The sequence below is a fragment of the Stutzerimonas frequens genome, from assembly GCF_024448335.1.
GTDB classification, from domain to species: Bacteria; Pseudomonadota; Gammaproteobacteria; order Pseudomonadales; family Pseudomonadaceae; genus Stutzerimonas; species Stutzerimonas frequens.
In genome coordinates, this window is the sequence record NZ_JAMOHM010000006.1 from 111,210 (window position 1) to 167,220 (window position 56,011).

The 56,011-nt window shown below is 62.0% G+C and carries 55 protein-coding genes (2 of these 55 only partly in view); 44 read left to right on the forward strand and 11 right to left on the reverse strand.

Annotated features, from left to right (window positions below; translation table 11 throughout):
- Positions 1-557, forward strand: partial view of a ferredoxin-NADP reductase gene (gene fpr / locus NAO55_RS10600; RefSeq protein WP_019407133.1) — the 3' portion only. It extends 220 nt beyond the left edge of the window; only the last 557 of its 777 coding nucleotides appear in the window; its start codon lies off the left edge, out of view; it ends in the stop codon at positions 555-557.
- Positions 558-616: 59 nt separating this feature from the next.
- Here fpr and NAO55_RS10605 read toward each other — a convergent pair whose 3' ends face one another.
- A complete protein-coding gene (locus NAO55_RS10605) occupies positions 617-1,102 on the reverse strand; it encodes a YchJ family protein (protein ID WP_102840833.1) in 486 nt (161 codons plus the stop codon).
- A 1-nt stretch (position 1,103) separates the two neighbouring features.
- On the reverse strand, positions 1,104-1,604 hold the full coding sequence (locus NAO55_RS10610; RefSeq protein ID WP_081253791.1) for a DUF6231 family protein: 501 nt from the start codon (positions 1,602-1,604) through the stop codon (positions 1,104-1,106).
- 131 nt (positions 1,605-1,735) lie between these two features.
- Here NAO55_RS10610 and NAO55_RS20910 point away from each other — a divergent pair, with 131 nt between their 5' ends.
- Positions 1,736-2,374 (forward strand): OmpA family protein, encoded by a 639-nt coding sequence (locus NAO55_RS20910; protein WP_500862664.1) that lies wholly within the window; start codon positions 1,736-1,738, stop codon positions 2,372-2,374.
- 57 nt (positions 2,375-2,431) lie between these two features.
- Here the strand turns inward: NAO55_RS20910 and NAO55_RS10620 are convergent, their stop codons facing one another.
- Positions 2,432-2,896 carry a CopD family protein gene (locus NAO55_RS10620; protein ID WP_102840835.1) on the reverse strand — a complete coding sequence of 155 codons (465 nt, stop codon included), beginning with the start codon at positions 2,894-2,896 and terminating at the stop codon, positions 2,432-2,434.
- A gap of 86 nt (positions 2,897-2,982) precedes the next feature.
- Here NAO55_RS10620 and dinG point away from each other — a divergent pair, with 86 nt between their 5' ends.
- The 4 genes from dinG (at position 2,983) to pdxH (ending at position 7,993) form a co-directional block, all read left to right on the forward strand.
- Positions 2,983-5,127: an ATP-dependent DNA helicase DinG gene (gene dinG, locus NAO55_RS10625; protein WP_102840836.1), complete on the forward strand. Its 2,145-nt coding sequence runs from the start codon at positions 2,983-2,985 to the stop codon at positions 5,125-5,127.
- A 115-nt stretch (positions 5,128-5,242) separates the two neighbouring features.
- A complete protein-coding gene (locus tag NAO55_RS10630; RefSeq protein WP_102840837.1) occupies positions 5,243-6,391 on the forward strand; it encodes a serine hydrolase domain-containing protein in 1,149 nt (382 codons plus the stop codon).
- 135 nt (positions 6,392-6,526) lie between these two features.
- Entirely contained in the window at positions 6,527-7,156 is a 630-nt protein-coding gene (locus NAO55_RS10635; protein ID WP_102840838.1) for an OmpA family protein, read from the forward strand.
- 189 nt (positions 7,157-7,345) lie between these two features.
- A complete protein-coding gene (pdxH, locus tag NAO55_RS10640; protein WP_063543753.1) occupies positions 7,346-7,993 on the forward strand; it encodes a pyridoxamine 5'-phosphate oxidase in 648 nt (215 codons plus the stop codon).
- Between the two features lie 71 nt (positions 7,994-8,064).
- Here pdxH and NAO55_RS10645 read toward each other — a convergent pair whose 3' ends face one another.
- Positions 8,065-8,301 (reverse strand): hypothetical protein, encoded by a 237-nt coding sequence (locus NAO55_RS10645; protein WP_063543755.1) that lies wholly within the window; start codon positions 8,299-8,301, stop codon positions 8,065-8,067.
- 163 nt (positions 8,302-8,464) lie between these two features.
- On the opposite strand from NAO55_RS10645, the gene NAO55_RS10650 reads away from it, so the two are divergent.
- The 7 genes from NAO55_RS10650 (at position 8,465) to NAO55_RS10680 (ending at position 14,851) form a co-directional block, all read left to right on the forward strand.
- The gene (locus tag NAO55_RS10650; protein WP_102840957.1) at positions 8,465-8,926 is read left to right on the forward strand and encodes an outer membrane lipoprotein; all 462 of its coding nucleotides are present in this window, start codon (positions 8,465-8,467) and stop codon (positions 8,924-8,926) included.
- A 217-nt stretch (positions 8,927-9,143) separates the two neighbouring features.
- Complete coding sequence (locus NAO55_RS10655) at positions 9,144-11,936, forward strand: monovalent cation/H+ antiporter subunit A (protein ID WP_102840839.1); 2,793 nt, start codon at positions 9,144-9,146, stop codon at positions 11,934-11,936.
- On the forward strand, positions 11,936-12,265 hold the full coding sequence (locus NAO55_RS10660; RefSeq protein ID WP_102840840.1) for a Na+/H+ antiporter subunit C: 330 nt from the start codon (positions 11,936-11,938) through the stop codon (positions 12,263-12,265). The genes NAO55_RS10655 and NAO55_RS10660 overlap by 1 nt, the downstream gene beginning before the upstream one ends.
- Positions 12,262-13,761 carry a monovalent cation/H+ antiporter subunit D gene (locus NAO55_RS10665; RefSeq protein ID WP_102840841.1) on the forward strand — a complete coding sequence of 500 codons (1,500 nt, stop codon included), beginning with the start codon at positions 12,262-12,264 and terminating at the stop codon, positions 13,759-13,761. The genes NAO55_RS10660 and NAO55_RS10665 overlap by 4 nt, the downstream gene beginning before the upstream one ends.
- Complete coding sequence (locus NAO55_RS10670; RefSeq protein ID WP_102840842.1) at positions 13,758-14,258, forward strand: Na+/H+ antiporter subunit E; 501 nt, start codon at positions 13,758-13,760, stop codon at positions 14,256-14,258. Before NAO55_RS10665 ends, NAO55_RS10670 begins: the two co-directional genes overlap by 4 nt.
- Positions 14,243-14,512 carry a K+/H+ antiporter subunit F gene (locus tag NAO55_RS10675; protein ID WP_063543767.1) on the forward strand — a complete coding sequence of 90 codons (270 nt, stop codon included), beginning with the start codon at positions 14,243-14,245 and terminating at the stop codon, positions 14,510-14,512. Before NAO55_RS10670 ends, NAO55_RS10675 begins: the two co-directional genes overlap by 16 nt.
- A gap of 9 nt (positions 14,513-14,521) precedes the next feature.
- On the forward strand, positions 14,522-14,851 hold the full coding sequence (locus NAO55_RS10680; protein ID WP_102840843.1) for a Na+/H+ antiporter subunit G: 330 nt from the start codon (positions 14,522-14,524) through the stop codon (positions 14,849-14,851).
- A gap of 45 nt (positions 14,852-14,896) precedes the next feature.
- Here NAO55_RS10680 and NAO55_RS10685 read toward each other — a convergent pair whose 3' ends face one another.
- The gene (locus tag NAO55_RS10685; RefSeq protein WP_102840844.1) at positions 14,897-17,599 is read right to left on the reverse strand and encodes a [protein-PII] uridylyltransferase; all 2,703 of its coding nucleotides are present in this window, start codon (positions 17,597-17,599) and stop codon (positions 14,897-14,899) included.
- A 35-nt stretch (positions 17,600-17,634) separates the two neighbouring features.
- Entirely contained in the window at positions 17,635-18,417 is a 783-nt protein-coding gene (gene map, locus NAO55_RS10690; protein WP_102840845.1) for a type I methionyl aminopeptidase, read from the reverse strand.
- A 286-nt stretch (positions 18,418-18,703) separates the two neighbouring features.
- On the opposite strand from map, the gene rpsB reads away from it, so the two are divergent.
- The 23 genes from rpsB to ispD all read left to right on the forward strand — a co-directional run bounded on the left by rpsB (position 18,704) and on the right by ispD (position 44,699).
- Entirely contained in the window at positions 18,704-19,444 is a 741-nt protein-coding gene (rpsB, locus tag NAO55_RS10695; protein ID WP_063543775.1) for a 30S ribosomal protein S2, read from the forward strand.
- 127 nt (positions 19,445-19,571) lie between these two features.
- A complete protein-coding gene (tsf, locus tag NAO55_RS10700) occupies positions 19,572-20,435 on the forward strand; it encodes a translation elongation factor Ts (RefSeq protein ID WP_102840846.1) in 864 nt (287 codons plus the stop codon).
- Between the two features lie 196 nt (positions 20,436-20,631).
- Positions 20,632-21,375 (forward strand): UMP kinase, encoded by a 744-nt coding sequence (gene pyrH / locus NAO55_RS10705; protein ID WP_102840847.1) that lies wholly within the window; start codon positions 20,632-20,634, stop codon positions 21,373-21,375.
- On the forward strand, positions 21,372-21,929 hold the full coding sequence (frr, locus tag NAO55_RS10710) for a ribosome recycling factor (protein ID WP_063543781.1): 558 nt from the start codon (positions 21,372-21,374) through the stop codon (positions 21,927-21,929). Before pyrH ends, frr begins: the two co-directional genes overlap by 4 nt.
- A gap of 133 nt (positions 21,930-22,062) precedes the next feature.
- Positions 22,063-22,824: a polyprenyl diphosphate synthase gene (uppS, locus tag NAO55_RS10715; RefSeq protein ID WP_102840848.1), complete on the forward strand. Its 762-nt coding sequence runs from the start codon at positions 22,063-22,065 to the stop codon at positions 22,822-22,824.
- A complete protein-coding gene (locus NAO55_RS10720) occupies positions 22,818-23,633 on the forward strand; it encodes a phosphatidate cytidylyltransferase (protein ID WP_102840849.1) in 816 nt (271 codons plus the stop codon). The genes uppS and NAO55_RS10720 overlap by 7 nt, the downstream gene beginning before the upstream one ends.
- Positions 23,630-24,820 carry a 1-deoxy-D-xylulose-5-phosphate reductoisomerase gene (ispC, locus tag NAO55_RS10725; RefSeq protein ID WP_102840850.1) on the forward strand — a complete coding sequence of 397 codons (1,191 nt, stop codon included), beginning with the start codon at positions 23,630-23,632 and terminating at the stop codon, positions 24,818-24,820. Before NAO55_RS10720 ends, ispC begins: the two co-directional genes overlap by 4 nt.
- Before the next feature lie 61 nt (positions 24,821-24,881).
- On the forward strand, positions 24,882-26,234 hold the full coding sequence (gene rseP, locus NAO55_RS10730) for an RIP metalloprotease RseP (protein WP_102840851.1): 1,353 nt from the start codon (positions 24,882-24,884) through the stop codon (positions 26,232-26,234).
- Between the two features lie 69 nt (positions 26,235-26,303).
- The gene (bamA, locus tag NAO55_RS10735) at positions 26,304-28,667 is read left to right on the forward strand and encodes an outer membrane protein assembly factor BamA (protein ID WP_102840852.1); all 2,364 of its coding nucleotides are present in this window, start codon (positions 26,304-26,306) and stop codon (positions 28,665-28,667) included.
- 48 nt (positions 28,668-28,715) lie between these two features.
- Positions 28,716-29,219 carry an OmpH/Skp family outer membrane protein gene (locus NAO55_RS10740; RefSeq protein ID WP_063544005.1) on the forward strand — a complete coding sequence of 168 codons (504 nt, stop codon included), beginning with the start codon at positions 28,716-28,718 and terminating at the stop codon, positions 29,217-29,219.
- Between the two features lies 1 nt (position 29,220).
- A complete protein-coding gene (lpxD, locus tag NAO55_RS10745; protein ID WP_102840853.1) occupies positions 29,221-30,279 on the forward strand; it encodes a UDP-3-O-(3-hydroxymyristoyl)glucosamine N-acyltransferase in 1,059 nt (352 codons plus the stop codon).
- Between the two features lie 102 nt (positions 30,280-30,381).
- Positions 30,382-30,822, forward strand: coding sequence for a 3-hydroxyacyl-ACP dehydratase FabZ (fabZ, locus tag NAO55_RS10750; RefSeq protein WP_063543795.1), 441 nt, complete (start codon positions 30,382-30,384; stop codon positions 30,820-30,822).
- On the forward strand, positions 30,819-31,595 hold the full coding sequence (gene lpxA, locus NAO55_RS10755) for an acyl-ACP--UDP-N-acetylglucosamine O-acyltransferase (RefSeq protein WP_063543797.1): 777 nt from the start codon (positions 30,819-30,821) through the stop codon (positions 31,593-31,595). Before fabZ ends, lpxA begins: the two co-directional genes overlap by 4 nt.
- A 1-nt stretch (position 31,596) precedes the next feature.
- Entirely contained in the window at positions 31,597-32,730 is a 1,134-nt protein-coding gene (lpxB, locus tag NAO55_RS10760) for a lipid-A-disaccharide synthase (protein ID WP_102840854.1), read from the forward strand.
- Positions 32,730-33,368: a ribonuclease HII gene (gene rnhB, locus NAO55_RS10765; RefSeq protein WP_102840855.1), complete on the forward strand. Its 639-nt coding sequence runs from the start codon at positions 32,730-32,732 to the stop codon at positions 33,366-33,368. The genes lpxB and rnhB overlap by 1 nt, the downstream gene beginning before the upstream one ends.
- 155 nt (positions 33,369-33,523) lie before the next feature.
- On the forward strand, positions 33,524-37,045 hold the full coding sequence (dnaE, locus tag NAO55_RS10770) for a DNA polymerase III subunit alpha (protein WP_102840856.1): 3,522 nt from the start codon (positions 33,524-33,526) through the stop codon (positions 37,043-37,045).
- Positions 37,046-37,229: 184 nt separating this feature from the next.
- Positions 37,230-38,180 (forward strand): acetyl-CoA carboxylase carboxyltransferase subunit alpha, encoded by a 951-nt coding sequence (locus tag NAO55_RS10775; RefSeq protein WP_014819915.1) that lies wholly within the window; start codon positions 37,230-37,232, stop codon positions 38,178-38,180.
- Positions 38,181-38,313: 133 nt separating this feature from the next.
- A complete protein-coding gene (gene tilS / locus NAO55_RS10780; RefSeq protein WP_305123880.1) occupies positions 38,314-39,603 on the forward strand; it encodes a tRNA lysidine(34) synthetase TilS in 1,290 nt (429 codons plus the stop codon).
- A 167-nt stretch (positions 39,604-39,770) separates the two neighbouring features.
- Positions 39,771-41,402, forward strand: a complete 1,632-nt coding sequence (pyrG, locus tag NAO55_RS10785) for a CTP synthase (RefSeq protein WP_063543807.1) — start codon at positions 39,771-39,773, stop codon at positions 41,400-41,402.
- The gene (gene kdsA / locus NAO55_RS10790; RefSeq protein ID WP_102840858.1) at positions 41,399-42,244 is read left to right on the forward strand and encodes a 3-deoxy-8-phosphooctulonate synthase; all 846 of its coding nucleotides are present in this window, start codon (positions 41,399-41,401) and stop codon (positions 42,242-42,244) included. The genes pyrG and kdsA overlap by 4 nt, the downstream gene beginning before the upstream one ends.
- A gap of 34 nt (positions 42,245-42,278) precedes the next feature.
- Entirely contained in the window at positions 42,279-43,568 is a 1,290-nt protein-coding gene (gene eno, locus NAO55_RS10795; protein ID WP_102840859.1) for a phosphopyruvate hydratase, read from the forward strand.
- Positions 43,569-43,707: 139 nt separating this feature from the next.
- Positions 43,708-43,986, forward strand: coding sequence for a cell division protein FtsB (ftsB, locus tag NAO55_RS10800; protein ID WP_063543813.1), 279 nt, complete (start codon positions 43,708-43,710; stop codon positions 43,984-43,986).
- Positions 43,983-44,699, forward strand: coding sequence for a 2-C-methyl-D-erythritol 4-phosphate cytidylyltransferase (gene ispD, locus NAO55_RS10805; protein ID WP_102840860.1), 717 nt, complete (start codon positions 43,983-43,985; stop codon positions 44,697-44,699). Before ftsB ends, ispD begins: the two co-directional genes overlap by 4 nt.
- Before the next feature lie 36 nt (positions 44,700-44,735).
- Here ispD and NAO55_RS10810 read toward each other — a convergent pair whose 3' ends face one another.
- From NAO55_RS10810 to NAO55_RS10820, 3 genes are all read right to left on the reverse strand, one after another.
- Positions 44,736-45,902 carry a baeRF3 domain-containing protein gene (locus tag NAO55_RS10810; RefSeq protein ID WP_102840861.1) on the reverse strand — a complete coding sequence of 389 codons (1,167 nt, stop codon included), beginning with the start codon at positions 45,900-45,902 and terminating at the stop codon, positions 44,736-44,738.
- Positions 45,903-45,977: 75 nt separating this feature from the next.
- Positions 45,978-46,292 (reverse strand): HPF/RaiA family ribosome-associated protein, encoded by a 315-nt coding sequence (locus NAO55_RS10815; RefSeq protein WP_102840862.1) that lies wholly within the window; start codon positions 46,290-46,292, stop codon positions 45,978-45,980.
- Positions 46,293-46,427: 135 nt separating this feature from the next.
- On the reverse strand, positions 46,428-47,327 hold the full coding sequence (locus NAO55_RS10820; protein ID WP_102840863.1) for a LysR substrate-binding domain-containing protein: 900 nt from the start codon (positions 47,325-47,327) through the stop codon (positions 46,428-46,430).
- A gap of 164 nt (positions 47,328-47,491) precedes the next feature.
- Between NAO55_RS10820 and NAO55_RS10825 the strand changes: the two genes are divergently transcribed.
- Positions 47,492-48,607, forward strand: coding sequence for an S-(hydroxymethyl)glutathione dehydrogenase/class III alcohol dehydrogenase (locus tag NAO55_RS10825; protein ID WP_041771927.1), 1,116 nt, complete (start codon positions 47,492-47,494; stop codon positions 48,605-48,607).
- A gap of 88 nt (positions 48,608-48,695) precedes the next feature.
- Positions 48,696-49,541 (forward strand): S-formylglutathione hydrolase, encoded by an 846-nt coding sequence (fghA, locus tag NAO55_RS10830; RefSeq protein WP_102840864.1) that lies wholly within the window; start codon positions 48,696-48,698, stop codon positions 49,539-49,541.
- Positions 49,542-49,780: 239 nt separating this feature from the next.
- Here fghA and NAO55_RS10835 read toward each other — a convergent pair whose 3' ends face one another.
- Positions 49,781-50,830: an alkene reductase gene (locus NAO55_RS10835; protein ID WP_102840865.1), complete on the reverse strand. Its 1,050-nt coding sequence runs from the start codon at positions 50,828-50,830 to the stop codon at positions 49,781-49,783.
- A gap of 37 nt (positions 50,831-50,867) precedes the next feature.
- Positions 50,868-51,170, reverse strand: a complete 303-nt coding sequence (locus NAO55_RS10840) for an ArsR/SmtB family transcription factor (RefSeq protein ID WP_063543830.1) — start codon at positions 51,168-51,170, stop codon at positions 50,868-50,870.
- A gap of 181 nt (positions 51,171-51,351) precedes the next feature.
- On the opposite strand from NAO55_RS10840, the gene ispF reads away from it, so the two are divergent.
- From ispF to NAO55_RS10870, 6 genes are all read left to right on the forward strand, one after another.
- Positions 51,352-51,825 carry a 2-C-methyl-D-erythritol 2,4-cyclodiphosphate synthase gene (ispF, locus tag NAO55_RS10845; RefSeq protein ID WP_102840866.1) on the forward strand — a complete coding sequence of 158 codons (474 nt, stop codon included), beginning with the start codon at positions 51,352-51,354 and terminating at the stop codon, positions 51,823-51,825.
- Complete coding sequence (truD, locus tag NAO55_RS10850) at positions 51,822-52,862, forward strand: tRNA pseudouridine(13) synthase TruD (protein WP_102840867.1); 1,041 nt, start codon at positions 51,822-51,824, stop codon at positions 52,860-52,862. Before ispF ends, truD begins: the two co-directional genes overlap by 4 nt.
- Complete coding sequence (gene surE, locus NAO55_RS10855; RefSeq protein ID WP_063543836.1) at positions 52,862-53,611, forward strand: 5'/3'-nucleotidase SurE; 750 nt, start codon at positions 52,862-52,864, stop codon at positions 53,609-53,611. The genes truD and surE overlap by 1 nt, the downstream gene beginning before the upstream one ends.
- Positions 53,612-53,649: 38 nt before the next feature.
- Complete coding sequence (locus NAO55_RS10860) at positions 53,650-54,285, forward strand: protein-L-isoaspartate(D-aspartate) O-methyltransferase (protein WP_063544007.1); 636 nt, start codon at positions 53,650-53,652, stop codon at positions 54,283-54,285.
- A gap of 19 nt (positions 54,286-54,304) precedes the next feature.
- Positions 54,305-55,240, forward strand: coding sequence for a polyprenyl-phosphate transporter (locus NAO55_RS10865; protein ID WP_063543838.1), 936 nt, complete (start codon positions 54,305-54,307; stop codon positions 55,238-55,240).
- A 67-nt stretch (positions 55,241-55,307) separates the two neighbouring features.
- Positions 55,308-56,011, forward strand: the 5' portion of a protein-coding gene (locus NAO55_RS10870; protein WP_102840958.1) for a peptidoglycan DD-metalloendopeptidase family protein. It continues 103 nt past the right edge of the window; only the first 704 of its 807 coding nucleotides appear in the window; it begins with the start codon at positions 55,308-55,310; its stop codon lies off the right edge, out of view.

The window sequence follows — 56,011 nt, forward strand, 5'->3', positions numbered from 1 at the left end:
GCCCGTTGACCTCCCGGCTGCAGCATCTGCAGGAAGGCGATTCGATCATGATCAGCCGCAAGCCGACCGGCACGCTGGTCCTGGACGACCTGTTGCCCGGCAAGCACCTCTATCTGCTCAGCACGGGCACCGGCCTGGCGCCGTTCATGAGCGTGATCCAGGATCCGGAGACCTACGAGCGGTTCGAGAAGGTCGTATTGGTGCACGGCGTTCGCTACGTCAATGAAGTCGCCTACCGCGAGTTCATCACCGAACACCTGCCGCAAAACGAGTTCTTCGGCGAAGCGGTGAAGGACAAGCTGATCTACTACCCGACCGTGACCCGTGAGCCGTTCGAGAACCAGGGCCGCCTGACTGATCTGATGCGCAGCGGCAAGCTGTTCAGCGACATCGGCCTGCCGCCAATCAATCCCGAGGACGATCGCGCCATGATCTGCGGCAGTCCGAGTATGTTGGACGAAACCAGCCAGGTGCTGGACAGCTTCGGCCTGAAGGTCTCGCCGCGCATGGGCGATCCGGGGCACTACCTGATCGAGCGAGCCTTCGTCGAGAAATAACCATCGAAACCGGTGCCGCTGCAATTGCTCAGCGGCGCCAGGGAAGGGTTAGACGCGGTCTAGAGATAAGCCGCACAACATTTCTTGAATTTCAGACCGCTGCCGCAGGGGCAGGGATCGTTGCGACCTTCCTTGAGCGGTACCGTCGGGTCGATGAAGTACCAGCGCCCGTCGCGCTGGACGAAAGCCGAGCGCTCCTGGTGGGCATGTTCGCCGCTCTGGTCGTGCCAGCGCGCGGTGAAGGTCACCAGGGCGTGCTCGGGCTTGCCGCCCAGCACGCTGCTCTCGTTCACCTCCAGCCCCAGCCAAGTGCTCTCCAGGCTCCAGCGACGCATCCCTTCCACATCCAGCGCAGCCTGCTGTGCAGGTAGCGTAGTGGCCTGTAGATGGTCCACCAGCCCCAATACATAAGCACTGTAGCGCGAGCGCATCAGTAGCTCGGCGCTCGGCGCAGCCACGCCGGCGTGATAGCGCCCGCAGCATTCGGCGAGGGCATCACCGCTGCCGCAAGGGCAGTTAAGGTCGGTTGGACGCGGTTCGCTCATGTCACCACCAGTACTTGCCGAACATTTCAGGATTGGCCCAGAACCTGGCATTGAGCCAGTCCGGAACCTGCTTGTATTGCAGTAGGTCGTATGTGAATAGCGTCAAGGTCTGTTCGTCGCGCCGGAAGCGTTCACTGACCTGCAGTGCCAGTGCATAGAAGTCCGTAGTCAGCCATTCGCATGCGTCGAGATCGACGAGTACCGCCATCCGGCTGGTATTCAGATTGCGGATGCTGCCGAGCAGCTCCAGGCCGTTACGCTTGGAGAGGTGTTCGAGGCAGTCGACGAATATAGCCAGGTCGTAGCGCTGGCTGGCCAGATCTTCAGGCAGCGGTGCGGGATCGGCGCGATCAAGCTGGCACTCCGGATGGCATTCGGTGTAGGCAGTCAGAGCAGGTTGATCGCTGCGCCCCACGAGCAACACGCGCGTTGGAACGTAGTGGTCGAGCATTGCCGCAAGCGCTTGCTGCGGTGTGTGCAGCGGTACAGGGTTTTCGCTCAACAGAGAATCCTCGTTTCAAAGGTGAAGACTAGCGCGGTGCCGTTTGTCGGCCTAGTCTGAAAGTAACCGGAGCCGCCTGGATTCCCATACGTGGCGATTCTGGCTGAATGTCCATACTGGAGGTTTGATCGATGAGTACATTACGGACAGCAGTACCCGTTATTGTCATGACCACGTTCCTGGCAGGTTGTGCAGGCGTGCAGAAGCAGGACTGGCCGACCTGTGCAGCCGTAGGTGGTGTGACCGGTGCCGCGCTGGGGGCCATCGAAAGCAGCAGCTACGCCGGTTGGGGTGCGCTGATCGGTGGTGGCGTCGCAGCGGCCTATTGTTGGGCCAACGGCATGGAAGAGGAAACCGTGGCGGTCGTTGAAACGGTCGAGCCGATGCCGCAGACCCAGCCTGAACCGGAGCCCGCTGCTGCGCCGGTGCGCGTCGAGCTGGACGTCAAGTTCGACTTCGACCGCGCTGTGGTCAAGCCGGACAGCTACAGCGACATACAGAACCTGGCCGATTTCATGAAGGAGTATGGCCAGACCACTACCGTACTGGAAGGCCATACCGACTCGGTCGGCACCGACGCCTACAATCAGCGTCTTTCCGAGCGTCGTGCCAACGCCGTGCGCAACGTGCTGGTGGATGAACTCGGTGTCGAGGGCAATCGCGTAAATGCAGTCGGTTATGGCGAGTCTCGCCCGGTCGCCGACAACTCCACCGAGGACGGCCGTGCGATCAACCGTCGCGTGGAAGCCGAGGTCGAAGCGCGTCCCTGATTGGTCGGGTAAGCAATGTTCCAGCCGGGCCCCGCGCCCGGCTGTTTTTTTGTGCAGTCAGAAGAGCGGGCGCGCGCTGGCCAGGGCAATCACCAGCAGGCCCAGGATCAGGTTGACGCCCACCAGTCGGCGAATCTTTCCCAGCGCAGCGCCACCCGCTGGCCATTGCTCGCCTTCGATGGCCCTTTTGAGCGCAGGTAGTTGCAGCAGCTGGATGCGCAGGAACAGCGCCAGCATCACCAGATACAGCCCCGCCATGATGTGCACATAGCGCGGCGCGCTCTCCAGCGGGCCGAATCGCATGTGCCACATGCCGATGCCGCTGATCGGCAGCACCAGCACCGCGACCCATACCCAGACGAAGAAGCGGCGGAATACATCGGCCCATAGCCGCAGCCGCTCTGGTGCCTGCAGCACCGCCACAGCCGCTGGTCGCAGCACCATCCAGGCGAAGAACATGCCGCCGACCCACATTGTCGCGGCGAGTACGTGCAGTGCGTAGAGCATGGCGAAAGGCGTCATGGGCAAATCTCCGGTGGCGGTTGAGCGAACGCGCGCTATCATAGCCGCCCGATCGAAGTACTGAAAATATATACAGCTCCGCGCCCATGCTCAGCACCGAACTCAAGTCCCAGATCCAGGGCGCCTACACTCGTTTCCTCGAAGCCAAGGGGCTCAAGGCCCGTTATGGCCAGCGCCTGATGATCGCCGAAGTGGCCAAGGTGCTGGGCACCGTCAAGGTCGACGATGAAGGTCGGCGTAGCAGCGAGCCGGCGGTCGTCGCGGTCGAGGCGGGTACCGGTACGGGCAAAACCGTCGCCTATAGCCTGGCCGCGATTCCCACGGCTAAGGCTGCCGGCAAGCGATTGGTGATCGCCACCGCGACCGTCGCGCTGCAGGAGCAGATCGTGCACAAGGATCTGCCCGATCTGATGCGCAACAGCGGACTCAATTTCAGCTTCGCCCTGGCCAAGGGGCGGGGGCGCTATCTGTGCCTGTCCAAGCTGGACATGCTGCTGCAGGAAGGCCAGGCGCAGAGCGCCACCGCGCAGCTGTTCGAAGAGGAAGGCTTTCGCATCGAGGTCGACGAGCGCAGCCAGAAGTTATTCACCAGCATGATCGAAAAGCTGGCCGGCAATCGCTGGGACGGCGATCGGGACAGCTGGCCGGAAGAGCTGGGCGATGCGGACTGGTCACAACTGACCACTGATCACAGCCAGTGCACCGGGCGACATTGCCCCAACTTCCAGCAGTGTGCCTTCTACAAGGCGCGCGAGGGCATGACCAAGGTGGATGTCATCGTCACCAACCACGACATGGTACTGGCCGACCTTGCGCTCGGCGGCGGAGCCGTGCTACCCGATCCTCGCGACACCCTCTACGTGTTCGACGAGGGCCATCACCTGCCTGACAAGGCCATCGGCCACTTCGCACATTTCACCCGGCTGCGCTCGACGGCCGACTGGCTGGGACAGGTGGAAAAGAACCTGACCAAGCTGCTCGCCCAGCATCCGCTACCGGGCGAGCTGGGGCGCCTGGTCGAAGGCATTCCGGAGATCGCCCGGGAGTTGCGTACCCAGCAGCAGTTCATGTTCAGCGCCTGCGAGCAGGTGGCCGACTTCAAGGCCGGGGAGGACATGGAGGGACGCGAGCGGCCGCGACACCGTTTCGTCGGTGGCGTGGTGCCGGAGCACCTGGTCGAACTTGGCACCGAATTGAAGAAAGGCTTCGCCAAGCTGACCGATCTCTTCACTCGCATCGCCGAACTGCTCAAGGAAGCGATGGATGGTGAGACCGGCAGCGGCATCGCCAGCCACCAGGCCGAGGAGTGGTACCCGCTGTTCGGCAGCCTGCTGACGCGCTCGCAGGGCAACTGGGATCTGTGGACGGCCTTTACCGTCGAGGACCCGGAAGACAGCCCGCCGATGGCGCGCTGGCTGACGTTGGCCGAAGGCGGCGCGCTGTTCGATATCGAGGTCAACGCCAGCCCGATCCTGGCGGCCGAAACGCTGCGCCGCAACCTCTGGAACGTCGCCTTCGGTGCTCTGGTGACTTCCGCGACGTTGACGGCGTTGAACAGCTTCGACCGGTATCGGATGCGCGCCGGCCTGCCCAAGGCTGCGGTAACCGCGGTGGTTCCGAGCCCGTTCCATCACGCGGACGCCGGAGTGCTCCGCGTCCCTGATCTCAAAGCCGACCCACGTGATGCCGCCGCGCACACTGCGGCCATCGTTCGCGAGTTGCCGCAGCTGGTCGAGGGATCGCGCGGCACGCTGGTGCTGTTCTCCTCACGCCGGCAGATGCAGGACGTGTTCGATGGCCTGGAGCGTGACTGGCGCCGCCGGGTGCTCATTCAAGGCAACCTGTCGAAACAAGAGACGCTGAACAAGCACAAGGCGCGAGTGGGCGATGGCGAGTCGAGTGTGCTCTTCGGGTTGGCCAGCTTTGCCGAGGGGGTCGATCTGCCCGGTGCCTATTGCGAGCACGTGGTGATCGCCAAGATCCCGTTCGCCGTGCCGGACGATCCGGTCGAGGCTGCGTTGGCCGAATGGATCGAAGCGCGTGGCGGTAACCCTTTCATGGAGATTGCAGTGCCGGATGCCTCGCTGCGGCTGGTGCAAGCGTGTGGTCGGCTGCTGCGCACCGAGGCGGATCGCGGTGCTATCACCCTGTTGGACAGGCGGGTGGTGACCCAGCGCTACGGCAAGGCAATTCTCAATGCGCTGCCGCCGTTTCGGCGTGAGATCGGCTAGCCAGCCGGCGCGGGATAAGCGGCTGCGATGAGCAGGCATCAGCGTGGCGTCGTGAGGTTTTCCTGGCCCGATGCGGTTGCCAGAATGGCGGACTTCGGATTCGAGAGGTGACAGCGTGCAGGTTCAGGGATTCTTCGATCTTCGTTTCGAAGCGGTACGCGATGCGTTCGCCGCATTGTTCGATGGCACCCAGCAGCGCGGCGCCGCGCTCTGCGTGCAGATTGGCGGCGAGACGGTCGTCGATCTGTGGGCCGGTGCAGCGGACAATCAGGGTGAGCAGGTCTGGCACAGCGATACGCTGGTCAATCTGTTCTCCTGCACCAAGACCTTCTCGGCAGTCGCGTTGCTGCAACTGGTAGAGGAAGGCAAGTTGGAGCTGGATGACCCGGTCGCACGGATCTGGCCCGAGTTCGCGGTCGGCGGCAAGGCCGCGATCACACTGCGCCAGCTGCTCTGTCATCGGGCCGGGCTACCGGCGATACGCCAGTCGATGCCGCCGGAGGCTCTGTACGACTGGGCCGCCATGGCCGGTGCCCTCGCTGCCGAGGAGCCCTGGTGGGTTCCAGGCACTGACCAGGGCTACGCCGCAATGACCTATGGCTGGCTGGTCGGGGAACTGTTGCGTCGTGTCGATGGCTGCGGGCCAGGCGAATCGATCGTCCGGCGCACGGCACGGCCTCTCGACCTTGACTTTCATGTCGGCCTAAATGACGGTGAAGCGCATCGGGTCGCTTATCTGACGCGCTTCAAGAACGACTTCGGCGATGCGGCTGCACAGCGATTGTTCAAGGCGCTGATGACGCAACCTGACTCTGTCAGCGCTCGTGCTTTCAATAATCCGCCATCCATCATGAGCAGCGGTAACAAGCCCGAGTGGCGACGCATGGCCCAGCCGGCGGCCAATGGCCACGGCAATGCACGGTCGCTGGCCGGGTTCTATACCGGCTTGCTGCAGGGCAAGTTGTTGGATCGCGCGCTGCTGGCCGAAATGACCCGCGAGCAGAGCATTGGGGTAGATCGCGTCCTGCTAGCGCAGACCCGGTTCGGGCTGGGCTGTTGGCTCGATCAGCCTGATCTGGCCAACGCCACGTTCGGTATGGGCCCAAGGGCGTTCGGCCACCCCGGGGCGGGCGGTAGCGTCGGGTTCGCCGATCCGGAACGCGAACTGGCGTTCGGGTTCGTAACCAACACGCTTGGGCCCTATGTGCTGATGGATCCGCGCGCGCAGTCTCTGGCTCGCAGCGTTGTAGTTTGCTTGGGTTGAACCACTCGTCACTTCTGGTCAGGCAGGCTTTCCAAAAGAGGGACTTGCGTCCACAATTTCGAATCGAACTCACGTGTGATCTGGCTACGTCCGTTCGCTTTTCCCTGAACGCATCTGGTGATGGAACCCTGGCTCATGAACCTTCTGAAGAGCGCCTCGCTGATTCTCTGCTTGCTCCTGGCTGCCGGTTGCAGCTCGAAGAATGAAAAGCCGAGTGAGGTGGTCCCTCCAGTGGTGCCGAAGGTCGATTCGGCCTGGCTCGACGACTACGAGCCGCGCCTGCGTGAAGCGCTCGCGGACAGCCGCTTCGAGGTCGAGCGGCGTGATGGCCTGCTGGTCGTGACCGCCCCGGTGGATTCCTCGTTTAACCCAGATCGGCCGGGAATGCTCCTGCCGGTGACGCTCGGCCCGATCACCCGGGTGGCGAAGCTGGTCGAGAAGGATGACAAGACTTCTGTGGTAGTCCTGGGGCACGCCGACAGCACGGGCTCCGATGAAATCAATCGGACCATCAGCCGCGAGCGGGCAGGGGCCGTGGCCGCCATTTTTCGTCTGAGCGGTCTCAAGCATGACCGGCTGCGAATTCGGGGGTTGGGCTCTGACAAGCCGCGTGCCGCCAACGACAGCCAGGAAGGGCGAGCCCTGAATCGTCGCGTCGAGATGGTGCTGGCGCCGCAAACCACTATGCTCGCACTTGTCGCTCAATACGATCAGCCGGCACAGCCTGCAACCCAGGTGGCCCAGGCCGAGGTGGTGAAGAAGTAAAGGCGCTGGATTGTCAGACCAAACAGGCCCGCAAGCGGGCCTGTTTTCGTTTGGCGAGGTTGCCTTGAATCAAGCGTATCGAGCCCTGACGCGGATATGCTTTCAAGGGTGTCAGGTTCCGGTTTCGGTCGTCTGCTTGCCAGCCGCCTGATACGCTGGAATCCGCTTTTCCATCAAAGGAGCCCCTCGATGATTCAGACCCTGGCCGATATGCGCCGCGACTATACCCGTGACGGTCTTAGCGAGGCCAATGCGCCCGCCGAGCCCTTTGGTCTGTTCCAGCAGTGGTTCGGTGAGGCGATGAAGACCGAGCAAGCACCGGTCGAGCCTAACGCGATGTCGCTGGCCACCGTGGATGCCGAGGGTCGGCCACACTGCCGGATTCTTCTGCTCAAGGCGCTGGACGAGCGTGGGTTTACCTTCTTTACCAATTACGACAGTGCAAAGGGCCAGCAGCTGCAAGAGGCGCCCTTTGCCGCCATGACCTTCTTCTGGCCTACGCTCGAGCGCCAGGTGCGGATCGAAGGGCGGGTTGAGAAGGTGAGCCCTGAAGAGTCGGATGCCTATTTTCAGGTGCGCCCGCTGGGTAGCCGCCTGGGTGCTTGGGCCTCGCCGCAAAGTCAGGTCATCCGTGATCGGGCCGAGCTGGAGCGGTTGCTGGCTGAGACCGAGCAGCGCTTCTTGGACAAGGCCCCCCATTGTCCGCCGCACTGGGGTGGCTATCGCCTGCTGCCAGAGCGCATCGAGTTCTGGCAGGGGCGTGCCAGCCGTCTCCATGACCGGCTCGAGTATCGTCTGGTCGCCAACAGCTGGCAGCGCGAACGTCTCGCTCCCTGATCAGGTGGCGATGCCTGGCTACGGGCGGCTTGGTGATGTTGCTGGCCGTTCGAGCCGGAGTCGGCCCAGGTTCAGGCTTCGGTATAGCGCTGGGCCTGTTGTTCCAGCCAGGGCTGAAGCTCCTTTCGACGGATCTTTTGGGCTTTCGCTTCGGCAAGCTGTTGCAGCATCCAGGCGCGCTTCGCGGGATCGCCACCGGCGATCGATAGCGCGAGATCGCGGTCTGCCCAGCGGCGGAAGCGTACGATCAACCAGCCGTGAAAAGCCAGGCCGGCCACGGTGGTGATGGCTATGATGAAGTAATCCATGGGGGTAATCTCGCTGGAAGGAACCCGGCAGGGCCGGTTCGACTCGCATACCTAGGCTTGCTGCTAGATGCTGAGTCAGGACGCTGAAGATGCCAAGCGCTTTTTTGTCGCCACCAGCTGCCGCTTCCGCCGGAACGAACAGCTGTTTGCAGGAGAATTTTTTATGCGCAATTCCTTTTTCGTTGCTTCCTTTGCTGCCGTGGCGCTGACCTTGAGCGGGTGTGCCTCCAGCCTGACCGGAGATACCTATTCTCGTGACGAGGCGCGTGCCGTTCAGACCGTGCGCTACGGCACCATCGAGTCGCTACGGCCGGTGAAGATCGAGGGAACCAAGACGCCGATCGGTTCCGGTGCCGGAGCGATAGTAGGCGGGGTGGCCGGTAGTGGGGTGGGTGGCGGTCGCGGCAGTGCTGTCGCTGCGGTCATCGGGGCGGTGGCCGGCGGAATGCTCGGAGCGGCGGCGGAAGAGGGAATTACCCGTACGCAGGGCGTCGAGATCACCGTGCGCGAGGATGACGGAAATGTCCGCGCCTACGTGCAAGCCGTGGAGCCCAACCAGGTGTTTCGCGTCGGCCAACGTGTCCGCATCCTGACCGTCAGCGGGACAAGTCGCGTGGCGCCTTGACCATCGAGACCGGCGAATAGCGCTGTACGTCCAGGCGCCGCCTTCCGTTCCGAAAGGAGCGGAGGCGGCGCCTTTTGTTTTTCGAAATACATGAATTCATGACGACGGCATCATCCGTATGGATAATCGGGCGCACATTTGTGTGCAGCTTCAGGCAGTTACTTCGCCTGCCAAGGATAAGAATGCCTCCGGATCGGCGGCTTAAGGGGTCTCGTTCATGGCGCTTGCGCTGATTATCGCTTTGCCATTCCTGGGCATCTGCCTGCCTCTGCTTCTGGAGCGTTTTGGTCGCTCCGCATGCGCCTTCGGCGCAGGTATCGCGCCGCTGACGGCGCTGATCCTCCTGCTCTCCAAGCGTGCCGATGTGTTTGCCGGTCAGACGGAAATCGTCCACTACAGCTGGCTGCCCGGGCTCGGGCTCAACCTCAGCCTGCGTCTCGATGGGTTGGGCTTTCTCTTTGCATTGCTGATTCTCGGCATCGGCCTGCTGGTCATCCTCTACGCACGCTACTACCTGTCGAAGAAGGATCCGATGGGCCGCTTCTATGGCTTCTTCCTACTGTTCATGGGGGCCATGCTCGGCGTCGTGCTGTCAGAAAATCTGCTGCTGATGCTGATGTTCTGGGAGCTGACCAGCCTGTCGTCGTTTCTGCTGATCGGTTACTGGAGCCATCGGGCCGACGCTCGCCAGGGCGCACGCATGGCTCTGGCGATTACCGGTGGTGGCGGTCTGGCGTTGCTCGCTGGGGTCCTGCTGATTGGCTACATCGTCGGCAGCTTCGAGCTGACGACGATTCTGGCATCGGGCGATCTGATTCGCGGTAATTCCCTGTATCCGCTGACGCTGATTCTCGTCTTGCTCGGCGTATTCACCAAGTCGGCGCAGTTTCCTTTCCATTTCTGGTTGCCGCAGGCAATGGCTGCGCCTACACCTGTATCGGCCTTCCTGCATTCAGCGACGATGGTCAAGGCCGGGGTATTTCTGCTTGCACGACTCTATCCGGCACTGGCGGAATCCGAATGGTGGTTCTATCTGGTGAGCATCACCGGGCTGGCGACCTTGTTGATCGGCGCTGTGATGGCGCTTTTCCAGCACGACCTGAAGGGACTGCTCGCCTATTCCACCATCAGTCACCTGGGCCTGATTACCTTGCTGTTCGGCCTCGATTCCCGCCTGGCGGCGGTGGCGGCAATCTTTCACATCATTAACCACGCCACATTCAAGGCCTCTCTGTTCATGGCCGCAGGAATCATCGATCACGAGACCGGCACGCGCGACATGCGGCGTATCAACGGCATGTGGAAGTACATGCCGCATACGGCGGCACTCGCCATGGTGGCTTCTCTGGCGATGGCAGGTGTGCCGCTGCTCAATGGCTTTCTCAGCAAGGAAATGTTTTTCGCCGAGACACTCGATCAGCATCTGCTGGGCAGCTTCTATTGGGCGATTCCGGTGGTGGCAACGCTTGCGAGCGCCTTTTCCGTGGCCTATTCGCTGCGCTTCGTACACGACGTGTTTTTCAACGGCGAGCCCATCGACCTGCCCAAGTACCCGCCTCACGAGCCTGCACGCTACATGAAGATTCCCGTGGAGATCCTCGTGCTGCTCTGCCTGCTGGTCGGCATGCTGCCTGCTTTCACGGTAGGGCCGCTTCTGGCTGCGGCGGTGTCTGGCACGCTCAACGGTGTCGTGCCGGAGTACAGCCTGTCGATCTGGCACGGTTTCAATCTGCCTTTGGCGATGAGTTTTGCTGCGCTGGTCGGAGGCATCGTCATCTATTCGCTGCGCAAGTGGGCGTTCCGCTGGTACGAGGGACTCCCCTCGGTGGATTCGCTGGAAGTGTTCGAACGGGTAATGGGCGGGTTGACGCTCGGCGCTCGCCATCTGACCTGTGTGCTGGACAACGGCTCGCTGCAGCGCTACCTGGCTCTGATGCTGTTCAGCACGTTGGTACTGGTAGTGTTCGCGCTGACGCCTCTGGATGCTCTGCACGGTCCGGTTGCCTTGACGCCGCTGGATGGCATCACTGTATTGGGCATGGCCATTCTGGCACTCACCTCGTTGTTGACCGTGCTGTTTCATCGCCGACGGCTGGTGGCGCTGATGGTACTCAGCGTGGTCGGTCTGATGGTGGCGCTGGGCTTTGCGCGCTATTCGGCGCCTGATCTGGCGCTCACTCAGCTGTCAGTCGAAGTGGTGACCATCATCCTGTTGATCCTCGCGCTGTTCTTCATGCCGGACCGTACCCCGGCCGAGTCGAGCAGCCTGCGTGGCTTTCGGGATTTCGTGCTGGCGGCGGGCTGCGGCACCATGGTTGCGCTGCTGGCCTATGCGGTGCTGACGCGGCCCTACGACAGCATTGCCTCGTTCTTTCTGGAAAACAGTGTGTCTGGCGGGGGCGGCACCAACGTGGTGAACGTCATTCTGGTCGATTTCCGCGGCTTCGATACCCTTGGCGAGATCGCTGTGCTGGCAATCGCGGGTGTCGGCATCTTCGGGCTGCTAAAGGGCTTGCGCCTGCCTCACCCGGTTCGCGATTACGGTGGTCGGCTCTGGTCCGTCGACAGGCACCCCATGGTGCTGGATCTCCTGGCCCGAGCGATGCTGCCGATGGCGCTGCTGATTTCGGTCTTCATCTTCCTGCGTGGGCACAACCTGCCTGGCGGCGGGTTCATCGCCGGTCTGATAACGGCGGTCGCATTGATCCTGCAGTACATCTCCCACGGAGTCAGCTGGGCGCAGGAGCGGCAACCCATCAGTTACCACAGGCTCTGCGGAGCAGGGCTGCTCATTGCCGGCCTGACCGGGCTGGGGAGTCTGGTGTTCGGCTATTCGTTCCTCACCTCGTCGTTCGGTCATTTCCATCTGCCCCTCGTCGGTGAGTTCGAGCTGGCCACGGCAATGCTGTTCGATCTGGGGGTTTATCTTGTAGTGGTGGGGGCGACGTTGCTGATCCTTTCCAATATTGGCCAGGTGAGCCAGGACGACTCGAACAGGGAGGTGCTGTAATGGAGGCGTTGTTCGCGATTACCCTGGGGATCATGACAGCAAGCGGTGTTTATCTGCTTCTGCGTGCTCGCATCTTTCCCGTGGTGATGGGGCTGACGCTGATTTCTTATGCGGTCAACCTGTTCATTTTTTCAATGGGCCGGCTCGCTACCGGTGTTCCTGCGGTGATCGGCAGAAGTGCCGAGTATGGTGATCCCTTGCCCCAGGCGCTGGTGCTTACCGCGATCGTCATTGGCTTCGCCATGACCGCTTTTGTGGTGGTTCTGGCGCTGCGCAGCATTGGCGAGCTGCGGACCGATCATGTCGATGGTCAGGAGCCGCGCCAATGAATCATGCGCTGATCCTGCCGCTGCTGGTGCCGCTGTTCACCGGAGCCCTGTTGCTGTTCGCCCATTCCTTAGGACGCTCGAGCAAACGCACCCTGTCGCTGCTTGCGACCTGGTCGTTGGTGCCTCTCGCGATCTGGCTGCTGGTGCTGGCGGACGACGGGCAACTGCGTGTCTATGCGCTGGGCAGCTGGCAACCGCCGTTCGGCATCGTCCTCATGCTGGACCGCCTGAGCGCGCTGATGCTGCTGGTCACCGCAGTGCTCGCCGGTTTCGCCGTGCTTTATGCCTGCCGCGGTGATGACGAGCGAGGCCCCAACTTTCACGCGCTCTATCAGTTCCAGTTGCTCGGCATAAACGGGGCCTTCCTGACCGGGGATCTGTTCAACCTGTTCGTCTTCTTCGAAATCCTGCTGATTTCATCTTATGCCCTGTTGCTGCATGGGCACGGCCAGCGCAGGGTGCGCTCCGGCATGCACTATGTCGTGCTGAATTTGCTCGGGTCTTCGCTGTTCCTCATTGGTGTGAGCATGCTCTATGGGCTGCTCGGTACGCTGAACATGGCCGACCTGGCTGCGCGGGTAAGCGCCGCCGATCCCGCGGATGGGCCTCTGCTGGCTGCGGCTGGCTACCTGCTGTTGGTGGTGTTCGCGCTGAAGGGCGCGATCCTGCCGTTGTACTTCTGGTTGCCGCGCGCCTATGCCTCTGCGACCGCGCCGGTCGCCGCTCTGTTCGCCATCATGACCAAGGTTGGGTTGTACGCAATCGTGCGGGTCTTCACGCTCATTTTCGGTAACGAGGCGGGGGAGTTGAGCCACATGGTCGATGCCTGGCTCTGGCCGCTGGCGTTGCTGACGCTTGGTGCTGCGGTAGTCGGTGCACTGGCTGCGCGCAATCTGCAGGTGCTGCTCGCCTATCTGGTGGTCGTTTCGGTAGGTACATTGCTGGCCGGCATAGCGCTCGGCAGTGAGGCGGGCCTCGCGGCAGCGCTCTATTACCTTGTGCACAGCACCCTGATTGCCGGTGCGTTGTTCCTGCTTGCCGATCTGATTGCTCGTCAGCGCGGCGACCTGGGAACCGATCTGATTACAGCTCCTGCGCTGCAACAACCGCTGCTGCTCGGCACGCTGTTCTTCATCGGCGCGATTTCCGTGGCGGGCTTGCCGCCGTTCTCCGGTTTTCTCGGCAAGCTGATGCTGCTTCGCGCGATCGAGCCGGGCGCGGAGGCGATAGCGCTGTGGGCGGTGGTTCTGGTTGGCGGGCTGGGTATGCTTATCGCACTGAGCCGGGCCGGCAGTCTGGTGTTCTGGCGGGCCAGCGCACTAGCCCAGGGGCAGAAGGCGGATCCTGTACGCCTGCTGGCCACCACGGGACTGCTGCTCGGCAGTCTGGTCCTGGTTGCCGCGGCCGGGCCGCTGCAGACATTCATGCAGGCCACGGCTGCACAGCTGCTGGACCTCCGGCCTTATCTGCAGATCGTTCAGGGAGGTGCGGCATGAGGGCGCGCTGGTTGCCGAATCCGGCCCTGACGCTGTTGCTGGCGCTGCTCTGGTTGCTGCTCAACAACACCCTGAGTTTCGGGCAGCTGTTGCTTGGACTGTTTCTCGGCTGGGCGATACCGTTGCTCGTGAGCGGTTTTCTCATCGAAGTGCCTCGCGTGCGCAAGCCTGTGAAGCTTGTGCTGTTCTCGCTGAAAGTTCTTCGCGATATCGTGGTGGCCAACGTGCACGTCGCCAGGCTGGTGCTCGGGCCCCGAAAGAGCCTGCGGCCAGCGTTCGTCGAGATCCCGATGGCCATCGACAACGAATTCGCTCTGGCTACGCTGACGAGCATCATCTCGCTGACACCCGGGACGGTCTCCGCCTGCCTGAGTCCTGATCGCAAGATGCTCATGGTGCATGCCCTCGATGCACCGGACATCGATGCCCTGGTCGCCGAGGTCAAGCGCAACTACGAAGCCCCGCTGCTGGAGATTTTCGAATGCTCGCGTACGTGATTCCGTTCTGCCTGGCGGTGCTGGGACTGGCCGCCGTGCTGAACGTCGTCCGCCTGGTGCAGGGCCCGGACATGCCTGACCGGGTGCTCGCACTCGACACCCTTTATATCAACGCGCTGGCGCTGATCGTGCTGTTCGGCGTCTGGCTCGCCTCCGACCTGTTCTTCGAGGCTGCGCTGCTGATTGCCGTGATGGGTTTTGTCAGTACCGTGGCCGTGGGCAAACACCTGCTGCACGGCGACATCATCGACTGAGGAGGCGACATGCCATTCTGGATTGAAGCGTTGGTGAGTCTGTTCCTGGTCGTTGGCAGCCTGTTCGCTCTGATCGGTGCGATTGGCCTGTACCGGCTGCCGGATTTCTATACCCGTTTGCACGGGCCGACCAAGGCAACGACGCTCGGGGTTGGCGGCATCATCATCGCCTCGATGATCTTTTTCAGCAGCCACAACGACGGCCTGAGTCTGCACGAGCTGCTGATCACCCTGTTCCTGTTCCTGACCGCGCCGGTCAGTGCGCACATGCTGGCCAAGGCTGCCATGCAGCAGAAGCTGCCTGCTGTCGAGCAGACGCGCGGCAAGCCCTGGGACTGAGGCGCGACAAGCGCTGTTCCACAGGCTCGGAGGCACACCCCAGCCTCAGATGACGATGCTGCTCGGTGAGGGCTGTTGCTCGTTCTCCTGTTGCAGCTCCTTGACCAGCGCCTGTTGCAGGCGCAGGCAGAACTGCGGATCGGAAAGAGGCTGATTGTTCGCGTCGGTAACGAAGAACACGTCTTCCACGCGCTCGCCGAGTGTCGCGATCTTGGCGTTCTGCACGGACAGATCGAAATCGAGGAACAGCTGGCCGACGCGCGCCAGCAGGCCTGGCCGATCCGGGGCGATGATCTCGAGAATCGTCTGCGGCCGCTGAGTGTCGTTGTGGATGGTCACTTGCGGCGGGAAGGCGAAGTGCTTGAGCTGCCGAGGAACGCGCCGCTGGATGATGGTCAGGTAATCATCCGGGTTGCGCAGCGCGGCGATCAGACCTTTGCGGATTTCTTCGATGCGCTCCGGGTTGTTGCCGATCGGGCTGCCGTCGGCCTCCAGCACGATATAGGTATCCAGGGTGAACTGGCTGCTGGACGTCAGGATCCGCGCGTCATGGATGTTCAGGTTCAACTGGTCCATGGCCGCCACGGTCACGGCAAAGAAATCATGCTGGTCCGGCGCGTAGATGAAGATCTGCGTGCCACCCTCGAATTCGCGCTGGGTGGTCTCCTTGATCAACACCAGCGGACCGCTATCGGCAGGGTGTTCGATGATCGCATCGGTATGCCAGGCAACGTCGGTAGCGGTGTGGCGCAGGAAATAGTCGTCGCCCAGTTGCGCCCAGAGCTGCTCGGCATCGTCCGGATCAGTGCCGTGGCGTACCAGATCGTCGAGTGCTGCGCGCTGCGTCTGGCGGATCTGTTCTTCGCGACCCAGCGGGTTTTCCAATCCACGTTTGAGCGCGCGCTTGGTCTCTGTATACAGCTGGCGCAGCAGGCTGGCGCGCCAGGAATTCCATAGCGTCGGATTGGTGGCGTTGATGTCGGCAACGGTGAGTACATAGAGATAGTCCAGGTGCGTCTCGTCGCCAACCAGCTGAGCGAAATCGTTGATGATCTGTGGGTCCGACAGGTCCTTGCGCTGAGCCGTGGTGGACATTACCAGGTGGTTTTCCACCAGCCAGATCACCAGTCGGGTGTCCCACGCCGGGAGCTTGTGTCGGCTGCAGAACTGCTCGGCATCGACCGCCCCCAATTCGGAGTGGTCGCCGCCGCGGCCCTTGGCAATGTCGTGGTAGAGGCCGGCGATGTAGATCAGCTCCGGCTTGGGCAGGCGTTCGACCAGCTTGCTGGCTAGTGGGTACTTTTCTGCAACGCCCGGTTTGGTCAGCTTGCGCAAATATTTGATGACATTGAGCGTGTGCGCATCGACCGTGTAGATGTGGAAAAGGTCATGCTGCATCTGGCCGACGATATGGCCGAACTCGGGAAGGTAGCGGCCGAGAATGCCGTAGCGATTCATGCGCCGCAGATTGCGGTGAATGCCTTCCTTGCACTTGAACAGCTCGATGAACAGGCTGGTGTTGCGCAGGTCCTCGCGGAAGCTGTCGTCAATCAGGTAGCGGTGGTCACGTAGCAGGCGGATCGTATCGGAGCGCACACCCAGGATATCGGGATGCTGTGCCAGCATCACGAAGGTTTCCAGGATGGCGAACGGCGTTCGCTTGAAGATTGCCGGGTTGCTGACTTCCAGGTACCCGTCGCGGACCTGGAAGCGACTGTTCAACGGCACGATCGGCCCGGACTCACCTTCCCAGAGAATCACTTCGGCGAAATGCTGGCCGACCAGATCGCCCAGCTCGGCAATGCTCATGACCACCCGGTAGTACTTCTGCATGAAGCGTTCGATAGCCAGCTTGGCGTCGCTGTCCTCGTAGCCGAGCAGTGCGGCAAGACTGCGCTGGTGATCGAACAGCAGGCGGTCCTCTGCGCGTCCGGCGAGCATGTGCAGGCCGTAACGGACCTTCCAGAGAAACTCCTGCGCAGCGGTCATCAGGCTGTGTTCGCCTTCCGTGAGAAAGCCCTGATCCACCATGGCCTGCAGATTCAGCGTGCCGAACTCACGGCGTGCGATCCAGAGGATCGTCTGGATGTCGCGCAGTCCACCCGGGGAGCCCTTGACGTTGGGCTCCAGGTTGTACTCGGTGTTGTTGTACTTGGCGTGGCGTGCGCGCTGTTCTTCGCGCTTGGCCAGGAAGAACTCCTTGCTCGGCCACATTTGCTGAGGGCTAGTGACCTGGAGCATGGCCTGGCGCAGGCGTTCGGGCCCGGCGATCGTGCGGCTTTCCATCAGATTGGTGAGGACCGTCAGATCGGCACGTGCTTCGTCGGCGCACTCGGCGACAGAGCGTACCGCCTGCCCGACTTCCAGGCCGATATCCCAGAGCAGCGTGAGAAAGCCTTCGATCGAATCACGGAAGACTTCCTGGTCGCTTTCGTCTAGCAGAATCAGCAGGTCAATGTCGGAATAGGGATGCAGCTCGCCTCGTCCGTAGCCGCCGACTGCAACCAGCGCGATATCGGTGCCCTTGTCCCACTCGAAGCGGTTCCACGCCGAGCACAGGATCTGATCGACGAACCAGGCCCGGTCCTGGATCAGCCGGCGGATGTCACGGCCGGCCCTGAAGCGCTCGTCGAGCACTTGGCGCGCCTGCCGGATCGCCTTCTTGTAGGCAGCGATGGGGCTGGCCTTGAGCGCCAGTTCCGCCTGGAACTGGCTGCGATCGAACAGTTCCGGGTCGACCTGCGGCATACGAACATCCTCCGGTTGGGCTACGGCTGCGGATTTCAGGCCGAGGTGCGGGCGATGGTGTCGTCGCTGCGCAGGGTAAAGATCTCGTAGCCATCGGCGGTCACCAGAATGGTGTGTTCCCACTGCGCCGAGAGCTTGCGGTCCTTGGTGATGGCGGTCCAGCCATCGCCGAGCAGGCGGGTTTCCGGACGCCCCTGGTTGATCATCGGCTCGATGGTGAAAGTCATGCCTTCCTTGAGTTCCAGGCCGGTGCCGGCGCGCCCGTAATGAAGCACCTGCGGTTCTTCATGGAACACCTTGCCGATACCGTGACCACAATACTCGCGCACCACGGAGAAGCCGTTCTTCTCGGCATGCTTCTGGATCACCTCGCCGATGTCGCCGAGGCGGGCGCCGGGACGGACCAGTTCGATGCCTTTATATAGACACTCCTGAGTGATCTGGCAGAGGCGCTCGGCCCATTCCGGTACCTTGCCGACCAGGAACATCCTGCTGGTGTCGCCGTGGTAGCCGTCCTTGATAACGGTGATGTCGATGTTGAGGATGTCACCGTCCTTCAGGGGTTTGTCATTGGGAATGCCATGGCAGACGACATGGTTGATCGAGGTGCAGATCGACTTGGGGAAGCCCTTGTAGTTCAGCGGGGCGGGAATGGCCTGCTGGACGTTGACGATATGCTCGTGGCACAGGCGATCGAGCTCCTCGGTAGTGACGCCCGGTTTGACGTGCTCGCCGATCATTTCGAGAACCTCGGCAGCGAGACGCCCGGCTACGCGCATCTTCTCGATATCTTCGGGCGTCTTGATTGTGACTGTCATGCAAACCTCTTGGTGCGCCCGCAGGCGAAGGCAATAAACGGAAAGCTGCGATGATAAACCAAAGCGCCCATGCCCTGCAGGTAAGGGCCGCTCAGGCAGCTGAGCGTGCGGCGGTTAGCCAAAGCAGTAGCCTGTCGGTGGTCTTTATGCTATAAAACGCGCCGCTCGACGGGGACACCCCGTTGCGCTTAACCCCACACACGTGTCGACACGGTATCCTGGGTGCTCGAAAGAGTTGGATATCGGGACGCGTGGAGGCCTAACCCGACTTATTCGAGGACTTATCATGTCTCAAGTCACCATGCGCGATATGCTGAAGGCCGGTGTGCACTTCGGCCACCAGACCCGTTACTGGAACCCGAAAATGGACAAATACATTTTCGGTGCGCGCAACAAGATCCACATCATCAACCTGGAAAAGACCCTGCCGATGTTCAACGACGCCCTGCGTTTCGTTGAGAAGCTGGCTGCAGGCAAGAACAAGATTCTGTTCGTCGGTACCAAGCGTTCCGCTGGCAAGATCGTTCGCGAAGAAGCTGCTCGTTGCGGCTCGCCGTATGTCGATCATCGCTGGTTGGGCGGCATGCTGACCAACTACAAGACCATCCGTGCTTCCATCAAGCGTCTGCGTGAGCTGGAATCCCAGTCTCAGGATGGTACTTTCGAGAAGCTGACCAAGAAAGAAGCGCTGATGCGCACCCGCGACCTCGAGAAGCTCGAGCGCAGCCTGGGCGGCATCAAGGACATGGGCGGCCTGCCGGACGCCATGTTCGTCATCGACGTCGACCACGAGCGCATCGCCATCTCCGAAGCCAACAAGCTGGGCATCCCGGTTATCGGCATCGTCGATACCAACAGCAGCCCGGAAGGCGTCGACTACATCATTCCTGGTAATGATGATGCCATCCGTGCCGTGCAACTCTACCTCGGCTCCATGGCTGATGCCGTTCTGCGCGGTCGTCAGAATGCAGCTGGCGGTGCTGACGAGTTCGTCGAGGAAGTGGCTTCCGAAGCGGCTCAGGGCTAAGTGCGGCGCATTGCAGCGTGACACCCGATGAACAAAAAGGGGGCTAGGCCCCCTTTTTGTCTCTTGCGAATTGATCACCCGTGCGAAGGGTGAGTGGTTTAGAAACCAAATCGAGAGGATTCCCAACATGGCAGAAATCACTGCAGCCTTGGTCAAAGAACTGCGCGAGCGTACCGGTCAGGGCATGATGGAGTGCAAGAAGGCTCTGGTTGCCGCCGGTGGTGACATCGAGAAGGCCATCGACGATATGCGTGCTTCCGGCGCCATCAAGGCTGCCAAGAAGTCGGGCAACATCGCTGCCGAAGGTTCGATCGCCGTTCGTGTCGAGGGTGGCCGCGGTGTGATCATCGAAGTCAACTCGCAGACCGACTTCCTGGCTCTGCAGGACGACTTCAAGGCCTTCGTCAAGGAAAGCCTGGACGAGGCTTTCGAGCAGAAGCTGACCGAAGTGGCTCCGCTGATCGCTTCTCGCGAATCCGCTCGTGAGGCGCTGGTCGCCAAGTGCGGCGAAAACGTCAACATCCGTCGCCTGACTGCCGTTGAGGGTGATGTGGTGGGCGCCTACCTGCATGGCCATCGCATCGGTGTGCTGGTTACTCTGAAAGGCGGTGACGCCGAGCTGGCCAAGGACATCGCTATGCACGTAGCCGCCAGCAACCCCGCCGTTCTGAGCCCTGCCGACGTTTCCGAAGAGTTGGTTGCCAAGGAAAAGGAAATCTTCCTGCAGCTGAACGCCGACAAGATCGCCGGCAAGCCTGAGAACATCGTCGAGAACATGATCAAGGGTCGCATCAACAAGTTCCTGGCCGAAGCCAGCCTGGTTGAGCAGCCGTTCGTCAAGGATCCGGAAGTCAAAGTTGGCGATCTGGCCAAGAAAGCCGGTGCCGAAATCGTATCCTTCGTTCGTTACGAAGTGGGCGAGGGCATCGAGAAGGCCGAGGTCGACTTCGCTGCCGAAGTTGCCGCTCAGGTGGCTGCAACCAAGAAGTAAGGACTGCTAGCCGGTTCCCGAAGAGGCTGCCCGCTCACGCGTGCGGCCTCTTTGTCGAATGGGGCGGCCGAAATTTTTTCGTCACGTTATATTCGTCGCTTGGCACCAACCGCTGGTTGCGCTGTCAAAGCGCAGATATTTTTTGGCCGGGTTCGGCCAGTCTTAGTCACACCACGCCGCAGGAGATAGAACGCCAATGGCTCAGCAGATGAGTGCACGCAACCCACGCTATAAACGCATTCTGCTCAAATTAAGCGGCGAGGCCTTGATGGGTTCCGAAGACTTCGGAATCGATCCCAAGGTGCTTGATCGCATGGCTCTGGAAGTCGGGCAGCTGGTGGGCATTGGTGTCGAGGTCGGCCTGGTGATCGGTGGGGGTAATCTGTTCCGTGGCGCGGCGCTTTCCGCAGCGGGAATGGATCGGGTTACCGGTGATCATATGGGCATGCTCGCAACGGTCATGAATGCGCTGGCCATGCGTGATGCGCTCGAGCGTTCGAATATCCCGGCGCTGGTCATGTCTGCCATTTCCATGGTCGGTGTCACCGACCATTACGACCGCCGCAAGGCCATGCGTCATCTCAAGAGCGGCGAAGTGGTGATCTTCTCTGCCGGAACCGGTAATCCATTCTTCACCACTGATTCGGCGGCCTGCCTGCGCGCGATCGAAATCCAGGCGGATGTCGTGCTCAAGGCCACCAAGGTCGACGGCGTCTATACGGCTGATCCCTTCAAGGATCCGAACGCCGAGAAGTTTGCCGAGCTCACGTACGATGAAGTGCTCGATCGCAAGCTCGGGGTAATGGATCTGACCGCCATCTGCCTGTGCCGCGATCACAACATGCCGCTGCGTGTGTTCAACATGAACAAGCCCGGCGCCCTGCTCAATATTGTGCTGGGTGGCGCCGAAGGAACACTGATCGAGGAATCGAACGAATGATCAACGAGATCAAGCAAGACGCGCAGGAGCGCATGAAGAAAACCCTGGAATCGCTGGATCACGCCTTTGCCAAGATTCGTACCGGTAGGGCTCATCCCAGCATCCTCGATAGCGTCATGGTTTCCTATTACGGCGCTGATACGCCGTTGCGCCAGGTGGCCAACGTTGTGGCCGAGGATTCCCGCACGCTGGCACTTACCGTGTTCGACAAGAGCATGATCCAGGCCGTCGAAAAGGCCATCATGACCTCCGATCTGGGCCTCAATCCGGCTACCGCGGGTACCACGATCCGTGTGCCGATGCCGGCGCTGACCGAAGAGACGCGCAGGGGCTACACCAAGCAGGCGCGGGCCGAAGCCGAGAATGCTCGTGTTGCGGTTCGCAACATCCGTCGCGATGCCATCGCCCAGTTGAAAGATCTGGTCAAGGAGAAGGAAATCAGCGAGGACGAGGAACGCCGTGGCCAGGATGACGTCCAGAAGCTTACCGACAAGTACGTCGCGGAGATCGACAAGGCCCTGGAGGCCAAAGAAAGCGATCTGATGGCTGTTTGACTGCTATTGGATAGTTGCCGCCGTGGCCGCAGTCGACTTCGGTCGCTGTGGGCGGCGGCAGCGGTGCCTGGAAGCTGTTGCTGGCAGCTTTGTCTTTTGTTTGCAGCGTGTTCTAGCGCAAGTAGAGTTGTTCATGGAAAAGGTCAGGCAGATTGCCGGGCGGAAAATTCCCCGTCACGTAGCGATCATCATGGATGGCAACAACCGCTGGGCGAAGAGGCGCCTGCTGCCTGGTGTAGCCGGGCACAAGGCGGGCGTCGATGCTGTTCGAGCGGTGATCGAGGTCTGCGCCGATTCCGGTGTCGAGGTGCTGACACTGTTCGCCTTCTCCAGCGAGAACTGGCAGCGTCCGGCCGACGAGGTTGGCGCGCTGATGGAGCTGTTCCTTTCTGCCTTGCGTCGCGAGGCGCGCAAGCTTGACGAGAACGGCATTCGGCTTCGCATCATCGGTGACCGCACTCGTTTCCATCCAGAACTGCAGGCGGCAATGCTGGAAGTCGAGGAAATGACTGCAGCCAATCACCGCTTCGTGCTCCAGGTGGCCGCCAATTACGGTGGTCAGTGGGACATCCTGCAGGCGGCTCAGCATCTTGCCAGCGAGGCTCAGTCCGGGCGGCTGAACCCTGCCGAAATCACCCCGGCCTTGTTTCAAAGCTATCTGGCGACGGGGGACATGCCTTTGCCGGATCTTTGCATCCGAACCGGCGGCGAACGGCGCATCAGTAATTTTCTGTTGTGGCAGCTGGCTTACGCGGAGCTGTATTTCTCCGATCTTTACTGGCCGGACTTCAAGCACGTCGCCATGCGTAAGGCTCTCGCGGATTTCGCTACACGACAGCGGCGCTTTGGTAAGACCGGCGAACAGGTCGAAAGCGAGGTCAAGGTCGAATGCTGAAGCAGCGCATCATCACCGCAGCGATACTTCTGCCTGTTGCGATCATAGGTTTCTTTCTTCTCCAAGGGCTCGCCTTCGCGCTTTTCATCGGCCTCGTTGTGGTCTTGGGGGCGTGGGAGTGGGCCCGGCTGGCTGGTTTTGCCGGTCAGGGGTTACGGGTCGGATACGCGCTGCTGGTGGCACTGCTGCTTGGTGTGCTCTACCAGTTTCCATCGTTGGCGCCCTGGATGCTGGCCCTGGCTGTGCTCTGGTGGCTGGTCGCAACCTATCTGGTGCTGACCTATCCGGAGAGCAGTCGTCTATGGGGTGGCCGTGGCGGCAGCCTGCTGATCGGCCTAGCGGTGCTTTTGCCGTCCTGGCAGGGTCTTGTGGTGCTCAAGCAATGGCAACTGGGCAATTGGCTGATTCTGGCAGTGATGATTCTGGTATGGGTGGCGGATATCGGTGCCTATTTCTCCGGCAAAGCCTTCGGCAGGCGCAAGCTGGCGCCGAAGGTTAGTCCTGGCAAGAGCTGGGAGGGGCTGGTTGGCGGGCTGCTGACCAGCTTGCTCGTCACGCTCGGGGTCGGTGTGTATCGCGGTTGGACGGCTCGCGAACTGGTTCTAGCCCTGCTCGGTGCCGCACTTGTGGTATCGATATCGGTCATCGGTGATCTAACTGAGAGCATGTTCAAGCGCAGTGCCGGCATCAAGGACAGCAGCCAGCTGCTGCCGGGGCACGGCGGCGTGATGGATCGTATCGACAGCCTCACCGCTGCGATCCCGGTGTTCGCTGTGCTGTTGTGGCTAGCAGGTTGGGGCGCGCTGTGAATCGACCGTTACAGGTAACCGTTCTTGGCGCTACTGGTTCGATCGGTCTCAGCACGCTGGATGTTATTGCGCGTCACCCGGATCGTTACGCTGTCTTCGCACTCACCGGTTTCAGCCGTCTTGCCGAGCTGAGGGCGCTCTGTCTTGTCCATCGTCCGCGCTTCGCGGTGGCTGCTGACGAGGCCCAGGCCAGAGCTCTGCAGCAGCAGCTGCGCGAAGATGGTCTGACGACTCAGGTCATGAGTGGCGAGGGCGGTCTGAGCGAGGTCGCAGCACATCCCGAGACGGACGTGGTCATGGCCGCCATCGTGGGTGCTGCGGGCCTGAAGCCGACGCTGGCCGCAGTACAGTCCGGTAAGCGGGTGCTGCTCGCCAACAAGGAGGCGCTGGTGATGTCCGGTGCCCTGTTCATGCGGGCGTTGCGCGACAGTGGGGCCGTGCTGTTACCCATCGATAGCGAGCACAACGCGATCTTCCAGTGTCTGCCGTCCGCCTATTCCCAAGGGCTCGGTTCGGTTGGCGTACGACGTATCCTGCTGACTGCGTCCGGTGGGCCCTTCCGCGAGTTTGCGCCGGAGCGGCTTATCGATGTGACGCCGGAACAGGCTTGTGCCCACCCCAACTGGTCGATGGGGCGCAAAATATCGGTGGACTCGGCGAGCATGATGAACAAGGGACTCGAGTTGATCGAAGCCTGCTGGTTGTTCGACGCTCACCCGAATCAGGTCGAGGTAGTGATTCATCCGCAGAGTGTCATCCATTCCATGGTCGATTACGTCGATGGCTCGGTACTGGCGCAGCTGGGAAATCCCGATATGCGTACCCCGATCGCACATGCGCTTGCATGGCCGGAGCGGATCGAGTCCGGAGTCTCGGCATTGGACCTCCTGCAGATCGGTCGGCTCGACTTCCAGGCGCCGGACGATTCGCGGTTTCCTTGCCTGCAGCTGGCTCGTCAGTCCGCTGAAAACGGTGGTACCGCGCCCGCGATGCTGAATGCGGCGAACGAAGTGGCGGTCGAGGCGTTTCTCAATCGACGCATCCGTTTCACCGAGATCGCGAGTATCATCGACGACGTATTGAACCGTGAGGCGCCAGTGGCCGTAGGCTGCCTCGAAGATGTGTTGGCGGCTGACAGATGTGCACGGGAACGTGCTGGACAGTGGCTCGGCCGCAACGGGCGATAGGGGTCTGCTGGCCTGCGGCCGGCAGTGATATCAGCACCAGACCCACCCCCGGAGGATAGTTATGGGCGCGCTTTACATGATCATTGGTACCCTCGTGGCGCTCGGGGTGTTGGTCACTTTCCACGAGTTTGGGCATTTCTGGGTTGCGCGTCGTTGCGGTGTAAAGGTGCTGCGATTCTCCGTCGGCTTTGGCAGCCCGCTGTTCCGCTGGCATGACCGTCAGGGCACCGAGTTCGTCATCGCTGCGATACCCCTGGGGGGCTACGTCAAGATGCTGGACGAGCGCGAGGGGGACGTGCCGCCGGCGCTGCTCGACAGCGCGTTTAACCGAAAGAGCGTCCGTCAGCGGTTTGCCATCGTGTCCGCAGGTCCGCTCGCCAATTTCCTCCTGGCTCTGGTGTTCTTCTGGCTGCTGGCCATGCTTGGCAGCGAGCAGATTCGTCCAGTTATCGGCGCGGTCGAGCCGGGCAGTCTCGCTGCTCAGGCCGGGTTGTCCGCTGACCAGGAAATCGTTGCGGTCAACGGTAAGCCGGTTAGCGGTTGGGGTGAGGTCAATCTGCAGCTGGTGAGGCGCCTGGGGGAGAGTGGGCAGCTCGACGTTACGGTGCGTGATGTGGGCGGCTCCAGCGAGAGACATCTGCAGATTTCCCTGCAGAACTGGTTGAAGGGGGTCGAGGAGCCCGATCCCATCACCTCGCTCGGTATCAGGCCATGGCGGCCGCAGATTGCCCCGGTGATCGCGCAGCTGGACCCAGAGGGGCCGGCGCAGGCAGCGGGAATCCGTCTCGGTGATCGTCTGCTTAGCCTGAATCAGCAGCCTCTGGATGACTGGCAGCAGGTCATCGATGCAGTAAGGACTCTGCCTGGCGAGCCCGTTTCGTTGCAGGTCGAGCGGCAAGGGCAGCGCTTGGATGTATCGCTAACACTGGCCACCCGCGGCGAGGGCGAAGTGCAGCGCGGTTATCTTGGAGCTGGCGTCGAGGGAGGGGAGTGGCCAGCTGAAATGTTGCGCGAGGTCAGCTTCGGTCCGCTCGAAGCGGTGGCTGAAGGTGTCAGACGCACCTGGACCATGAGCCTGCTGACGCTCGATTCACTGAAGAAAATGCTGTTCGGGGAGCTGTCGGTAAAAAACTTGAGCGGCCCGATAACCATTGCTAAAGTGGCGGGCGCTTCTGCCCAGTCCGGTCTGGGGGATTTCCTCAATTTCCTCGCCTACCTGAGCATTAGTCTGGGGGTTCTCAATCTATTGCCTATCCCGGTGCTCGACGGCGGGCATCTGCTCTTCTATCTCGTTGAGTGGGTGCGTGGGCGTCCATTGTCGGAGCGGGTGCAGGGATGGGGAGTACAGATCGGCATCAGCCTGGTGGTTGGCGTGATGCTGCTTGCGTTGGTCAACGACCTTGGCCGTCTGTAACGCCGAATCCATAGTGTCGCCGTGCCCAATTGCCGGTTCATTCATCAGGTTTGAATAAGAAAGGACTTCATGAAACGTCTGCTGCTACCTGCGGTTATCTCCGCATTGATGATCGCCGAAGTTCACGCTGAGTCCTTCACTATCTCCGATATCCGCGTCAATGGTCTGCAACGGGTTTCTGCCGGCAGCGTCTTCGGTGCGCTACCGTTGAATGTGGGTGAGGCTGCAGACGACAGCCGCCTCGTTGAAGCGACCCGCGCGCTCTTTCGTACCGGCTTCTTTCAGGATATCCAGCTTGGTCGTGACGGCGACGTGCTGGTCATCAGCGTAGTCGAACGCCCATCTATTTCGGCGATCGAGATCGAGGGCAACAAGGCGATCAAGACCGAGGATCTGCTTTCTGGGCTGCAGCAGTCAGGGCTGGCCGAGGGCGAGATTTTCCAGCGTGCGACGCTCGAAGGTGTGCGCAACGAACTGCAGCGCCAATATGTCGCCCAGGGGCGTTATTCGGCCACCATCGAAACCGAAGTGGTTGCCCAGCCGCGCAATCGCGTCGCGCTGAAAATCAAGATCAATGAGGGCTCGGTCGCGGCCATCAAGCACATCAACGTTGTTGGCAACTCGGTGTTCCCGGACGAGGATCTGGTCGACCTGTTCGAGCTCAAGACCACCAACTGGCTTTCCTTCTTCCGCAACGACGACAAGTATGCCCGCGAGAAACTGTCCGGCGATCTGGAACGCTTGCGCTCCTATTACCTGGACCGTGGCTACATCAACATGGATATCACCTCGACCCAGGTATCCATCACGCCGGACAAGAAGCACGTCTATGTGACGGTCAATATCGACGAAGGTGAGCGTTATACGGTTCGCGACGTCAAGCTCAGTGGCGATCTCAAGGTTCCGCAGGAAGAGATCGAAGCGCTGTTGCTGGCAAAGGAAGGGCAGGTATTCTCCCGCAAGGTGATGACGTCCACTTCCGAACTGATCACGCGGCGGCTGGGTAACGAGGGCTATACCTTCGCCAACGTCAATGGCGTTCCGGACGCCCATGACGAAGACAATACCGTCTCGATCACCTTCGTGGTCGATCCGGGCAAGCGCGCGTACGTCAACCGCATCAACTTCCGTGGCAACACCAAAACCGAAGACGAAGTGCTGCGTCGCGAGATGCGCCAGATGGAAGGTGGCTGGGCGTCGACCTATCTGATCGATCAATCCAAGACGCGCCTCGAGCGCCTGGGGTTCTTCAAGGAGGTTAACGTCGAAACGCCGCAGGTGCCTGGTACCGACGACCAGATCGACGTGAACTACAGCGTCGAGGAGCAGCCGTCCGGCTCGATCATGGCCAGTATCGGCTTCGCGCAGAACGCCGGCCTGATCCTTGGTGGCTCGATCAGTCAGAACAACTTCCTCGGTACCGGTAACCGTGTTTCGGTGGGATTGACCCGCAGCGAGTACCAGTCGCGCTACAACTTCGGCTTCGTTGACCCCTACTGGACCGAAGACGGCGTCAGCCTGGGCTACAACGCTTTCTACCGCACCACCGATTACGATGAGCTGGACTACGACGTTTCCAGCTATTCGGTGGACAGCCTGGGCGGCGGTATCAATATCGGCTATCCGATCAGCGAGACATCGCGCCTGTCCTTCGGGCTTACATTGCAGCAGGATGATCTGGACACCGGTCGTTACACAGTGGACGAAATCTTCGATTTCATGGAGAAGGAAGGCGACAGCTTCCTCAACTTCAAGGCATCGGCCGGCTGGTCGGAATCGACCCTCAATCGCGGCGTGCTGGCCACACGTGGTCACTCGCAGAGCCTGGTTTTCGAAACGACCATCCCCGGAAGCGATCTGTCGTTCTATAAGCTCGACTACAACGGCCAGCTGTTCGTGCCGATGACCAAGGACTATACCCTGCGCATGCACACCCGCCTCGGGTATGGTGATGCCTATGGCTCGACCTCAAGCCTGCCGTTCTACGAGCATTATTACGCGGGTGGTTTCAATTCCGTCCGTGGTTTCGAAGATAGCAGTCTTGGTCCGCGCAGCACGCCAAGTCGCGGAGAGGCCGTTACTGGTAACGAAGGTACGCTTGCTGACCCGGATACCGACCCTTTGCCGTTCGGCGGTAACGTGCTGATTCAGGGTGGTCTTGAAGTGCTGTTCCCGATGCCGTTCGTCAAGGATCAGCGTTCGCTGCGGACGTCGGTCTTTTGGGATGTCGGTAATGTCTACAACACGAATTGTCCGTCTGGGTCGAAAGATTGCAGCGATATCGACTTTGGCGACATGGCCAGTTCGGTGGGTGTCGGGCTGACCTGGATAACCGCGATGGGTCCGCTGAGCTTCAGTCTGGCGATGCCGGTGGTCAAGCCGGACGAGGCCGACACCCAGGTATTCCAGTTCTCGCTGGGACAAACGTTCTAACATTGGGGCGCCATGCTTCAGTGCTTTCTTTCAGGAGTGGTGTTTACCGTGCGTAAGTTGACTCAACTGTTTCTCGTCGTTGCCGCGCTGGTAGCGACTCCCGCGTTTGCCGAAATGAAGATTGCCGTCATGAACTATCAGATGGCACTACTCGAGTCCGACGCGGCCAAGCGCTATGCGGTCGATGCTGAGAAGAAGTTCGGCCCCCAGCTGAGCAAGCTCAAGTCGCTCGAAAGCGATGCCAAGCGTATCCAGGACCGTCTGGTCAAGGATGGCGACAAGATGCAGCAGGCCGAGCGCGAACGTCTGGAACTCGAGTTCAAGCAGAAGGCTCGTGACTTCCAGTTCCAGTCCAAGGAGCTGAACGAGGCCAAGGCCGTGGCTGACCGCGACATGCTCAAGCAGCTCAAGCCGAAGCTGGACCAGGCTGTCGAAGAGGTGATCAAGAAGGGCAATTACGATCTCGTGTTCGAGCGCGGTGCCGTGGTGGATGTCAAACCGCAGTTCGATATCACCCGCCAGGTCATCGAGCGCATGAATCAGCTGCGCTGATATGGCTGGTGCAGTTTTCGCGCTCGGTCAGCTGGCCGAGGTGTTGGGTGGCAGTCTGCGCGGCGACGCTGCGCAGGTCATCGATGGCTTGGCGACGCTGCAGGAGGCGGGGCCAACGCAGCTGAGCTTCCTCGCCAATGCCCAGTACCGCAAGTATCTGTCGACCAGCCGCGCCGCGGCGGTATTGCTGTCAGCTGAGGATGCCGGGAATTTCGGTGGTTCGGCGATCGTCGTCAGTGACCCCTATCTTGCCTACGCACGTGCTTCCCATCTGTTCGAGACGCGTCCGGCTGTCCGCGCTGGGATCCATCCCACGGCAATAGTGGCCGATGATGCAGATGTCGATGCGTCTGCCAGCGTCGGCGCTTATGTGGTGATCGAATCCGGCGCGGTCATCGAAAAGGATGTGGTGATCGGTGCGCAGTCTTTCATCGGCGCACGCAGCCGCATTGGCGAGGGTGGACGCCTTGCGCCGCGGGTCACGCTGTACCACGACGTTCTGATCGGCAAGCGTGTCGTCATTCAATCGGGTGCGGTGATCGGTGGCGAGGGGTTCGGTTTCGCCAAGGAGAAAGGTGCCTGGCAGAAGATCGCTCAGATCGGCGGCGTGCGTATTGGGGATGACGTCGAGATCGGTTCCAACACCACGATCGACCGCGGTGCGCTCTCCGATACCCTGATTGGCAACGGCGTAAAGCTCGACAACCAGATCATGATCGCGCACAACGTGCAGGTTGGTGATAACACCGCCATGGCGGGTTGCGCGGGGATTTCAGGCAGCACCAAGATCGGGCGCAACTGCATGATCGCCGGTGGCGTCGGCATGGTCGGCCACATCGAGGTTTGCGACAACGTGTTCGTCACCGGTATGACGATGGTCACTCGTTCAATCACCGAGCCCGGCAGCTATTCATCGGGCACTGCGATGCAGAGCGCGGCCGATTGGAGAAAGAGTGCCGCGCGTATTCGTCAGCTGGACGACATGGCTCGCCGGCTGCAGCAGCTGGAGAAAAGCCTGGCAGCCGTGACTCAGGATCTGAATCCGACTTCTGATGCCTGAGCTTACCGTCTGATCCGGTTTTTTTCGGGGTGCTGTCTGTGAATGCTGGCGCGAGCTTTCGGCGCAGGCGGCCCTTTACTTTCTTACAGGCGCTTTCCTGACATGATGGACATCAACGAGATTCGCGAATATTTGCCTCACCGTTACCCCTTCCTGCTGGTGGACCGGGTGACGGAGATGGATATCGAGGCCAAGCGCGTTCGCGCCTACAAGAACGTCACCATCAACGAGCCGTTCTTCAACGGTCACTTCCCGCAACATCCGATCATGCCGGGCGTGCTGATCATCGAGGCGATGGCCCAGGCGGCTGGCTTGTTGGGGTTCAAGATGATGGGCGTCAAGCCATCCGATGGCACGCTTTACTATTTCGTCGGTTCTGACAAGCTGCGTTTCCGCCAGCCGGTTCGTCCAGGTGACCAACTGGTGCTCGAGGCGGCCTTCCTGAGCAACAAGCGCGGCATCTGGAAGTTCGATTGTCGCGCTACCGTCGATGGCAAGCCGGTCTGCTCGGCTGAAATCATCTGCGCGGAACAGGAAATATGAGTTTGATCGACCCTCGCGCCATTATCGATCCAGCGGCTCGGCTGGCGGATGACGTCCAGGTAGGGCCCTGGTCGATCATCGGCCCGGATGTCGAAATTGGCGAGGGTACGGTGATCGCGTCGCACGTGGTCATCAAGGGACCGACCCGCATCGGTCGCAACAATCGCATCTATCAGTTCTCCTCGGTCGGCGAAGACACTCCTGATCTCAAATACAAGGGCGAACCGACGCGGTTGGTGATCGGGGATAACAACGTGATTCGCGAGGGTGTCACCATCCATCGCGGCACCGTGCAGGATCGTTCCGAAACCACCATCGGTGATCACAACCTGATCATGGCCTATGCGCACATCGGCCACGACAGCGTCATCGCCAATCACTGCATCCTGGTCAACAACACCGCGCTGGCCGGGCACGTGCACGTCGGGGATTGGGCGATTCTTTCCGGCTACACCCTGGTACATCAGTTCTGCCATATCGGTGCGCACAGCTTTTCCGGCATGGGGACGGCGATTGGCAAGGATGTGCCGGCATTCGTCACCGTGTTCGGAAATCCGGCCGAGGCGCGCAGCATGAACTTCGAGGGCATGCGTCGTCGTGGCTTCAGTGCCGAAGCCGTGCATGCCTTGCGCAATGCGTACAAAGTCGTCTACCGCAAAGGCTTGACGGTCGAGGCAGCGCTCAGCGAACTGGCCGAGAGTGCAGCGGCATTCCCCGAGGTCGCGATCTTTCGCGACTCGATCCAGGCTTCGACTCGTGGCATCACTCGCTGAAATGAGCAGACCGCTCAGGGTCGCGCTGGTTGCAGGGGAGTCCTCAGGTGACATTCTCGGCGCGGGTCTGATGCAGGCGCTGAAGGCGCAACATGCCGATGTCGAGTTCATCGGCGTAGGTGGTCCGCGCATGCAGGCTGAAGGGCTGCAGTCCTACTTTCCGCTGGAACGGCTGGCGGTGATGGGGCTCGTCGAAGTGCTTGGCCGATTGCCGGAACTCCTTGCGCGCCGCAAGCGCCTGGTGAGCACTTTGATCGCGCAGCGGCCAGATGTATTCATCGGCATCGACGCCCCGGATTTCAATCTGGGGCTCGAGCTCAAGCTGCGTCGAGCCGGGATCAAGACGGTCCACTACGTCAGCCCGTCGGTCTGGGCATGGCGGCAGAAGCGAGTGTTGAAGATCCGCGAAGCCTGCGATCTGATGCTGACGCTGTTCCCCTTCGAAGCCAGGTTTTACGACGAGCATCAGGTGCCGGTGCGCTTCGTCGGTCATCCGTTGGCCGATACCATTCCGCTTTGTGCCGACCGCGCAGCCGCACGGGAGGCGCTCGGTTTGCCGCAGCAGGGCATGATCGTCGCGCTGATGCCGGGCAGCCGCGGTGGTGAGGTATCTCGCCTGGGCGAACTGTTCCTTGGCGCTGCCGAGCGGTTGCGTGCCATGCGTCCCGGCATTCGTTTCGTCATGCCCTGCGCCAGCCCGGAGCGCCGGCTGCAGTTGGAACAGATGCTGGTCGCCCGCGACTTGCCGCTGACGCTGCTTGACGGCCGATCCCACGAGGCGCTGGCCGCCTGCAACGCGGTGCTGATCGCCTCCGGTACCGCCACGCTCGAGGCGTTGCTGTTCAAGCGGCCCATGGTGGTGGCCTATAGCGTGGCGCCGATGACCTATCGCATCTTGCGCCGATTGGTGAAAAGCCCTTACGTCGCATTGCCCAATCTACTGGCGCAGCGCCTGCTGGTGCCGGAGCTGCTGCAGGATGCGGCGACACCGGAGGCGCTGGCCCAGGCGTTGTCGCCCTTGCTGGATGATGGCGAAGTGCAGACGGAGGGATTCGACAGCATCCATCGAACGCTGCGCTGTGACGCCTCGGGTCACGCCGCCGATGCGGTTCTGCGGTTGGTGGGAGCACGCTGATGCAGTTCGGGCTCGATTTCAATCTCGTGGAAGAGCTGGTTGCCGGTGTCGACGAGGTGGGCCGTGGGCCGCTGTGTGGTCCTGTGGTGACGGCGGCCGTGATCCTCGATCCGGCACGGCCGATCGAAGGGCTGAACGACTCGAAGAAGCTGACCGAGGCTCGCCGAGAGGCCTTGTTCGATGAAATCCGGGAGAAGGCGGTCGCCTGGTGCATCGCCCGTGCCGAGGTAGAGGAGATCGACCAGCTCAATATCCTGCATGCCACCATGCTGGCCATGCAGCGCGCGGTCGAAGGACTGAGCGTCACACCGCGGCTGGCGCTGATCGACGGCAATCGCTGCCCTAAGCTGGCCGTGCCCAGCGCGCCGGTGATCCAGGGTGACGCACAGGTTCCGGCCATCGCGGCCGCGTCCATCATGGCCAAGGTTAGCCGCGACCGCGAAATGCAGGCGCTGGATCTGTGCTATCCGGGCTATGGTCTGGCCGGCCACAAGGGCTACCCGACGCCGAGCCACCTCGAGGCGCTGCGTCGTCTCGGGCCAACGCCAATTCACCGTCGCTCGTTTGCGCCCGTCCGCGCGATGCTTGAGCAGGTGAGCATAGAGGTAGAGGTTCCGACCAGCGTCCTGCTGGTCTAGCGCCAGTGTTTGCGGCGTTCGGCTGAGCCTTCGCTCGCCTGCCGCGCCCTCCTGCTACCACTTGCCATGTCTCTGGCTGTCGCCGCGTTCGCCAGCGGCCGAATGCTTTCCGGTACAATCCCGCGCTTGTCGTTCTGCCAGCTCAAGGTCTGTTCATGCCTGTTTCATTCGTCCATCTCCGTCTGCATACCGAGTACTCGCTGGTCGATGGCCTGGTACGGGTCAAGCCGCTGATCAAGGCGGTGGCGGCGGGCGGAATGCCGGCGGTGGCGGTGACCGACATGAGCAACATGTGCTCGCTGGTGAAGTTCTACAAGACGGCGCAGGGCGCCGGAATCAAACCGATCTGTGGCGCCGATATCTGGCTGGCCGGCTGTGACGAGGACGGCCCGCTCAGCCGCCTGACGCTGCTGGCGATGAACCCCAAGGGGTATCGCAATCTGACCGAGCTGATTTCCCGCGGCTGGAGCGACGGCCAGCGCAACGATCTGGTCATCATCGAGCGCGAGTGGGTGAAGGAAGCTGCCGAAGGCCTGATCGCGCTGTCCGGTGCCAAGGAGGGAGAAATCGGTCAGGCACTGCTCAATGGCGATGATGCGCTGGCGGCAGCGCGTCTCGCCGAATGGCGTGAGGTGTTCGCCGATCGCTTCTACCTGGAAGTGCAGCGCACCAATCGGGTCAATGACGAAGAACATTTGCATGCCGCCGTGGCGCTGGCCGAGCGCAGCGGCACGCCGCTGGTGGCGACCAACGATGTGCGCTTTCTCAAGCAGGATGACTTCGAGGCGCACGAGACCCGCGTCTGCATCGGTGAAGGCCGCACCCTGGATGATCCGCGTCGCCCGCGTACCTATTCCGATCAACAGTATCTGAAGACGCCTGAGGAGATGGCCGAGCTGTTCGCCGACCTGCCCGAGGCGCTGGAAAACACCGTCGAGATCGCCAAACGCTGCAACATCGAGGTGCAGCTGGGTACCTACTTCCTGCCGAACTTCCCGGTACCCGAAGGCATGACCATCGACGATTACCTGCGTCAGGTCTCGTTCGAGGGCCTGGAGGAGCGGCTGGAAGTCCTGCTGCCCAAGGACACGCCGGACTACGAGGCGAAGAAGCAGGTCTATATCGACCGCCTCGAGTTCGAGCTGGGCACCATCATTCAGATGGGCTTTCCCGGCTACTTCCTGATCGTTATGGACTTCATCAAGTGGGCCAAGAACAACGGCGTGCCGGTCGGCCCGGGCCGCGGTTCGGGTGCCGGCTCGCTGGTGGCCTACGTGCTGAAGATCACCGACCTCGATCCGTTGGCCTACGACTTGCTGTTCGAGCGCTTCCTCAACCCCGAACGTATTTCCATGCCCGACTTCGACGTCGACTTCTGCATGGACGGGCGCGACCGGGTCATCGATTACGTGGCCGAGGCGTACGGGCGCAATGCGGTGAGCCAGATCATCACCTTCGGCACCATGGCGGCCAAGGCGGTGGTGCGTGACGTGGCGCGGGTCCAGGGCAAGTCCTATGGCCTGGCCGACCGTCTGTCGAAGATGATTCCCTTCGAAGTCGGCATGACGCTGGAAAAGGCCTACGAGATGGAGGAGCCGCTGCGCGACTTCCTCGCCGTCGACGAGGACGCCCGCGAAATCTGGGATATGGCGCTCAAGCTCGAAGGCATCACCCGCGGTACCGGCAAGCACGCCGGTGGTGTGGTGATCGCGCCGACCAAGCTCACCGACTTCGCACCGATCGCCTGTGACGAGGAAGGCGGCGGCCTGGTGACCCAGTTCGACAAGGACGACGTCGAGCAGGCCGGCCTGGTGAAGTTCGACTTCCTCGGCCTGCGCACGCTGACCATCATCAAGTGGGCGCTGGAAACCATCAACCGCGAGCAGTCCAAGAACGGCCTGGAGCCGGTCAACATCGACTTCATTCCGCTGGACGACAAGCCGACCTACCAGCTGCTGCAGAAGGCCGAGACCACAGCGGTGTTCCAGCTCGAATCGCGCGGCATGAAGGAGCTGATCAAGAAGCTCAAGCCGGACTGCCTGGAAGATCTCATCGCACTGGTGGCCCTGTTCCGCCCCGGCCCGTTGCAGTCGGGCATGGTGGATGACTTCATCAACCGCAAGCATGGGCGTGCCGAAGTCTCATATCCGCACCCGGACTACCAGTACGCGGGGCTGGAGCCGGTGCTCAAGCCCACCTACGGCATCATCCTGTACCAGGAACAGGTGATGCAGATCGCCCAGGTGATGGCCGGCTACACCCTCGGTGGCGCCGACATGTTGCGCCGCGCCATGGGTAAGAAGAAGCCCGAGGAGATGGCCAAGCAGCGCGGCGGCTTCATCGAAGGTTGCGCCAACAATGGGATCGATGCGGACCTGGCGGGCAACATCTTCGACCTGGTGGAAAAGTTCGCCGGCTACGGCTTCAACAAATCGCACTCGGCCGCCTACGGCCTGGTGTCCTACCAGACGGCATGGCTCAAGGCACATCACCCGTCGCCGTTCATGGCAGCCGTGCTCTCGGCGGATATGCACAACACCGACAAGGTGGTGATCCTCATCGAGGAATGCCGCAGCATGAAGCTGCGCATCGATCCGCCCGACGTTAACGTCTCCGAGTTCAAGTTCACCGTCAATGACGACGGCCGCATCGTCTATGGCCTGGGCGCGGTCAAGGGTGTGGGCGAGGGGCCTGTCGAGGCCATCGCCGAATGCCGCGCCGCGGGCGGCCCGTTCAAGGATCTGTTCGATTTCTGCGCGCGCATCGACCTCAAACGCATCAACAAGCGCACCCTGGAAGCACTGATCCGCTCCGGTGCGCTGGATCGCCTCGGACCGTATTTCTTCGAGGAGGCCAAGGCCTACCAGGCCAACATCGACCGCAACCGCGCAGTGCTGCTGGCGGCGATGGAAGAGGCGGTACAGGCCGCCGAACAGACCGCACGCAGCGCCGAGAGCGGCCACATGGATCTGTTCGGCGGCCTGTTCGCCGAGCCGGAGGCCGACGTCTACGCCAATCACCGAAAGGCGCGCGAGCTTTCGCTGAAGGAGCGTCTGAAAGGCGAAAAGGACACCCTCGGTCTCTATCTCACCGGCCACCCGATCGATGAATACGAGGGGGAAGTGCGTCGTTTCGCTCGTCAGCGCATCGTCGACCTGCGCCCGGCGCGCGGAGAACAGACCATTGCCGGCCTCATCGTCAACCTGCGGGTCATGAAGAACAAGAAAGGCGACAAGATGGGCTTCATCACCCTGGATGACCGCTCGGGGCGTATCGAGGCTTCGCTGTTCGCCGAGGCGTTCAACACGGCGCAGGCCTTGCTGCAGACCGATGCCCTGGTGGTGGTCGAAGGCGAGGTGAGCAACGACGACTTTTCCGGCGGCCTGCGCCTGCGCGCCAAGCGTGTGATGAGTCTGGAGGAAGCGCGTACCGGGCTGGCCGAGAGTCTGCGGGTCAAGGTCGCCGGCGAGGCGCTCAAGGGCGAACGCATGCGCTGGCTGGCCGAGGTTTGCGGCCGCCATCGCGGTGCCTGCCCGATCACGCTGGAGTACACCGGTCGCGATGCGCGGGCGCTGCTGCAGTTCGGCGAGGACTGGCGAATCGATCCGGCGGACAACTTGATTCAGGCATTGCGTGACCAGTTCGGACGCGACAACGTCTTCCTGCAATACCGATAGAGGGCCAGGCCCGGAAAGTTCATCGACATGTGCTTTCCGAGTCGGGCCTGAACGGCCCGGTGCTGACCGGGTCATGGTTTCAGAACAATTTTTGTTCGACCTGAATGCGCCGCTCCCGTAAGGTAAGGCGCAAAAAACGGAACAGCCTCCCGGCCGCCTGGCCGTCGACGCATGACGGATGCCTATGAACCCGAACTTCCTGGATTTCGAACAGCCGATCGCCGACCTGCAAGCCAAGATCGAAGAATTGCGCCTGGTTGGTAACGACAACTCGCTGAACATCGGCGATGAGATTGCCCGCCTGCAGGACAAGAGCGAGTCGCTCACCGAAAGCATCTTCGGCAATCTGACCAGCTGGCAGATCGCCCGTCTGGCTCGCCACCCGCAGCGGCCCTATACCCTCGATTACATCAATCACCTGTTCACCGAGTTCGAAGAACTGCATGGTGACCGTCATTTCTCCGACGACGCGGCCATTGTTGGTGGTACGGCGCGTCTGGACGGCCAGCCGGTGATGATCATCGGTCATCAGAAAGGCCGTGAAGTACGCGAGAAGGTGCGTCGCAACTTCGGTATGCCGCGTCCGGAGGGCTATCGCAAGGCCTGCCGTCTGATGGAAATGGCCGAGCGCTTCAAGATGCCGATCCTGACCTTCATCGATACCCCGGGCGCCTATCCGGGGATCGATGCCGAAGAGCGCAACCAGAGCGAGGCCATTGCTTGGAACCTGCGCGTGATGGCGCGACTGAAGACGCCGATCATCGCCACCGTGATTGGCGAGGGCGGTTCTGGCGGTGCGCTGGCGATCGGCGTCTGCGACCAGCTGAACATGCTGCAGTATTCAACCTACGCGGTGATCTCGCCAGAAGGTTGCGCCTCGATTCTCTGGCGTACCGCCGAGAAGGCGCCGGAGGCCGCCGAGGCCATGGGTGTTACCGCCGAGCGCCTGAAAGATCTGGGTATCGTCGACAAGGTGATCCCCGAGCCGCTGGGCGGCGCGCATCGCAATCCGGCCGTCATGGCTGCGGCCATGCGCGAGCAGCTCAACAGCCAGTTGCACATGCTCAAGTCGCTGGATACCGATGCGCTGCTGGCGCGTCGTTATGAGCGCCTGATGAGCTACGGTATCGCCTGAGTCACTCCTGCGCGTGCCTCGACTCGCTCTCGCTGAGTCGAGGCACGCAAAGGCTCGCTGTCGGGCCTTCGCTCGCGGCTTTCGCTCCTGAGCCTTATGCTTGCCAGCATTCTCGATTTTCGAAGCGCCAAGCATGTCCCTCGACTCCCGCCTGCTTTCCGTTCTTGCCCCCTGGCGCGGCTCATCGGCTTGGTGGGTGGGGTTCTCCGGCGGTCTTGATTCTACTGTTCTGTTGCACGCGCTGGTGCGGCTGGCGGAACGTCGTGCGCTGCCTCCGATTCGCGCAATTCATGTGCACCATGGCCTACAGGTCGCCGCTGACGACTGGCCAGCGCACTGCCAGCAAGTCTGCGACCGGCTTGGCGTCGCGCTGGAGATTGTGCGCGTGCAAGTTGTTCCAGGCGCCAGTCTGGAGCGGGCTGCACGCGATGCGCGCTATCAGGCGTTCGCTGCGCGCCTGGGCGAAGATGAGCTGCTGCTGACCGGCCAGCACCGCGATGACCAGGCCGAGACGCTGCTGTTCCGTCTATTGCGCGGCGCCGGTGTGCGCGGGCTGGCGGCGATGCCGGATGTGCGATCGATGGGGCGCGGCAGCCTGGTTCGGCCGTTGCTGGAGGTCTCCCGGGCCGAGTTGGAGGATTATGCGCGTGCCAACGGTCTCGCCTGGGTCGAGGATCCCAGCAATCAGCAGCTGGAGTATTCACGCAACTTTCTGCGTCGGCAGGTCTTGCCTTTGCTACAGCAGCGCTGGCCTCGGGCGGCGTCCAGCCTGGCGCGTACCGCCGCGCTTATGGCCGAGGCGCAGCATTTGCTCGACGAGCTTGCGCAGCAGGATCTCGCCGCGGCGCAGGCTGGCAGCGATTGCCGATGGTTGAACCTGCCGAGCCTCGCGCTAGCGCCGCTGCGCGAGCTGACATCGGCGCGGCAGCGTAATGCGCTGCGCCATTGGCTGGCAGGGCTGACCTTGGCGCCGGATGAGAATCACTGGGCCGGCTGGGAGTGTCTGCGTGACGCCAAGCCAGATGCCACGCCACGCTGGCGGCTGGCAGGTGGCGAGCTCCAGCGCAGTGGCGAGCGCGTCTGGTGGCTGCCGGACGGCTGGCTTGCCTCTGTTGGTGGGCCGGTTGACTGGCCCGACCCGTCCGTCGAGCTGCAGCTTCCCGGCAATGGCTCGCTTCGGCTAGAGGGGGCGCCGCCCATTGGCAGACTGCAGATTCGCTATCGAAGCGGCGGTGAAGTCATGGCTGTGTCCGGTCGCGGCCGGCGCGATCTCAAACGCCTGCTGAATGAAGCCGCGGTGCCTGCGTTCGCCCGAAAGCGCCTGCCGCTGCTGTATTGCAATGGCGAGTTGGTCGCCGTGGCCAATCTGCCGCAACTGAGCGCTGGCCGGTGCGCCCTGAATTGGTGCGCGCCGGGCTGCTAAGTGGTTTGAGCTGATAGGGCCTTTCCGGTAGACTACGCTCCCGTCTCAATACAGCTTCTGCGGTTTCTTCGAATCCGTGGCAGTTGCGCTATTGCCGATCCGCGCAATGGCACCTTCGCTTTCCCCCGGCGGCGCCGGCCGCTTAACGCAGACTTCTAGGGTTTTTCATGACGCGCTACATCTTCGTCACGGGTGGTGTTGTTTCTTCATTGGGGAAAGGCATCGCCTCGGCTTCATTGGCGGCCATCCTGGAGGCGCGGGGCCTGAAGGTCACGATGCTCAAGCTGGATCCTTACATCAACGTCGATCCGGGCACCATGAGCCCGTTCCAGCACGGCGAGGTGTTCGTCACTCATGACGGCGCCGAGACCGACCTCGACCTGGGCCACTACGAGCGGTTCATCCGCACCCGCATGACCCAGAACAACAACTTCACCACCGGTCGCGTCTACGAGGACGTGCTGCGCCGCGAGCGCCGGGGTGATTATCTGGGCGCGACCATCCAGGTCATCCCGCATATCACCGACGAGATCAAGCGTCGCGTGATCAAGGGTGCCGGCGACGCCGACGTGGCGCTGGTGGAGGTCGGCGGTACCGTGGGCGACATCGAGTCGCAACCCTTCCTCGAGGCCATCCGCCAGTTGCGTGTCGAAGTCGGCGCCAAGCGCGCCATGCTGATGCACCTGACGCTGGTGCCTTACATCGCCACCGCCGGCGAGACCAAGACCAAGCCGACCCAGCATTCGGTGAAGGAGCTGCGCTCCATCGGCCTGCAGCCCGACGTGCTGGTCTGTCGTTCGGATCGCGCCATCGACGTGTCTTCGCGGCGCAAGATCGCACTGTTCACCAACGTCGAAGAGCGCGCGGTGATCAGCCTGCCGGACGCCGACACCATCTACAAGATTCCGGGCATCCTGCATGCTCAGGGTCTCGATGACTACGTCGTCGAACGTTTCGGTCTCGAATGCCGTGGCGCCGATCTCTCCGAATGGGATCGTGTCGTCGATGCCAAACTGCATCCGGAGAAGGAAGTCACCATCGCCATGGTCGGCAAGTACATGGAACTTCTGGACGCCTACAAATCTCTGATCGAGGCGATGAGCCACGCTGGCATCCAGAGTCGGACCAAGGTGAACCTGCGTTACATCGACTCCGAGGACATCGAGAACCAGGGCACCGGCCTGCTCGAAGGCGTCGATGCCATTTTGGTGCCGGGCGGTTTCGGCCTGCGCGGCGTGGAAGGCAAGATCGCCACCGTGCGCTATGCCCGCGAGAACAAGATCCCATACCTGGGTATCTGCCTGGGCATGCAGGTGGCGGTCATCGAGTTCGCTCGCGATGTGCTGGGCTGGACCGATGCCAACTCCACCGAGTTCGACAAGGACAGCGGTCACCCGGTCGTCGGTCTGATCACCGAGTGGGAAGATGCCAGCGGTGCGGTGGAGACCCGCAGCGATAGCTCCGACCTCGGCGGCACCATGCGCCTCGGTGCGCAGGAATGTGGTCTGGAGCCGGGCTCGAAGGTGTTCGAGTGCTATGGCCAGGAGCGCATCGTCGAGCGTCATCGTCATCGCTATGAAGTGAACAACAACCTGCTGCCGCAACTGCAGGCAGCCGGACTGAAAATCACCGGGCGCTCCGGAGACGGTGCGCTGGTGGAAGTGGTCGAGGCTCCGGATCATCCCTGGTTCGTCGCTTGCCAGTTCCACCCTGAGTTCACCTCCACGCCGCGCGACGGTCATCCGCTGTTCAGCGGTTTCGTCAACGCAGCGCTGGAATACAAGGCGAAGAAGGCATGAGCCAGAAGACCATTCGCGTAGGCAACATCGAGATCGCCAACGACAAGCCGTTCGTGCTGTTCGGCGGCATCAACGTCCTCGAGTCGCGGGACTTGGCCATGCAGGCCTGTGAAGAGTACGTACGGGTGACCGAGAAGCTCGGCATTCCCTACGTGTTCAAGGCGAGCTTCGACAAGGCCAACCGTTCCTCGATCACCTCGTTCCGCGGCCCGGGTCTGGAAGAGGGAATGAAGATCTTTGAGGAAGTGAAGAAGACCTTCGGCGTGCCGGTCATCACCGACGTACATGAGCCGTGGCAGGCGCAGCCGGTGGCCGATGTCTGCGACATCATCCAGCTGCCGGCCTTCCTCTCGCGGCAGACCGACCTGGTGGTGGCGATGGCCAAGACCGGTGCGGTGATCAACATCAAGAAAGCGCAATTTCTCGCACCGCAGGAGATGAAGCACATCCTGAAGAAGTGCGAAGAGGCTGGTAATGACCAGCTGATCCTCTGCGAGCGCGGCTCGTCCTTCGGCTACAACAATCTGGTCGTCGACATGCTCGGCTTCGGCATCATGAAGCAGTTCGAATACCCGGTGTTCTTCGACGTCACCCATGCCCTGCAGATGCCGGGCGGTCGCGCCGACTCGGCTGGTGGGCGTCGTGCCCAGGTCACCGACCTGGCCAAGGCCGGCCTGTCCCAGGGGCTGGCCGGGCTGTTCTTGGAGGCGCATCCGGAGCCGGAGAATGCCAAGTGCGACGGTCCGTGCGCGCTGCGTCTGAACAAGCTCGAAGCTTTCCTCACCCAGCTCAAGCAGCTGGATGATCTGGTCAAGAATTTCCCGCCAATCGAAACTGCTTGAAAGCCTTGCAGCTATCTATGGAGTGTTAACAACAATGGCAAAGATCGTCGACATCAAGGGGCGTGAAGTTCTCGACTCCCGTGGCAACCCCACCGTGGAAGCCGATGTGATCCTCGATAACGGCATCATCGGCAGCGCCTGCGCGCCGTCCGGTGCATCCACCGGTTCGCGCGAGGCTCTGGAACTGCGCGATGGCGACAAGAGCCGCTACCTGGGTAAGGGCGTGCTGAAGGCCGTGGGCAACGTCAACGGGCCGATTCGCGATCTGCTGCTGGGCAAGGATCCGGCCGATCAGAAGGCCCTGGACCACGCGATGATCGAGCTCGACGGTACCGAGAACAAGGCCAAGCTCGGCGCCAACGCGATCCTCGCCGTGTCCCTGGCGGCTGCCAAGGCCGCTGCCCAAGCCAAAGGCGTGCCGCTCTACGCGCACATCGCCGACCTCAATGGCACTCCTGGCCAGTATTCGATGCCGGTGCCGATGATGAACATCATCAATGGCGGCGAGCATGCAGACAACAACGTCGACATTCAGGAGTTCATGGTCCAGCCGGTCGGCGCCAAGACCTTCGCCGACGCGCTGCGCATGGGTGCCGAGATCTTCCATCACCTGAAAGCCGTGCTGAAGGCTCGTGGCCTGAACACCGCAGTGGGCGACGAGGGCGGCTTCGCGCCGAACCTGGCCTCCAACGAGGATGCGCTGGGTGCCATCGCCGAGGCGGTCGAGAAGGCTGGCTACAAGCTGGGCAGCGACGTCACCCTGGCCCTGGACTGCGCTTCCAGCGAGTTCTACAAGGACGGCAAATACGACCTGGCCGGTGAAGGCAAGGTGTTCGACGCCGAGGGCTTCGCGGATTACCTGGCGGGCCTGACCCAGCGCTACCCGATCATCTCCATCGAAGACGGCATGGACGAGTCCGACTGGGCTGGCTGGAAGGCGCTGACCGACAAGATCGGCGAGAAGGTTCAGCTGGTCGGTGACGACCTGTTCGTGACCAACACCAAGATCCTCAAGCGCGGCATCGACGAGAAGATCGGCAACTCGATCCTGATCAAGTTCAACCAGATCGGCTCGCTGACCGAAACCCTGGAAGCCATTCAGATGGCCAAGGCGGCCGGTTACACGGCGGTGATCTCGCACCGTTCCGGCGAGACCGAAGACAGCACCATCGCCGACCTGGCCGTAGGCACTGCCGCTGGTCAGATCAAGACCGGTTCGCTGTGCCGCTCCGACCGCGTGTCGAAGTACAACCAGCTGCTGCGTATCGAAGAGCAGCTGGCCGGCAAGGCACCGTACAACGGTCGTGCCGAATTCCGCGGCTGATCCTGCGGCATTAAAAAAGGGCGGCGCGAGTCGCCCTTTTTTGTTTCAATCGGCATCGTCTTGGTGAGCGATCACTCCCGCGCCAAGGCTGTGTTGTCTTCCTTATTCGAACTGCCGCCGAAGTCGTTTCATGCCTGCTATGCGTCGCCCCTACTGGTTGTTCGTCGTGCTGATCCTGCTTCTCGGCGGGCTGCAGTACCGTCTTTGGGTGGGCGAGGGCAGCCTGGCGCAGGTCAACAGTCTGAACAAGCAGATTGCCGACCAGCAGGGCGAGAACGAGCGGCTGCTGGAGCGCAATCGAATCCTCGAAGCGGAAGTCCTGGAGCTCAAGCAGGGCATGGAAACCGTCGAGGAGCGTGCGCGTCAGGAGTTGGGCATGGTCAAAGAGGGCGAAACCCTCTACCAGTTCGTCGAATGAGCCAAGTCCAGTTGTCGAGGTTCTGGGTCGTCATTCCGGCAGCAGGGGTCGGCAGTCGCATGTGTGCAGACCGTCCCAAGCAGTACCTGCGGTTGGCTGGGCGCTGCATTCTCGAGCATACCCTCGATCGTTTCATCGACCACCCGGCCCTGGCCGGACTGGTGGTCTGTCTGGCGTCCGACGATCCCTACTGGCCGAACCTGGACTACGCCAGGGATGCGCGCATCCTGCGGGCGGCGGGTGGGCGCGAGCGTTGTGATTCGGTACTCAACGGCCTGCAGCGCCTTTCCGAGGCGGGAGCGAGCGCGGACGACTGGGTGCTGGTGCATGACGCCGCCCGACCCAATCTGGCGCGCGACGATCTGAATCGCCTGCTCGTCGAGCTTGCCGATGATCCGGTTGGGGGACTGCTGGCTGTGCCTGCGCGGGACACGCTCAAGCGTGTAGGGCCGCAGGGGCGGGTCGTGGAAACGGTGGACCGCAGCGTCATCTGGCAAGCCTTTACGCCGCAGATGTTTCGCTTGGGCATGTTGCGCGCGGCGTTGGACTCGGCGCTCGCCGGTGGCCTGCAGGTGACTGACGAGGCGTCTGCAATGGAGTGGGCCGGCCATTCACCGCGCGTGATCGAAGGTCGCGCCGATAACCTCAAGGTCACCCGGCCTGAAGATCTCGCCTGGTTGGAGCGCTGCTGGCAAGGCGAGCGTCACGCCTGAAGCGCGGCGGGCAACCAGCGTTGCCCGCCAGCCTCGTTAGAAGCGGTAGATTGCCGCTGCTCCGGTAGCCGTCGGCATCCGTTCGGTCGGCACCACGACGACTTCACCGCCTTGCTCAAGCGTCCAGATGGTCAGCTCGTCCAGCACGTCGGGCGTGTTCGCAGCCTCGGCGCTTGCCGACACGGCGCTTCCCTCGTTCTTGTCGACCCGTCCGGGGATCTGCCGCTCTGCCTCGACCAGCAGCGTGGCAACCCGACCCTGGCGGGTCGCCTGACCGATGTCTTCGAGCTGATCCGAGGCGAGGCCCTGACCATGGGAGGCGCCGAACTGATTCAGCAGCCCTTCCAACCGCTTCAGATAGCGCGGCTGCATCACCATCCAGCTTTTGTCCCGCAGTTCGTCGACACCCAAGGCGCGCTGCCCGTTCTCGATGCCTTCCGGTAGCAGGTACTCGTTGTGACTGATGCGGCGGAAGTGTGGCTGTTGTTCCGGCAGGGCCGCGAGGATCAGCGGCAGGCCGGACGGCCGGGAGTGGTGTTCGGTGATCGCGCGATCGACCTCGCGGAAATAGCGGTCACGGTCGCGGTCGATCTCCGCCTGTTTGCCGCTGCCGCCAGCCTCGACCTGCATCGGATCGCCCCGTTCGCTGGCGCGACTGTAGCCCTGCGGGAAGCCGCTCTGACCTTTCTCGGTCAGATCGTTACCCAGGGCATCGGCCAGCGTTCTGGGCACCGCTTCATGCAGCGGCACCTCATCCAGAGCATCCCGGTTGCCCTCGAACAGGCGCACCGAGTCGCGCGACAGGCAGAGAATCTGGTAGCGATCGGCCGATTGTGCAATGCGCACCAGCGGCTTGAGATGCATGCGGTCGTTGGCGACAGCCATCTCTGGCACGCTGCGCTGCAGCCGATAGACCTGGAAATAGTCCTTTGCGCCGAACGCCGCTAGGCCATCGAGGCTGTGGTTCCAGAAATCGTTGTCATCGATCAGCGCGTAGAAGGGCTTGAGCAGGCTTTGCACCTGGTCGGCATGGCCCTGCTGTCTGAGCGAATCCTCCAGTTGCTTGACCAGCTGCTTGAAGCGGATCGGGTCCTGCTGGCGCTCCGGAAAACTGCGATGCGTTTGCTGGTACAGCGAAAGGCAGGGGCCGTCCCGGTGTTTCAGCAGTTGGGTCAGGGTTTCACGATCGAGCAGTCGATTCATGCGTGGCCTCCAGTGGTGTGGTTCGGTCCCTCGCAGAAGTGACGATGGCGCGTTCAATGGCCATCGGTGGCCAGGTCAGTGGCGGTTGAACTTGTCCAGGGCGTGGCTGAGGGCGTGATTGAGCTTTTCCGCTGCCCCGTTGATAGCCAATTCCAATGTCTCGGCCTTGTGGGTCGCGGAGAGGGGTTCATGGCCCTTGACCCGCGCCTCCATCTGGCAGCGCTTGTCGTGCGGCCCACTCTTGTTGCTGTTCTCGTCGTTCAGATGCACTTCGATTCGGGTCAGATGGTCATCGAAGCGTTCCAGTTCGGTCTCGACCGTCGCCTTGACCCGTTCTTCGAGGTCGGCGGTAACGCTGATGCTGTGGTTACTGTTCACCAGAACCTGCATGGTCTCCTCCTGATTTGCAGCGCTGCGCGCGTTAGGCGCTGGCGGCGCCAAGCGTCGCAGCTACACAACGTACGACGTGGCGGGCAGGGGCGGGTTCCACCTCGATGCCGACCTCGGACGCGCGGTCGACGGCGCTCAGCTCGCGCTGTCGGCGTATTCGGAACGCCGGGCGAGACCGTCCCTGAGTGCTTCGATCAACAGGCGCACCTTCGGCAACAGGTAACGTCGCTGCGGGTAGACTGCCCAGACCGCCGTGTCTGGCGGCTGGTTGTGTTCCAGCAGCGAGACCAGCTCACCGCGGCGCAGCGGCTCCTGCACGTAGTAGTCCGGCAGCTGGCAAAGACCGAAGCCGCGCAGGGCGGCGTCGAGCACCGCTTCGCCACTGTTGCAGCGCCAGTTGCCGCTGGGCTTGAAATGCTGCTCGCGCCCATCGACCTGAAATACCCAGGTGTCGCTCGTGCCGATCAAGCAGTTGTGCCGGGCCAACTCGGAGAGCGTGTGTGGGCGGCCATAGCGCTCCAGGTAGCCCGGCGCGGCGCACAGGTACATGGCGCGTGGTGCGATGCGCGTCGCGACCAGGCGTGACTCGCCGAGTCTGCCCAGGCGAATGGCCAGGTCGTAGCCTTCCTGGACCAAGTCCAGGGTGCGGTTGGATAGCTCGATATCGACACGCAGCTGTGGATGACGCGCCATGAACTCGTTCACCAGCGGCACGATGAAGCGCTCGCCGTAGGCCACTGCGGCGGTCATGCGCAGCAGGCCGGTCGGCGCGCTGTGCAGGTCGCTGATGGCGAGGAAGGCATCGTCACGCTCCTCGATCAATCGCTGGCAGCGTGCAAAAAATGTATGGCCGGCCTCGGTCAGCGACACGCGGCGAGTGGTGCGGTAGAGCAGGCGGGCCTGCAGGCGCTCTTCCAGACGAGCAATCTGGCGGCTGACGTGCGAGGTAGAAACACGCAGTCGCTCGGCGGCGCGCATGAAACTGCCGCACTCGACCACGGCGACGAACTCATCGAGGCCTTCCCAGCGATTCATGTTGGCTCCGCAAAATGGGTACAGCAGTGAAACAGATACGAATCCTAGCCTGATGTTTGCCGATTGTCCCTGTACCGCAACAATGTTTCCTTGTAGGCCGATCAATCCCCACGGAGTCGTGAATTACACTCTCTGTTTTCCTGCATCAGTCGAGAGTGATGTTCATGACCATCAAATCGCGCGCCGCCGTTGCCTTCGGCCCCAACCAGCCCCTGCAGATCGTCGAAGTGGATGTCGCCCCGCCCAAGGCTGGCGAGGTCCTGATCCGTATCGTCGCCACCGGTGTTTGCCATACCGACGCCTACACCCTCTCCGGAGAGGATTCGGAAGGCGTATTCCCCTGCATCCTCGGTCATGAGGGTGGCGGCATCGTTGAGGCGGTGGGCGAGGGCGTCACCTCGGTGGCGGTCGGCGATCACGTGATTCCGCTCTATACCGCCGAATGCCGCGAGTGCAAGTTCTGTAAGTCGGGCAAGACCAACCTGTGCAGCTCCGTGCGCGCCACCCAGGGCAAGGGCCTGATGCCCGATGGCACCACGCGCTTCAGCTACAACGGCGAGCCGATCTACCACTACATGGGCTGCTCGACCTTCTCCGAGTACACCGTGCTGCCGGAAGTCTCGGTGGCCAAGATTCCCAAGGAAGCCCCGCTGGAAAAGGTCTGCCTGCTCGGTTGCGGCGTGACCACCGGTATTGGTGCCGTGCTGAACACCGCCAAGGTGGAAGAGGGCGCCACCGTGGCGATCTTCGGCCTGGGCGGCATCGGTCTGGCGGCGATCATTGGTGCGAAGATGGCCAAGGCGAGTCGGATCATCGCCATCGACATCAATCCGGGCAAGTTCGCCATTGCCGAAGAGCTGGGCGCCACTGACTTCGTCAATCCGAAGGACCACGACAAGCCGATTCAGGAGGTGATCGTCGAGATGACCGATGGCGGCGTCGACTATTCCTTCGAGTGCGTCGGCAACGTGCAGCTGATGCGCGCGGCGCTGGAGTGCTGCCACAAGGGCTGGGGCGAGTCGACCATCATCGGTGTCGCCGGCGCCGGCCAGGAAATCAGCACGCGTCCGTTCCAACTCGTCACCGGACGCGTCTGGCGCGGTTCGGCGTTCGGCGGCGTGAAGGGGCGTACCGAGCTGCCGAGCTATGTGGAAAAGGCGCAGAGCGGCGAGATTCCGCTGGACACCTTCATCACCCACAACCTGCCGCTGGAGCAGATCAACGAAGCGTTCGACCTGATGCACGAAGGCAAGAGCATCCGAACCGTCATCCACTTCTGACCCCTGGGTGGGCAATGCCGTCGTCCGGCGGCTTGTCCACCTCGATCGGTGGATGCCTGCGCGGTTTCCACCTTGCGCGAGGCCGCTCATGACCCTTGAAATCGTTTCCAGCAACAAGAGCTTCGGTGGCTGGCACAAGCGCTACCGCCACCGCTCCAACACCCTGAACTGCGACATGGTATTTGCCGTGTTCCTGCCGCCACAGGCCGAGCAGGGCGAGAAACTGCCGGTGCTGTACTGGCTGTCCGGCCTGACCTGCACCGATGAGAATTTCATGCAGAAGGCCGGAGCGCTACGCATGGCAGCCGAGCTTGGTCTGATCATCGTCGCGCCGGACACCAGCCCGCGCGGCCCAGGCGTGCCGGATGATGCCGAGGGTGCGTGGGATTTCGGACTGGGCGCGGGCTTCTATCTCAATGCGACGCAAGAGCCCTGGGCCCAGCACTACCGGATGTACGACTACGTCATCGAGGAACTGCCGGCACTGGTCGAGGCCAACTTCCCGGTCTCCGACCGCCGTGGCATCAGCGGGCACTCCATGGGCGGGCACGGGGCGCTCATCTGCGCGCTGAAGAATCCGGGCCGCTATCGCTCGGTATCGGCCTTTGCGCCGATCAGCAACCCGATCAACTGCCCCTGGGGTGAAAAGGCCTTTGGCCGCTATCTCGGCGAGGATCGTTCGCGCTGGCGGGAGTGGGATGCCTGTGCGCTGATCGCCGAGGCCCGCGAGCGCTTGCCGCTTCTGGTCGACCAGGGTGATCGCGATGATTTCATGGACGGCCAGCTCAAGCCGCAGGCGCTGCGCGCCGCTGCGGATTCGGCCGGTCACCCGCTGACCCTGCGCATCCAGCCGGGCTACGACCACAGCTACTACTTCATCGCCAGCTTCATCGACGATCACCTGCGCCATCATGCTGAAGCACTGAGGGCGTAGGGTGGATGACGGCACAGCCTCATCTACGCGTCTGTTTCGGTCGGCACCGGGGTGTTTCGCATGACCCTGTTCGCGTGGAAAACGCTTCGCGGTTTTCCACCCTACGAGGCCGCACAGCGCGCGCTCAAGGCGTAGGACGTTGGCCGCGCAGCCTCTTGCGCACGTCTACTGCCAGGGACGGCAGGACATAAAAAAGGCCCGAGCGGACATGCCGCTCGGGCCTTTCCATCGCCAGGAGCTTAGAGCGACGGATAATCGGTATAGCCAGTCGGGCCCTGGGCGTAGAACAGCTCGGGTTTCGGCTCGTTCAGCGGTGCGTCCTGACGCAGACGCTCGACCAGATCCGGATTGGCGATGTACGGAATACCGAAGGCCACCGCATCGGCCTTGCCTTCCGCCAGCCAGGCGTTGGCCTGTTCCTTGGTGAAGCGTTCGTTGGCGATGTAGACGCCGCCGAAGAGCTGCTTGAGCTGCGGGCCGAGGCTGTCTTCACCGGCCTTCTCGCGGGTGCAGATGAAGGCGATGCCGCGCTTGCCCAGCTCGCGGGCTACGTAGCCGAAGGTCTCGGCACGGTTGGAATCGCCCATGTCGTGGGCGTCGGCGCGCGGTGCCAGGTGCACACCGACGCGCCCCGCGCCCCACACCGAGATCGCTGCGTCAGTCACTTCGAGCATCAACCGTGCACGATTCTCCAGCGAGCCACCGTAGGCGTCGGTGCGCTTGTTGGTGCTGTCCTGCAGGAACTGGTCGAGCAGATAGCCGTTGGCGCCATGGATTTCGACACCGTCGAAACCGGCTTCCTTGGCATTCTCGGCACCCTTGCGGTAGGCCTCGATGATGCCGGGGATCTCGTTGGTCTCAAGGGCGCGAGGCGTTTCGTAATCCTTCATCGGGCGGACCAGACTGACGTGCCCGGCGGGCTTGATGGCGCTGGGCGCGACCGGCAGCTGGCCGTCGAGGTAGATCGGGTCGGAGATGCGACCGACATGCCAGAGCTGCAGGACGATCTTGCCGCCCTTGGCATGCACGGCATCGGTGACCTTCTTCCAGCCCTGAACCTGCTCGGCCGACCAGATGCCCGGGGTGTCCGGATAACCCACACCCATCGGCGTGACCGAGGTGGCTTCGCTGATGATCAGGCCAGCGTCGGCGCGCTGGGCGTAGTACTCGGCGATCAGGTCGCCTGGCACGCGGCCGGGCTCGGCTCGGCAGCGGGTCAGCGGCGCCATGATGATGCGATTGTTCAGTTCCACGTCGCCGATCTTGATCGGGTCGAAGAGTGTGGGCATAGCGATACCGCTCCTGTTCAGGTGGTGGTTCGTAAGGTCAGAGTTCCTGGCCGATGCGCTCGATGAAGGTCTGGATCAGGGCATCGTTGCGCTTGAAAAAATGCCACTGGCCGACCTTCTGGCTGGTCACCAATCCGGCTTTCTGCAGGGTCGCCAGGTGGGCCGATACGGTTGACTGCGACAGGCCGGCGCGCTGATCGATCTGACCGGCACACACGCCGTTCTCCAACGAATGGTGCTGCTCGGCGAAATAGCGTTGCGGCTCCTTGAGCCAGCGCAGGATGTCGCGGCGCAGCGGATGGGCGAGGGCCTTGATGATGTCGTCGAAGTCGTCCGGCATGGTCTTCAGCTGCCTATATCGGGTTGAGGCGAACTATATATCGGTGTTTGACGATACAAGATCGATTCGGCTGATGGTGGTTATCGGTGGCGTCGATGTACGGGCGCGCCGCGGCGATCCGCTCAGGGACATCCGCCTCCTGTAGAATCGCCGCCTCGAGTTATTCCAGGGTGTTTGATCTATGCGTATCGGCCACGGTTACGACGTGCACCGCTTCGGCGAAGGCGACCACATCACGCTTGGCGGCGTGCGGATTCCACACCGGTTCGGGCTGCTCGCCCATTCCGACGGCGACGTTCTGTTGCACGCCCTGAGCGACGCGCTGCTCGGTGCCGCAGCGCTGGGTGATATCGGCAAGCATTTCCCGGATACCGATCCGCAGTTCAAGGGCGCCGACAGCCGCGTGCTGCTACGCCATGTGCTGGCGCAGGTGCAGGCCAAGGGCTACGTGGTCGGCAATGTCGACGCGACGATCGTCGCCCAGGCCCCGAAGATGGCGCCGCACATCGAAAGCATGCGTGCGCTGGTCGCCGCAGACCTGCAAGTGGAGCTGGATCAGGTCAACGTCAAGGCCACCACCACCGAGAAGCTCGGCTTCACCGGGCGCGAGGAGGGGATCGCCGTTCACGCGGTTGCCTTGCTGGTCCGCGCATGACCGAAGATCAGCTGCTCGGGCCACGTGCCCATGGCGAGCCCTGCGGCAGTGCGGTGCTGAAGGCGGTCGCCGAGGATTTTCAGGTCGATGAGGTGCTCGATATCCCGCTGTCCGGCGAGGGTGAGCACCTCTGGTTGTGGGTTGAAAAGCGCAATCTGAACACCGAGGAAGCTGCCAAACGCATCGCCCGCGCCGCTGGCGTGCCGCTGAAGATGATCAGCTATGCGGGCCTGAAGGACCGCCAGGCGCTGACCCGGCAGTGGTTCAGCCTGCATCTGCCGGGCAAGGCCGACCCCGATCTGAGCGCCGCCGAAGACGGCAGCCTGCGGCTGCTCCAGTGCGTTCGTCATCAGCGCAAGCTGCAGCGCGGCGCGCATTCGGCCAATGGGTTTCGTCTGCGTCTGACCGAGCTGCATGCCGATCATACGCAGCTCGACGCGCGGCTAGAGCGGATCAAGCTGCAGGGGGTGCCGAACTACTTCGGCCTGCAGCGTTTCGGCTATGAAGGTGGCAACCTCCACGGGGCGCGCCACTTCGCGGCGAAAGGAGAGCTGCCGGAGCAGCGCAACATGCGTTCGCGCCTGCTTTCGGCTGGCCGCAGTTACCTGTTCAACCGTGTGCTCGCCGAACGGGTTGCTGATGGCAGCTGGGATCAGGCACGAGTGGGCGATCTACTGGCATTCACTGACAGTCGCAGCTTTTTCCCCGCCGGACCGGACGAGTGCGCAGACCCGCGCCTAAGGATTCTGGATCTGCATCCGACCGGCCCTTTATGGGGCGTTGGGGGCTCGCCAGCAGGTGACGAAATACAGGCACTGGAAGACGCCGTCGCTACAAATGAATCGGCTGTCGCCAATTGGTTGGCGCAGGCAGGGATGAAGCACGAACGGCGCATTCTCCGCCTCCCCATCAGCGGTTTGTCGTGGCATTATCCCGGGCCTGACATTCTGCAACTGGAATTCGTCCTGCCGACCGGATGCTTCGCCACCGCCGTGGTGCGTGAGCTGGTCAGCCTGGCAGGGCAGACGGACATCTGATGCGTATTCTGATCGCCAACGACGACGGGGTGTATGCACCCGGGCTCGCCGCGCTTTATGACGCGCTGGGCGGCTATGCCGAGTGCAAGGTGGTTGCCCCGATCCAGGACATGAGCGGCGCCAGCAGCGCGCTTACCCTGGACCGCCCGCTTCATCCCGTGACCATGCCCAACGGCTTTATCGGCCTGAATGGCTCGCCCACCGATTGCGTTCACCTTGGCCTCAACGGATTGCTCGAGGAAACGCCGGACATGGTGGTCTCGGGTATCAATCTCGGTGCCAATCTGGGCGATGACGTGCTTTATTCAGGAACGGTTGCCGCGGCCATCGAAGGGCGCTTCACCGGTCGGCCGGCTTTTGCCTTCTCGCTGGTCTCCCGCTTGCCGGACAACCTGCCAACCGCTGCCTACATCGCTCGGGCTCTGGTGGAAAAGCACGACCAGCTGGAGCTTCCGCCGCGCACCGTCCTCAGTGTCAACGTGCCCAATCTGCCGCTGGATCATATCCGCGGCATCCAGCTGACGCGTCTGGGCCATCGCAGCAGGGCCAAACCGCCGGTCAAGCAGGCCAATCCGCGTGGCAAGGAAGGCTACTGGATTTCCGTGGCCGGTGATGTCGAAGACGGCGGTCCGGGCACCGATTTCCATGCAGTCATGCAGGGTTATGTCTCCATAACCCCGCTGCAGCTGGATCGAACCTTCCGTGAGGCCTTTCACGGTCTCGAGAGCTGGCTGGAGAACGTGCTGTGATACACCGCGGACAAGACAGCCTGCTGCACGGCTCGGGGATGACCTCGCAGCGCACACGTGACCGTCTGATTCAGCGGCTCTACGAAGAAGGGCTGTCCAACGCCCATGTACTCGAAGTGATCCGCCGTACCCCTCGTCATCTGTTCGTCGACGAGGCGCTGGCACACCGTGCCTACGAAGACACCGCGTTGCCGATAGGCCATAACCAGACGATTTCCCAGCCGTTCATGGTCGCCCGGATGAGCGAACTCCTGCTGGCCGACGGTCCGCTGGACAAGGTACTGGAGATCGGCACCGGCTCCGGCTACCAGACCGCGGTGTTGGCTCAGCTGGTCGAGCGGGTGTTTTCGGTGGAGCGCATCCAGGCGCTGCAGGACCGGGCCAAGGAACGCCTGGTCGAACTCAAGCTGCGCAATGTGGTCTTTCGCTGGGGCGATGGTTGGGAGGGCTGGCCTGCACTGGCGCCTTACAACGGCATCATCGTCACCGCGGCGGCAACCGATGTGCCGCAGGCCTTGCTCGATCAGCTGGCGCCCGGTGGGCGTCTGGTGATTCCAGTGGGTGCCGGCGAGGTCCAGCAACTCATGCTGATCATTCGAGAGGAAAACGGCTTTTCGCGCCATCTTCTGGATACCGTACGTTTCGTGCCGCTGCTCAATGGACCCGTGATTTGATCATTCAGCGGAAGGAAGCATGAAAAACGCTTTTTTGTTGTACGCCAAAGGCATGGCGATGGGGGCTGCGGACGTGGTGCCCGGTGTCTCGGGCGGTACCGTGGCGTTCATCACCGGTATCTATGATGAGTTGCTGCGCTCCATCAGCGCTGTGCCATATGCGGTCGGCCCGTTGTTGCGGGGGCGTTTCGCCGAGGCCTGGAAAACCGCCAATGCAAGCTTCCTGCTGGTGCTGTTCGCCGGCATCCTGACCAGCATTCTTAGCCTGGCCAGGCTGATTACCTATCTTCTGGAAGAGCATCCGATTCCCGTCTGGTCCTTCTTCTTTGGCCTCATCCTGGTTTCTGTCCATCTGGTGGGCAAGGAAATCCAGCGCCGCAACCTGTCGCGTCTGGTGAGCTTCTGCCTGGGTATCGGCTTTGCCTACTGGATTACCGTGGCTGCGCCGGTGCAGTGGGGCAGCAGCAGTCTGAGCCTTTTCTTTGCTGGCGCGATTGCCATCTGCGCGATGATCCTGCCGGGCATTTCCGGCAGTTTCATCCTGGTGCTGCTGGGGCTGTACCCGGTGGTTCTGGGCGCGGTGAAGGGGTTCGATCTCGGTGTGATGGCGGTCTTCGCCGCGGGGTGCCTGGTAGGCTTGTTGAGCTTCGCCAAGTTCCTCAGCTGGCTGCTCAAGCGTTGGCGCGACCTGACCCTGGCGTTTCTGACCGGGCTGATGCTCGGCTCGCTGAACAAGGTCTGGCCATGGAAGGAAACGCTGACCTGGCGCACCAATTCCAGTGGCGAGAACGTTCCGGTCCTGCAGCACAATCTGCTGCCTGGCGCCTATGGCGACCTGACCGGGCAGGACCCTCAGCTGCTGCTGGCCGTACTGTTGGCCGTGGGTGGTATCGTTCTGGTCCTGGGGCTCGAGTGGTTTGCCGGCCGGCGCCAGCCGATGACTGAAGGCGTCTGACGCACTTGTCTATGAAAGGGAGCGGGCATTGAGGCTCACAGCAGTACCGCGGTGGATGCGCGACCCCATGGTCCGTTCGATGCTCGGTGTTCTGGTGATTGCCGGAACGCTGGTCGGTTGTGCGTCGTCGCCCCAAGGGGGAGGCGTGCAGGTCGTCGACCGCAACCAGCGTGACAAGGTCACCAGCGGCCAGTACATCGTGCGGCGCGGCGATACGCTCTGGTCCATCGCGTTCCGCTTCGGCTGGGACTGGCGTGAGCTGGCACGTGTGAACGGCATCCAGCCACCGCATGTTATCTATCCTGGGCAAAAGATCCGCTTCAGTGGCAGCAGCGCTCGAGTAGCGGCCGCCGCGCCACGGCCCCAGCCAGCGCCCAAGCCGGCGCCATCTACCCCGGTCGTGGTCGCCAACCCGGTTTCCCGTCAGCCGGCGATCAGCACCCAGCCAAGCCCGCCGTCCAGTCCGCAGGCACGTACGCCAGTTACCCCTGTAGCCCGCTCGGCGAGCGGTTGGGCATGGCCGGCGAACGGCACGATCATCGGTCGTTTTTCCTCAAACGGTAGTTTGAATAAAGGAATTGATATCGCTGGGGAATTAGGACAGCCTGTTCTGGCTGCTTCTGATGGGACTGTTGTGTACGCCGGCAGTGGATTACGGGGTTACGGCGAACTTGTGATCATCAAGCACAGCGATACCTATGTAAGCGCCTACGGACACAACCGCAGGCTGCTGGTGCGGGAGGGCCAACAAGTCAAGGCTGGGCAAGGTAT

What these genes read in the sequence shown, in the direction of transcription:
- pyrH (WP_102840847.1), top strand. Translation starts at nt 20,632, where the DNA reads ATGGCTCAGCAGATGAGTGCACGCAACCCACGCTATAAACGCATTCTG.
- fabZ (WP_063543795.1), top strand. Translation starts at nt 30,382, where the DNA reads ATGATGGACATCAACGAGATTCGCGAATATTTGCCTCACCGTTACCCC.
- NAO55_RS20910 (WP_500862664.1), top strand. Translation starts at nt 1,736, where the DNA reads ATGAGTACATTACGGACAGCAGTACCCGTTATTGTCATGACCACGTTC.
- NAO55_RS10775 (WP_014819915.1), top strand. Translation starts at nt 37,230, where the DNA reads ATGAACCCGAACTTCCTGGATTTCGAACAGCCGATCGCCGACCTGCAA.
- NAO55_RS10620 (WP_102840835.1), bottom strand. Translation starts at nt 2,896, where the DNA reads ATGACGCCTTTCGCCATGCTCTACGCACTGCACGTACTCGCCGCGACA.
- fghA (WP_102840864.1), top strand. Translation starts at nt 48,696, where the DNA reads ATGACCCTTGAAATCGTTTCCAGCAACAAGAGCTTCGGTGGCTGGCAC.
- eno (WP_102840859.1), top strand. Translation starts at nt 42,279, where the DNA reads ATGGCAAAGATCGTCGACATCAAGGGGCGTGAAGTTCTCGACTCCCGT.
- tilS (WP_305123880.1), top strand. Translation starts at nt 38,314, where the DNA reads ATGTCCCTCGACTCCCGCCTGCTTTCCGTTCTTGCCCCCTGGCGCGGC.
- NAO55_RS10720 (WP_102840849.1), top strand. Translation starts at nt 22,818, where the DNA reads ATGCTGAAGCAGCGCATCATCACCGCAGCGATACTTCTGCCTGTTGCG.
- rseP (WP_102840851.1), top strand. Translation starts at nt 24,882, where the DNA reads ATGGGCGCGCTTTACATGATCATTGGTACCCTCGTGGCGCTCGGGGTG.
- NAO55_RS10820 (WP_102840863.1), bottom strand. Translation starts at nt 47,327, where the DNA reads ATGAATCGCTGGGAAGGCCTCGATGAGTTCGTCGCCGTGGTCGAGTGC.
- lpxD (WP_102840853.1), top strand. Translation starts at nt 29,221, where the DNA reads ATGGCTGGTGCAGTTTTCGCGCTCGGTCAGCTGGCCGAGGTGTTGGGT.
- NAO55_RS10655 (WP_102840839.1), top strand. Translation starts at nt 9,144, where the DNA reads ATGGCGCTTGCGCTGATTATCGCTTTGCCATTCCTGGGCATCTGCCTG.
- NAO55_RS10825 (WP_041771927.1), top strand. Translation starts at nt 47,492, where the DNA reads ATGACCATCAAATCGCGCGCCGCCGTTGCCTTCGGCCCCAACCAGCCC.
- lpxB (WP_102840854.1), top strand. Translation starts at nt 31,597, where the DNA reads ATGAGCAGACCGCTCAGGGTCGCGCTGGTTGCAGGGGAGTCCTCAGGT.
- NAO55_RS10835 (WP_102840865.1), bottom strand. Translation starts at nt 50,830, where the DNA reads ATGCCCACACTCTTCGACCCGATCAAGATCGGCGACGTGGAACTGAAC.
- map (WP_102840845.1), bottom strand. Translation starts at nt 18,417, where the DNA reads ATGACAGTCACAATCAAGACGCCCGAAGATATCGAGAAGATGCGCGTA.
- truD (WP_102840867.1), top strand. Translation starts at nt 51,822, where the DNA reads ATGACCGAAGATCAGCTGCTCGGGCCACGTGCCCATGGCGAGCCCTGC.
- uppS (WP_102840848.1), top strand. Translation starts at nt 22,063, where the DNA reads ATGGAAAAGGTCAGGCAGATTGCCGGGCGGAAAATTCCCCGTCACGTA.
- NAO55_RS10860 (WP_063544007.1), top strand. Translation starts at nt 53,650, where the DNA reads ATGACCTCGCAGCGCACACGTGACCGTCTGATTCAGCGGCTCTACGAA.
- dnaE (WP_102840856.1), top strand. Translation starts at nt 33,524, where the DNA reads ATGCCTGTTTCATTCGTCCATCTCCGTCTGCATACCGAGTACTCGCTG.
- ispF (WP_102840866.1), top strand. Translation starts at nt 51,352, where the DNA reads ATGCGTATCGGCCACGGTTACGACGTGCACCGCTTCGGCGAAGGCGAC.
- NAO55_RS10650 (WP_102840957.1), top strand. Translation starts at nt 8,465, where the DNA reads ATGCGCAATTCCTTTTTCGTTGCTTCCTTTGCTGCCGTGGCGCTGACC.
- NAO55_RS10645 (WP_063543755.1), bottom strand. Translation starts at nt 8,301, where the DNA reads ATGGATTACTTCATCATAGCCATCACCACCGTGGCCGGCCTGGCTTTT.
- NAO55_RS10665 (WP_102840841.1), top strand. Translation starts at nt 12,262, where the DNA reads ATGAATCATGCGCTGATCCTGCCGCTGCTGGTGCCGCTGTTCACCGGA.
- kdsA (WP_102840858.1), top strand. Translation starts at nt 41,399, where the DNA reads ATGAGCCAGAAGACCATTCGCGTAGGCAACATCGAGATCGCCAACGAC.
- dinG (WP_102840836.1), top strand. Translation starts at nt 2,983, where the DNA reads ATGCTCAGCACCGAACTCAAGTCCCAGATCCAGGGCGCCTACACTCGT.
- pyrG (WP_063543807.1), top strand. Translation starts at nt 39,771, where the DNA reads ATGACGCGCTACATCTTCGTCACGGGTGGTGTTGTTTCTTCATTGGGG.
- NAO55_RS10670 (WP_102840842.1), top strand. Translation starts at nt 13,758, where the DNA reads ATGAGGGCGCGCTGGTTGCCGAATCCGGCCCTGACGCTGTTGCTGGCG.
- NAO55_RS10815 (WP_102840862.1), bottom strand. Translation starts at nt 46,292, where the DNA reads ATGCAGGTTCTGGTGAACAGTAACCACAGCATCAGCGTTACCGCCGAC.
- frr (WP_063543781.1), top strand. Translation starts at nt 21,372, where the DNA reads ATGATCAACGAGATCAAGCAAGACGCGCAGGAGCGCATGAAGAAAACC.
- pdxH (WP_063543753.1), top strand. Translation starts at nt 7,346, where the DNA reads ATGATTCAGACCCTGGCCGATATGCGCCGCGACTATACCCGTGACGGT.
- NAO55_RS10685 (WP_102840844.1), bottom strand. Translation starts at nt 17,599, where the DNA reads ATGCCGCAGGTCGACCCGGAACTGTTCGATCGCAGCCAGTTCCAGGCG.
- ispD (WP_102840860.1), top strand. Translation starts at nt 43,983, where the DNA reads ATGAGCCAAGTCCAGTTGTCGAGGTTCTGGGTCGTCATTCCGGCAGCA.
- rnhB (WP_102840855.1), top strand. Translation starts at nt 32,730, where the DNA reads ATGCAGTTCGGGCTCGATTTCAATCTCGTGGAAGAGCTGGTTGCCGGT.
- NAO55_RS10605 (WP_102840833.1), bottom strand. Translation starts at nt 1,102, where the DNA reads ATGAGCGAACCGCGTCCAACCGACCTTAACTGCCCTTGCGGCAGCGGT.
- NAO55_RS10680 (WP_102840843.1), top strand. Translation starts at nt 14,522, where the DNA reads ATGCCATTCTGGATTGAAGCGTTGGTGAGTCTGTTCCTGGTCGTTGGC.
- surE (WP_063543836.1), top strand. Translation starts at nt 52,862, where the DNA reads ATGCGTATTCTGATCGCCAACGACGACGGGGTGTATGCACCCGGGCTC.
- NAO55_RS10635 (WP_102840838.1), top strand. Translation starts at nt 6,527, where the DNA reads ATGAACCTTCTGAAGAGCGCCTCGCTGATTCTCTGCTTGCTCCTGGCT.
- lpxA (WP_063543797.1), top strand. Translation starts at nt 30,819, where the DNA reads ATGAGTTTGATCGACCCTCGCGCCATTATCGATCCAGCGGCTCGGCTG.
- tsf (WP_102840846.1), top strand. Translation starts at nt 19,572, where the DNA reads ATGGCAGAAATCACTGCAGCCTTGGTCAAAGAACTGCGCGAGCGTACC.
- ftsB (WP_063543813.1), top strand. Translation starts at nt 43,708, where the DNA reads ATGCGTCGCCCCTACTGGTTGTTCGTCGTGCTGATCCTGCTTCTCGGC.
- NAO55_RS10865 (WP_063543838.1), top strand. Translation starts at nt 54,305, where the DNA reads ATGAAAAACGCTTTTTTGTTGTACGCCAAAGGCATGGCGATGGGGGCT.
- NAO55_RS10675 (WP_063543767.1), top strand. Translation starts at nt 14,243, where the DNA reads ATGCTCGCGTACGTGATTCCGTTCTGCCTGGCGGTGCTGGGACTGGCC.
- NAO55_RS10810 (WP_102840861.1), bottom strand. Translation starts at nt 45,902, where the DNA reads ATGAATCGACTGCTCGATCGTGAAACCCTGACCCAACTGCTGAAACAC.
- NAO55_RS10660 (WP_102840840.1), top strand. Translation starts at nt 11,936, where the DNA reads ATGGAGGCGTTGTTCGCGATTACCCTGGGGATCATGACAGCAAGCGGT.
- bamA (WP_102840852.1), top strand. Translation starts at nt 26,304, where the DNA reads ATGAAACGTCTGCTGCTACCTGCGGTTATCTCCGCATTGATGATCGCC.
- rpsB (WP_063543775.1), top strand. Translation starts at nt 18,704, where the DNA reads ATGTCTCAAGTCACCATGCGCGATATGCTGAAGGCCGGTGTGCACTTC.
- NAO55_RS10840 (WP_063543830.1), bottom strand. Translation starts at nt 51,170, where the DNA reads ATGCCGGACGACTTCGACGACATCATCAAGGCCCTCGCCCATCCGCTG.